At 62.9% G+C, this 44,694-nt stretch carries 42 protein-coding genes, 1 other RNA gene and 1 pseudogene (1 of these 44 cut by a window edge); 22 read left to right on the top strand and 22 right to left on the bottom strand.

Annotated features, from left to right (window positions below):
• The first annotated feature begins 45 nt into the window (after window positions 1-45).
• The 10 genes from NEI07_RS07260 (at window position 46) to NEI07_RS07215 (ending at window position 13,035) form a co-directional block, all read left to right on the top strand.
• Window positions 46-987 carry a D-2-hydroxyacid dehydrogenase gene (locus NEI07_RS07260; RefSeq protein ID WP_256033701.1) on the top strand — a complete coding sequence of 314 codons (942 nt, stop codon included), beginning with the start codon at window positions 46-48 and terminating at the stop codon, window positions 985-987.
• 151 nt (window positions 988-1,138) lie between these two features.
• Window positions 1,139-1,999 carry an NADP-dependent methylenetetrahydromethanopterin/methylenetetrahydrofolate dehydrogenase gene (locus NEI07_RS07255; RefSeq protein ID WP_256033700.1) on the top strand — a complete coding sequence of 287 codons (861 nt, stop codon included), beginning with the start codon at window positions 1,139-1,141 and terminating at the stop codon, window positions 1,997-1,999.
• Between the two features lie 12 nt (window positions 2,000-2,011).
• Window positions 2,012-2,644: a methenyltetrahydrofolate cyclohydrolase gene (gene fchA, locus NEI07_RS07250; RefSeq protein WP_256033698.1), complete on the top strand. Its 633-nt coding sequence runs from the start codon at window positions 2,012-2,014 to the stop codon at window positions 2,642-2,644.
• 34 nt (window positions 2,645-2,678) lie between these two features.
• On the top strand, window positions 2,679-3,851 hold the full coding sequence (locus NEI07_RS07245) for a malate--CoA ligase subunit beta (protein WP_256033697.1): 1,173 nt from the start codon (window positions 2,679-2,681) through the stop codon (window positions 3,849-3,851).
• Between the two features lie 17 nt (window positions 3,852-3,868).
• On the top strand, window positions 3,869-4,756 hold the full coding sequence (gene sucD, locus NEI07_RS07240; protein WP_256033696.1) for a succinate--CoA ligase subunit alpha: 888 nt from the start codon (window positions 3,869-3,871) through the stop codon (window positions 4,754-4,756).
• Between the two features lie 101 nt (window positions 4,757-4,857).
• On the top strand, window positions 4,858-7,611 hold the full coding sequence (locus NEI07_RS07235; RefSeq protein WP_256033695.1) for a phosphoenolpyruvate carboxylase: 2,754 nt from the start codon (window positions 4,858-4,860) through the stop codon (window positions 7,609-7,611).
• A 22-nt stretch (window positions 7,612-7,633) separates the two neighbouring features.
• Window positions 7,634-8,605: an HpcH/HpaI aldolase/citrate lyase family protein gene (locus NEI07_RS07230; RefSeq protein WP_014890655.1), complete on the top strand. Its 972-nt coding sequence runs from the start codon at window positions 7,634-7,636 to the stop codon at window positions 8,603-8,605.
• Between the two features lie 174 nt (window positions 8,606-8,779).
• On the top strand, window positions 8,780-10,909 hold the full coding sequence (locus tag NEI07_RS07225; RefSeq protein ID WP_256033694.1) for a hypothetical protein: 2,130 nt from the start codon (window positions 8,780-8,782) through the stop codon (window positions 10,907-10,909).
• A complete protein-coding gene (locus NEI07_RS07220; RefSeq protein WP_256033693.1) occupies window positions 10,879-11,631 on the top strand; it encodes a DUF3142 domain-containing protein in 753 nt (250 codons plus the stop codon). Before NEI07_RS07225 ends, NEI07_RS07220 begins: the two co-directional genes overlap by 31 nt.
• 129 nt (window positions 11,632-11,760) lie before the next feature.
• Window positions 11,761-13,035, top strand: coding sequence for a glycerate kinase type-2 family protein (locus NEI07_RS07215; protein WP_256033692.1), 1,275 nt, complete (start codon window positions 11,761-11,763; stop codon window positions 13,033-13,035).
• 162 nt (window positions 13,036-13,197) lie between these two features.
• Here the strand turns inward: NEI07_RS07215 and NEI07_RS07210 are convergent, their stop codons facing one another.
• Together NEI07_RS07210 and NEI07_RS07205 are read right to left on the bottom strand one after the other, a co-directional pair.
• Window positions 13,198-13,461 (bottom strand): BrnA antitoxin family protein, encoded by a 264-nt coding sequence (locus NEI07_RS07210; protein ID WP_256033690.1) that lies wholly within the window; start codon window positions 13,459-13,461, stop codon window positions 13,198-13,200.
• On the bottom strand, window positions 13,445-13,762 hold the full coding sequence (locus NEI07_RS07205; RefSeq protein WP_256033687.1) for a BrnT family toxin: 318 nt from the start codon (window positions 13,760-13,762) through the stop codon (window positions 13,445-13,447). Before NEI07_RS07205 ends, NEI07_RS07210 begins: the two co-directional genes overlap by 17 nt.
• Before the next feature lie 90 nt (window positions 13,763-13,852).
• On the opposite strand from NEI07_RS07205, the gene NEI07_RS07200 reads away from it, so the two are divergent.
• The 3 genes from NEI07_RS07200 to NEI07_RS07190 are packed head-to-tail and all read left to right on the top strand — an operon-like array spanning window position 13,853 to window position 16,755.
• On the top strand, window positions 13,853-14,704 hold the full coding sequence (locus tag NEI07_RS07200; RefSeq protein WP_256033685.1) for an NADPH-dependent oxidoreductase: 852 nt from the start codon (window positions 13,853-13,855) through the stop codon (window positions 14,702-14,704).
• Window positions 14,705-14,725: 21 nt separating this feature from the next.
• Window positions 14,726-15,433 (top strand): class I SAM-dependent methyltransferase, encoded by a 708-nt coding sequence (locus NEI07_RS07195; protein ID WP_256033684.1) that lies wholly within the window; start codon window positions 14,726-14,728, stop codon window positions 15,431-15,433.
• A gap of 2 nt (window positions 15,434-15,435) precedes the next feature.
• On the top strand, window positions 15,436-16,755 hold the full coding sequence (locus NEI07_RS07190; protein WP_256033683.1) for an MFS transporter: 1,320 nt from the start codon (window positions 15,436-15,438) through the stop codon (window positions 16,753-16,755).
• 110 nt (window positions 16,756-16,865) lie between these two features.
• Here NEI07_RS07190 and NEI07_RS07185 read toward each other — a convergent pair whose 3' ends face one another.
• Together NEI07_RS07185 and NEI07_RS07180 are read right to left on the bottom strand one after the other, a co-directional pair.
• Window positions 16,866-17,327 carry a pseudoazurin gene (locus NEI07_RS07185; protein WP_256033682.1) on the bottom strand — a complete coding sequence of 154 codons (462 nt, stop codon included), beginning with the start codon at window positions 17,325-17,327 and terminating at the stop codon, window positions 16,866-16,868.
• 171 nt (window positions 17,328-17,498) lie between these two features.
• Window positions 17,499-19,310 carry an ABC-F family ATP-binding cassette domain-containing protein gene (locus NEI07_RS07180; RefSeq protein ID WP_256033681.1) on the bottom strand — a complete coding sequence of 604 codons (1,812 nt, stop codon included), beginning with the start codon at window positions 19,308-19,310 and terminating at the stop codon, window positions 17,499-17,501.
• A gap of 100 nt (window positions 19,311-19,410) precedes the next feature.
• Between NEI07_RS07180 and NEI07_RS07175 the strand changes: the two are divergent.
• A pseudogene (locus NEI07_RS07175) lies at window positions 19,411-20,087 on the top strand (class I SAM-dependent methyltransferase).
• On the opposite strand, the gene NEI07_RS07170 reads toward NEI07_RS07175, so the two are convergent.
• The gene (locus tag NEI07_RS07170) at window positions 20,076-21,719 is read right to left on the bottom strand and encodes a L,D-transpeptidase family protein (RefSeq protein ID WP_256033680.1); all 1,644 of its coding nucleotides are present in this window, start codon (window positions 21,717-21,719) and stop codon (window positions 20,076-20,078) included. The pseudogene NEI07_RS07175 and the gene NEI07_RS07170 overlap by 12 nt on opposite strands.
• 438 nt (window positions 21,720-22,157) lie before the next feature.
• Here NEI07_RS07170 and NEI07_RS07165 point away from each other — a divergent pair, with 438 nt between their 5' ends.
• On the top strand, window positions 22,158-22,454 hold the full coding sequence (locus NEI07_RS07165) for a type II toxin-antitoxin system HicB family antitoxin (RefSeq protein ID WP_256033679.1): 297 nt from the start codon (window positions 22,158-22,160) through the stop codon (window positions 22,452-22,454).
• Between the two features lies 1 nt (window position 22,455).
• On the opposite strand, the gene NEI07_RS07160 is transcribed toward NEI07_RS07165, so the two are convergent.
• The 9 genes from NEI07_RS07160 to NEI07_RS07120 form a co-directional block, all read right to left on the bottom strand.
• The gene (locus tag NEI07_RS07160) at window positions 22,456-22,650 is read right to left on the bottom strand and encodes a type II toxin-antitoxin system HicA family toxin (RefSeq protein WP_256033678.1); all 195 of its coding nucleotides are present in this window, start codon (window positions 22,648-22,650) and stop codon (window positions 22,456-22,458) included.
• Window positions 22,650-23,711 (bottom strand): TIR domain-containing protein, encoded by a 1,062-nt coding sequence (locus NEI07_RS07155; RefSeq protein ID WP_256033677.1) that lies wholly within the window; start codon window positions 23,709-23,711, stop codon window positions 22,650-22,652. Before NEI07_RS07155 ends, NEI07_RS07160 begins: the two co-directional genes overlap by 1 nt.
• Before the next feature lie 105 nt (window positions 23,712-23,816).
• Window positions 23,817-26,168 (bottom strand): ATP-dependent helicase, encoded by a 2,352-nt coding sequence (locus NEI07_RS07150; protein WP_256033675.1) that lies wholly within the window; start codon window positions 26,166-26,168, stop codon window positions 23,817-23,819.
• Between the two features lie 152 nt (window positions 26,169-26,320).
• On the bottom strand, window positions 26,321-26,599 hold the full coding sequence (locus tag NEI07_RS07145) for a ribbon-helix-helix domain-containing protein (protein WP_256033674.1): 279 nt from the start codon (window positions 26,597-26,599) through the stop codon (window positions 26,321-26,323).
• On the bottom strand, window positions 26,596-26,790 hold the full coding sequence (locus NEI07_RS07140; protein ID WP_256033672.1) for a DUF4169 family protein: 195 nt from the start codon (window positions 26,788-26,790) through the stop codon (window positions 26,596-26,598). Before NEI07_RS07140 ends, NEI07_RS07145 begins: the two co-directional genes overlap by 4 nt.
• Window positions 26,790-27,395: an SspB family protein gene (locus NEI07_RS07135; RefSeq protein ID WP_256033669.1), complete on the bottom strand. Its 606-nt coding sequence runs from the start codon at window positions 27,393-27,395 to the stop codon at window positions 26,790-26,792. Before NEI07_RS07135 ends, NEI07_RS07140 begins: the two co-directional genes overlap by 1 nt.
• A gap of 102 nt (window positions 27,396-27,497) precedes the next feature.
• Window positions 27,498-27,855: a transfer-messenger RNA gene (gene ssrA, locus NEI07_RS07130) on the bottom strand.
• Window positions 27,856-27,912: 57 nt separating this feature from the next.
• Window positions 27,913-28,518 (bottom strand): aminoacyl-tRNA hydrolase, encoded by a 606-nt coding sequence (gene pth / locus NEI07_RS07125; protein WP_256033667.1) that lies wholly within the window; start codon window positions 28,516-28,518, stop codon window positions 27,913-27,915.
• Between the two features lie 64 nt (window positions 28,519-28,582).
• Window positions 28,583-29,224, bottom strand: coding sequence for a 50S ribosomal protein L25/general stress protein Ctc (locus tag NEI07_RS07120; RefSeq protein ID WP_256033666.1), 642 nt, complete (start codon window positions 29,222-29,224; stop codon window positions 28,583-28,585).
• A 239-nt stretch (window positions 29,225-29,463) separates the two neighbouring features.
• Between NEI07_RS07120 and NEI07_RS07115 the strand changes: the two genes are divergently transcribed.
• Window positions 29,464-29,781, top strand: coding sequence for a PepSY domain-containing protein (locus NEI07_RS07115; protein ID WP_256033664.1), 318 nt, complete (start codon window positions 29,464-29,466; stop codon window positions 29,779-29,781).
• Between the two features lie 16 nt (window positions 29,782-29,797).
• On the opposite strand, the gene NEI07_RS07110 is transcribed toward NEI07_RS07115, so the two are convergent.
• Complete coding sequence (locus NEI07_RS07110) at window positions 29,798-31,378, bottom strand: CoA transferase (RefSeq protein ID WP_256033663.1); 1,581 nt, start codon at window positions 31,376-31,378, stop codon at window positions 29,798-29,800.
• A 65-nt stretch (window positions 31,379-31,443) separates the two neighbouring features.
• Between NEI07_RS07110 and NEI07_RS07105 the strand changes: the two genes are divergently transcribed.
• On the top strand, window positions 31,444-32,481 hold the full coding sequence (locus tag NEI07_RS07105; RefSeq protein ID WP_256033662.1) for a COG3904 family protein: 1,038 nt from the start codon (window positions 31,444-31,446) through the stop codon (window positions 32,479-32,481).
• Between the two features lie 5 nt (window positions 32,482-32,486).
• On the opposite strand, the gene aspS is transcribed toward NEI07_RS07105, so the two are convergent.
• Together aspS and NEI07_RS07095 are read right to left on the bottom strand one after the other, a co-directional pair.
• Window positions 32,487-34,283, bottom strand: coding sequence for an aspartate--tRNA ligase (gene aspS / locus NEI07_RS07100; RefSeq protein ID WP_256033661.1), 1,797 nt, complete (start codon window positions 34,281-34,283; stop codon window positions 32,487-32,489).
• Between the two features lie 121 nt (window positions 34,284-34,404).
• Window positions 34,405-34,593, bottom strand: coding sequence for a DUF1192 domain-containing protein (locus tag NEI07_RS07095; RefSeq protein WP_256033660.1), 189 nt, complete (start codon window positions 34,591-34,593; stop codon window positions 34,405-34,407).
• Between the two features lie 221 nt (window positions 34,594-34,814).
• Between NEI07_RS07095 and ppdK the strand changes: the two genes are divergently transcribed.
• On the top strand, window positions 34,815-37,493 hold the full coding sequence (gene ppdK, locus NEI07_RS07090) for a pyruvate, phosphate dikinase (RefSeq protein ID WP_256033659.1): 2,679 nt from the start codon (window positions 34,815-34,817) through the stop codon (window positions 37,491-37,493).
• A 59-nt stretch (window positions 37,494-37,552) separates the two neighbouring features.
• On the opposite strand, the gene NEI07_RS07085 is transcribed toward ppdK, so the two are convergent.
• Both NEI07_RS07085 and NEI07_RS07080 read right to left on the bottom strand, forming a co-directional pair.
• The gene (locus tag NEI07_RS07085) at window positions 37,553-37,720 is read right to left on the bottom strand and encodes a hypothetical protein (RefSeq protein ID WP_170162532.1); all 168 of its coding nucleotides are present in this window, start codon (window positions 37,718-37,720) and stop codon (window positions 37,553-37,555) included.
• A gap of 402 nt (window positions 37,721-38,122) precedes the next feature.
• The gene (locus NEI07_RS07080) at window positions 38,123-38,794 is read right to left on the bottom strand and encodes a Crp/Fnr family transcriptional regulator (protein ID WP_256033658.1); all 672 of its coding nucleotides are present in this window, start codon (window positions 38,792-38,794) and stop codon (window positions 38,123-38,125) included.
• Between the two features lie 107 nt (window positions 38,795-38,901).
• On the opposite strand from NEI07_RS07080, the gene NEI07_RS07075 reads away from it, so the two are divergent.
• Window positions 38,902-39,318: a secondary thiamine-phosphate synthase enzyme YjbQ gene (locus tag NEI07_RS07075; RefSeq protein ID WP_014890629.1), complete on the top strand. Its 417-nt coding sequence runs from the start codon at window positions 38,902-38,904 to the stop codon at window positions 39,316-39,318.
• 157 nt (window positions 39,319-39,475) lie between these two features.
• A complete protein-coding gene (locus NEI07_RS07070; RefSeq protein ID WP_256033656.1) occupies window positions 39,476-40,756 on the top strand; it encodes a cell wall hydrolase in 1,281 nt (426 codons plus the stop codon).
• Between the two features lie 48 nt (window positions 40,757-40,804).
• On the opposite strand, the gene NEI07_RS07065 is transcribed toward NEI07_RS07070, so the two are convergent.
• The 3 genes from NEI07_RS07065 to NEI07_RS07055 form a co-directional block, all read right to left on the bottom strand.
• Window positions 40,805-41,557, bottom strand: coding sequence for a hypothetical protein (locus NEI07_RS07065; RefSeq protein WP_256033655.1), 753 nt, complete (start codon window positions 41,555-41,557; stop codon window positions 40,805-40,807).
• Between the two features lie 118 nt (window positions 41,558-41,675).
• Window positions 41,676-42,341: an aminotransferase class IV gene (locus NEI07_RS07060; protein ID WP_256033654.1), complete on the bottom strand. Its 666-nt coding sequence runs from the start codon at window positions 42,339-42,341 to the stop codon at window positions 41,676-41,678.
• The gene (locus NEI07_RS07055; protein ID WP_256033653.1) at window positions 42,290-43,474 is read right to left on the bottom strand and encodes an aminodeoxychorismate synthase component I; all 1,185 of its coding nucleotides are present in this window, start codon (window positions 43,472-43,474) and stop codon (window positions 42,290-42,292) included. The genes NEI07_RS07060 and NEI07_RS07055 overlap by 52 nt, the downstream gene beginning before the upstream one ends.
• Window positions 43,475-43,596: 122 nt before the next feature.
• Here NEI07_RS07055 and NEI07_RS07050 point away from each other — a divergent pair, with 122 nt between their 5' ends.
• Window positions 43,597-44,439 carry a TIGR00282 family metallophosphoesterase gene (locus NEI07_RS07050; RefSeq protein ID WP_123176775.1) on the top strand — a complete coding sequence of 281 codons (843 nt, stop codon included), beginning with the start codon at window positions 43,597-43,599 and terminating at the stop codon, window positions 44,437-44,439.
• Window positions 44,440-44,531: 92 nt separating this feature from the next.
• Window positions 44,532-44,694, top strand: partial view of a KPN_02809 family neutral zinc metallopeptidase gene (ypfJ, locus tag NEI07_RS07045; RefSeq protein WP_256033652.1) — the start only. 731 nt of this gene lie beyond the right edge of the window; 163 of the gene's 894 nt are visible here — the first part of the coding sequence; the start codon lies at window positions 44,532-44,534; the stop codon falls past the right edge of the window.

The raw sequence follows: 44,694 nt of genomic DNA, 5'->3' as shown, positions 1-44,694 counted from the left end.
GAACGAATGCCAAAAAAAGAATTGAGAAAGAGGGGAAACTAGGACATGTCGCACAAAATCGTCTTTCTCGATCGGGAAACGCTCGACGCCAATGTGCGCAAGCCGAATTTTCCTCACGAATACACCGAATACGCCCAGACGGCGCCCGACCAGATCGTTGAACGCCTGAAAGGCGCGACGATCTGCATCACCAATAAGGTGCCCCTGCGCGAAGCGACGTTGAAGCAGCTTCCCGGCCTCAAGCTCATCGCCGTCGCCGCGACCGGCACCGACGTGATCGACAAGGCCTATACGAGCGCCAACGGGATCGTCGTTTCGAACATCCGCAACTACGCCTTCAACACGCTGCCCGAACATGTGTTCGCGCTGCTGTTCGCGCTGCGCCGCAATCTAGTCAATTATTACAACTCGGTGCGGCAGGGGCGCTGGGGCTACGCCAATCAGTTCTGCTACTTCGACTATCCGATCTATGACATCGCCGGCTCCACGCTCGGCATCATCGGCTATGGCGCACTCGGCAGGGAAATCGAGAAGCGCGCCACGGCGCTCGGCATGAAGGTGCTGATCAACGACGTCATGGACGTGCCGAACAAGGTCGACGTCGCGACGATTCTGCGCGAGGCGGACGTCGTCACGCTAAATATTCCGCTGACGCCCGAGACGAAGAATATGATCGGCGCGAAGGAATTCGCGTCGATGAAGAAGTCCGCCTGCATCATCAACACCGCGCGCGGCGGCATCATCGACGAGCAGGCGCTCGCCGATGCGCTCCGCAACGGAGTCATCGCCGGCGCTGGCATGGATGTTTTGACGGTCGAGCCGCCCAAGAACGGCAACATCCTGCTCGATCCGACGATTCCCAATCTCATCATCACGCCGCATGTCGCCTGGGCCTCGAAAGAGGCGATGCAGGTGCTGGCCGACCAGCTTGTCGACAATATCGACGCCTTTGTCGCCGGCAGTCCGCGCAACGTCGTGGCGGGGTGAGAACCAATGTGCCTCGCTCCCCACGCCGTCATGCCCGCGCTTGTCGCGGGCATCCACGCGGCGCCGCTACGGAGCGATTGGAAATGCTTTGCAACGTCTCGGCGTGGATGGCCGGGACAAGCCCGGCCATGACGTGGCCTGAGGACATCCAATGACCAAGAAACTGCTTTTCCTTTTCGACACCGATCCGGTTCCGAGCGTTTTCGACACGGTGGTCGGTTATGACGGCGGCGCCGATCACATCATCGGCTATGGCGGCGTCACGCCCGAGAACGTCGGCGCGCTGGTCGACGGCTGCATTTACACGCGCGGCCCGAAGGAGAAGCAATATACGGCGATCTTCGTCGGCGGCGGCAACATGACGGCCGGCGAAACCGTGTTCAAAGCGGTGAAGAAGCGCTTCTTCTCGAATTTCCGCGTGTCGGCGATGCTCGATTCGAACGGCTCCAATACGACCGCCGCGGCGGGCGTGGCGCTGCTCGCCAAGGCAAGTTCACTCAAGGGCAAGAAGGCCGTCGTGCTCGCCGGCACCGGCCCGGTCGGCATGCGCGCCGCGGCGATGCTCAATATCGAAGGCGCCGAAGTCGCCATCACCTCGCGTCAGAAGGCGCGGGCCGAGGCCGCGGCGAAAGCCATTCAGGAGCGCTTCGGCTTCACGCCCGCGGTGATCGAAGCGCCCGATAACGCAGCGCGCGCCCAGGCCGTCAAAGGCGCTCAGATCGTGTTTGCGGCAGGCGCCATCGGCGTCCCGCTGCTCGACGAGCAGGATTGGCAGAACGATCCGACGATCGAACTCATCGCCGATTGCAACGCGCAGCCGCCGCTCGGCGTCGGCGGCGTCGAGGCGACCGACAAGGCCAAGGAGCGCCACGGCAAGATCGTCATCGGCGCGCTGGGGCTGGGCGGGCTCAAGCTCAAATTGCATCGCGAATGCGTCGGCAAGCTGTTTGACGCCGCCGACCAGGTGTTCGACTGCGAAAACATTTATGCGCAAGCCAAAGAGCTGGCCTGAGCGAGGAAAGATATGAGCGCCAAGAACGATACGATTGGAAAATTCCTCGACGAACTCGCCAGCGACGCGCCCACTCCCGGCGGCGGCGGCGCGGCGGCGCTCTCGGGCGCCATGGGCGCGGCGCTCGTTTCGATGGTGTGCAATCTCACCATCGGCAAAAAGAATTACGAAGCCGTTTCAGCCGATCTGCAGCTCACTCTCGCCAAGGCTGAAAAGCTGCGCGCCGAGCTGACCGCGGGCGTCGATGAAGACGTCGTCGCCTTCAACACGCTGATGGCCGCCTATGGCTTGCCGCGCGGCACGGATGAGGAGAAGGCGAAGCGCTCGGAGACGATTCAGTCGGCGCTGAAAGAAGCGACGCTGGCGCCGCTGAAGACGTGCAAAATCTGCTATGACGTCATCAGCCTGTCGAAAGAGGCCGCCGACAAGGGCAACCTCAACGTCATCAGCGACGCCGGAGTCGCGGTGCTCGCCGCCAACGCCGGCCTGCGCAGCTGCGCGCTCAATGTCTTCATCAACGCCAAGGCGATCAAGGATCGCGACTTCGCCGAGCAGCAGCTTGCCGAAGTCAATGCGCTGCTCGCCAAGGCCGCGGCCGAGACGGAAGCGGTCTATGAGACGGTCAAAGCCAAAATAGGCGGCTGAGGAAGCCGCGCCGCATTGCGAGGAGAGGACTGAAATGGACGTCCACGAGTATCAGGCCAAGGAAATACTGGCGAGCCACGGCGTCGATGTTCCGCCCGGCACGGTTGCTTTCAGTCCGGATCAGGCGGTCTACGCCGCGACTGAGCTCGGCGGCTCGCATTGGGTCGTCAAGGCGCAAATTCACGCCGGCGCGCGCGGCAAGGCGGGCGGCGTCAAGCTCTGCCGCACCTATCATGAAGTGCAGCAGGCGGCGCGCGATCTGCTCGGCAAACGGCTCGTCACGTCGCAGACCGGGCCGGAAGGCAAGCCGGTGCAGCGCGTCTATGTCGAAGTCGCCGATCCTTTCGAGCGCGAGATTTATCTCGGCTATGTTCTCGACCGCAAATTGGAGCGCGTGCGCGTCATCGCTTCGAAGCATGGCGGCATGGATATCGAAGAGATCGCCAAGAACACCCCTGACGAACTGCTCCAGGTCATCGTCGAGCCCGCCGTCGGCCTGCAGCAGTTTCAGGCGCGCGAACTCGCCTTTCAGCTCGGCCTCAATATCAAGCAGGTCTCACGCGCGGTGAAGACGATCATGGGCGCCTATCGCGCCTTCCGCGACAATGACGCGACCATGCTCGAGATCAATCCGCTCGTCGTCACCAAGGACGACAAGGTTCTGGCGCTCGACGCGAAGATGTCCTTCGACGACAATGCGCTGTTCCGCCGTCACAACATCGTCGACATGAACGACCCCTCGCAGAGCGATCCGCGCGAGGCGCAGGCGTCGGAGCACAGCCTGAATTACATCGGCCTCGACGGCGAGATCGGCTGCATCGTCAATGGCGCCGGACTCGCCATGGCGACCATGGACATGATCAAGCACGCGGGCGGCAATCCGGCGAACTTCCTCGACGTCGGCGGCGGCGCTTCGCCGGAGCGCGTCGCGACGGCGTTCCGTCTCGTTCTATCGGATCGACGCGTGAAGGTCGTGCTCGTCAACATCTTCGCCGGCATCAATCGTTGCGACTGGGTCGCGCAGGGCGTCGTTGACGCGGTGCGCGCCGAAAAGATCGAGGGCGTGCCGCTCGTCGTGCGTCTCGCCGGCACCAATGTCGAAGCAGGCAAGAAGATCATCGCCGAAAGCGGCATTCCGATTATCCAGGCCGACACGCTGGCCGAAGCCGCCGAGAAGGCTGTCGCCGCCTATCAGGGCGCCAAGTAAGCGCCGGAGAACGACACATGAGCATTCTCATTGACGAAAAGACGCCGATCCTGGTCCAGGGCATCACCGGCGACAAGGGCAGTTTTCACACCAAGGAGATGATCGACTACGGCAGCAATGTCGTCGCCGGCGTCACGCCCGGAAAGGGCGGCAAGACTCACCACGGCGTGCCGGTGTTCAACACCGTGCGCGAAGCGGTGCGCGAAACCGGCGCGCAGGCGTCGATCACCTTCGTCGCGCCGGCCTTTTGCGCCGACGCGATCATGGAGGCCGCCGACTCGGGCGTCCGCCTGATCTGCTCGATCACCGACGGCATTCCGGCGCAGGACATGATGCGCGTGAAGCGCTACTTCCTGCGCTTTCCCAAGGATCGCCGGCCGATGTTGGTCGGCCCGAACTGCGCCGGAATCATTTCGCCGGGCAAGGCGATGCTCGGCATCATGCCTGGCCACATTTACAAGCAGGGTCCGGTGGGGCTGATCTCGCGCTCCGGCACGCTTGGCTATGAAGCGGCGTCGCAGCTGAAGGCGCTCGGCCTCGGCATATCGACCTCGGTCGGCATCGGCGGCGATCCGATCAACGGCTCGTCGTTCCTCGACCATCTGGTGCTCTTCGACAAGGACCCGGAGACCGAGGCCGTGCTGATCATCGGCGAAATCGGCGGTCCGCAGGAGGCCGAAGCCTCCGCCTGGATCAAGGAGAATTTCTCCAAGCCGGTGATCGGCTTCGTCGCCGGCCTCACGGCGCCCAAGGGCCGCCGCATGGGCCACGCCGGGGCGATCATTTCGGCGTCGGGCGACAGCGCCGCGGAAAAAACCGAGATCATGAAGTCCTACGGGCTGACCGTCGCGCCGAGCCCGGCGGAATTCGGATCGACCGTCGCCAAGGTATTGCAGAGCGCCTGAGGAATGCAGCATTGGCGTCGGCGCCGTCGCGCGCCGCCGTCCGGCCGTATTTTGCGAAGCCGTTCATCCTGCGCGGCGTCGTGAGCGCCTAAGGAGTTTTGATGACCGCCGAGACCCAGACATTAAAAAGCCAGTCTTCGACCGGCTTGCCGTCTGCTTACGCGACTCGTTCGGTCACCGAGGCTTCCAACTTCCTGCGCGAGCAATTGCTTACCGTGATTCGCCGTCACACGCCGGAGATCGAGGCCGTCGTGCGCGACTCAAAGGCGGGTGCAGGTCTGGAGCCGCGCCAGATGGCGCGCGCGCTTCAGGCGCAGGGCATCCTATTTCAGCTCGTCTCCATCGCGGAGCAGGCGTACGCCATGCGCCGGCGCCGCCGGATCGAGCGCGAAAAGGGCCACGACAAGCTGCTCGGCACGTTTGATTACGTCTTGTCGAGCGCCGCGGCCTCAGGCGTCGCGCCAGACGAAATACGCGCGCAACTGCACACGCTGCGCATCCGGCCCGTCATCACCGCCCATCCGACGGAGGCGAAGCGCGTCTCGATCCTCGAAAAATATCGCCGCATCTATCTGCTGATGCGCGAACTCGAATCGACCCGCTGGACGGACCGCGAGCGCGAGGCGCTGGTGAAGTCGATCTATGACCAGATCGAACTTCTTTGGCTCACTGGCGAATTGCATCTCGAAAAGCCCACGGTCGATCAGGAAGTCGCCTGGGGCCAGCACTTCTTTCACGAGAGCATTTTCGATCTCGCGCCGGAGCTTCTGTCATCCTGCGAGCGCGCGCTGCGACGCCACTATCCCAACGAGACATTCGAGGTTGCGCCCTTCTTCCAGTTCGGGTCCTGGATTGGCGGCGATCGCGACGGCAATCCGTTCGTGACGAATGACGTCACTCGCCGCACGATGCGCGAAAACGCCGCGGCGAGCTTGAATTATTATCGAACGCGCTTCGTCGATCTCGCGCGGATGCTGTCGATCAGCCAGCGCGCGGCCGATATTCCTCAATCGTTCCGCGAGGAGTTGGCGGAACGCCTCGCCGCGCTGCCGGATGGCGCAGCGATCGAAGCGCGCAATCAAAATGAGCCTTACCGGCAGTTCGTTGTGACGATTCTGCGCAAGCTCGACCAGACGCTGCGCGCCGTGAACGCCGAGCCGACGACTGGTCCGCGCTATGCGAGCGCCGACGAACTCATCGCCGACCTGCTGGCGCTCGAAAAGGCGCTCAATGAAGCCAAGAGCGACGCGATCGCGACGGATCTCGTGCGCCCGCTGCGCCGCGCGGTGGAAACCTTCCGCTTCAGCACGGTGCGCCTCGACATCCGCCAGAACACGACCCGCACGACGCAGGCGCTCGAAGAGCTGTGGCGCCTGAAGACCGGCGGCGAGACGCCGCCTGAGCTTGATGCTCCCGAATGGCGCCAATGGCTGCTCGCCGAGCTTGCAAAGCCGCGTCAGGCGCCTCTCCCGCGCGACACGCTTTCCGCCGATACGCGCGACGTCATCGAAATGTTCGAGGTTGTCGCCGAGATGCGCGTACAGCTCGACCGCGAAGCCTTTGGCGGATTCATTTTGTCGATGACCCGCTCGGCGGTCGACGTGCTCGGCGTGTATCTGCTCGCCAAGGAGGCGGGGCTGTTTCTCGACGAACCCGGCGTCGAGATCCTCACGCTGCCGATCGTACCGCTTTTCGAGACGATCGGCGATCTGCGCGCCGCGCCGGCGATCATGCGCGACCTTCTGCAGGTTCCGGTCGTGCGCCGCTCGACGCGCTGGCAGGGCAATCTGCAAGAGGTGATGATCGGCTATTCCGATTCCAACAAGGATGGCGGCTTTCTGTCGTCGAATTGGGAGCTGTTCAAGGCGCAGGCGCGCCTTACTCAGGTCGGACGCGAGCAGGGCGTCGCCATCGCCTTCTTCCATGGGCGCGGCGGCTCAGTGTCGCGCGGCGGCGCGCCGACCGGCCACGCCATCGCGGCGCAGCCGGCGGGCTCTATCCGCGGCCGTTTTCGCGTCACCGAACAGGGTGAGGTCGTCTCGTTCAAATACGCCAATCGCGGAACCGCGGCGTATCAGATGGAGCTCTTGGCCTCCTCCGTGTTCCAGCATGCGCTGAAGTCCGAACGCGAGGAAGCTCTGGCGCCACACGCGGAGTTCGACGAGGCGCTCGAGGAGATTTCCGGCGCCTCCTTCGCGGCCTATGCGAAATTTATCGGCGATCCCGACCTTGTTACTTATTTCCAGGCCGCAAGCCCGCTTGAAGAGATTTCGCTGCTCAACATCGGGTCTCGTCCGGCGCGGCGCTTCGGCGCCAAAAGCCTGGCGGATTTGCGCGCGATCCCCTGGGTCTTCGCCTGGGCGCAGAACCGCCATTCGATCACCGGCTGGTACGGCGTCGGATCCGGTCTGAAGAATTTCGTTGACGTGCGCGGCGACCGCGGTTTCGAACTCTTGCGCCGGATGTTCGAAGATTCGCGCATGTTCCGGCTCATTATCGACGAGGTCGAGAAGACGCTCGCGCTCGTCGATCTCTCAATCGCCAAGCAGTATGCGGGGCTTGTCGCTGACGAAGCCGTGCGAAATAAAATCTTCATGGCCATCGAAGAGGAATTTGCATTGACGCGCGAGATGGCGTTGCGCGTCACCGGCGGCGTCGAACTGGCGGAGCGTTTCAAGGAGTATCAGGCGAGGCTTTCGCATCGCCTGCAGACCATCAACGAGGTCAATCGCGAGCAGGTGGCGCTGCTTCGCCGGTTTCGCGAGGCAAAGGACGAAGCGGAGAAAGAGGCCGTCAAAGTGCCTCTGCTGCTGTCGATCAGCTGCGTCGCGGCCGGGCTCGGGGCCACAGGCTAATTCAACAGGAAGGGGTAAAAATATGAGCTTCACGTTAATCGAGCAGGCCACACCGCGTCTGCATCGCTCGGAACTCGCTGTGCCGGGCTCCGCGCCTGGCATGTTCGAGAAGGCCGCGCAGTCCAAGGCCGATCAGATCTTCCTTGATCTCGAAGACGCCGTCGCGCCCGACGACAAGGAACAGGCGCGCAAGAACATCATCCAGGGCCTCAACGATATCGACTGGGGCAAGAAGGTGATGACTCTGCGTATCAACGGTCTCGATACGCAGTATTGCTATCGCGACGTCGTCGACGTTCTCGAGAACTGCCCGCGTCTCGACATCGTGCTGATCCCGAAGGTCGGCGTTCCGGCCGACGTCTATGCGATCGACATGATGATCACGCAGATCGAGCAGTACAAGAAGCGCACCAAGAGGATCGGCATCGAAATCTTGATCGAGACCGCGCTTGGCATGGCCAATGTCGAGGCGATCGCGCAGTCGTCCAAGCGCCTTGAGGCCATGTCCTTCGGCGTCGCCGACTATGCGGCGTCGACCCGCGCCCGCACGACCGTCATCGGCGGCGTCAATCCGGATTACGGCGTGCTGACCGACAAGGACGCGAGCGGCAATCGCGAATATTACTGGGCCGATCAGTGGCATGCGGCGCAGACGCGCATGATGGTCGCCTGCCGCGCTTACGGCCTGCGTCCGATCGACGGCCCCTTCGGCGACTTTGGCGATCCGGACGGCTATATCGCCGCCGCCAAGCGCGCTGCGGTGCTCGGCTATGAGGGCAAGTGGGCGATCCATCCTTCGCAGATCGAACTCGCCAATCAGGTCTTCACGCCGTCCGACGCCGAGGTCACGAAGGCGCGCCGCATTCTCGATGCGATGAGCCAGGCCGCCAAGGAAGGCAAGGGCGCCGTCTCTCTCGACGGCCGCCTGATCGACATCGCCTCGATCCGCATGGCCGAAGCGTTGATCGAAAAGGCCAACGCCATGGCGGCGTAAGCCGCAGCGCTCCCAAAGAGCGGGGCCTATAAAGGGCGAGGGACGGCATAGCGCCCCCCTCGCCCTATTTTTGAAGCGTCTAAGTTCTGCTTGATTATATTCAACAGACGCGCGCCCGCCGATCCGGTAGGAAGCAGTCTGACGCAGCTTGCCGGCCACGTTCAGGGAACCGCCATGCGCCAGCTTTTTTCGAGTCTCGCATCTCTCATACTGCTGTGTTCCGCGAGCCAGGCGTTCGCCTGCGCCGGCGACGGTCTCGGCCGCGCCGGATGGAAGCTGGATCACAAGGACTTTTCCAGTCGCGACAATTTGCCGTTCTTCAGTCCGGGCAATGACAGCCGCGTCAACGCGCAGTTCCTGATGATTGACGCGCGGCCTTGGCCCGTCGAGGCGCGAAAAGACGAGGTGAAGCTCGACATCTATCCCGACTATTTCGTGCTTTTCGCGCGTGACGCATTTAACGACACGTTCGCGCGGAACTCTTGCGATTATGCGGGCCGGCCCGTCAAAGACGTGACGACGACGCCGAGCGATTTCTTTGACGAAGGCACGCGATGCGTCTCTGCTCAAAGCGGCGAGGACGCCTTTATTCAGGCTGCACAAGCCGAAAAGGCGCTTCGCGAAGCTGAGCGCGCTGCGCTCATCGGTTCACGCAAGGAACTAACGACGGCCTGCCAGGGAAAGGATGCGGCCCACGGCGCCTCGAAGGCTTATGTCGCGGGCGCCGACGCATCGGCGGCCGCGCGCGAATTCGCCACTTATCTTGCCGGCGCAGAATCTTTTTATCACGGCGAATTCGACGCTGCGCTCAACGCTTTTCGCAGCCTCGCGAAAGCGCAGAATGTGTGGCTGCGCGAGAGCGCACGCTACATGATTGCCCGCACGCTGCTGAACAAGGCGTCGGTCGGCGCGTTCGCCGAACTGGACGGCGCGCCCGAGCCAAAAGTGTCGGATCGCCAATCGCTGAAAGCGGCGGAATCCGAATTCAAATCCTATCTCGTCGACTATCCGCACGGCCGCTACGCGGCGTCGGCGCGCGGCCTGTTGCGTCGCGTCTATTGGCTCGCTGGCGACCGATCGCAGGCCGCGACTGAGTATGCGTGGCAGCTGACGCATGCGCGCGATCCAGGCGCCAATCTCCGCAGTTCAGATCTCGCCGCTGAAATCGACTCGAAACTCGGTCTAGACTCAAAAGACGTCCATGACGCAAATCTTCTCGCGATCGACGATTTGACGATGATGCGGCCCGCTGATGCGTCGCAGAAGAAGTTCTCGGCGGCCGATCTCGACGCGCAGGCGCGAGACTTCGCGGGCCATGACGCGCTGTTCGCCTTTCTGAAGGCGGCGCGCGCCTACTATGTCGACGGCGACCATGCGACGGCATTGAAGCTGTTGGGGGATCCGACGCCGGGGCCGTTGTCGCCGCCCTATCTCGGCTTCAGCCGCGAAGTTCTTCGCGGTCAGGCGCTGATGGCGTCGGGGCAGTATGCGGCGGCGATCGACCACTGGAGGCGGCTGCTGCCGCTCGCCACGCAGCCTTGGCAGAAAGAGGCGGTCGAACTCGGCCTCGCGCTAAGCTGGGAACGCTCCGGAGAGGTCAACAAAGTCTTCTTGAAGGACACGCAACTGTCGTCGCCGCGGATTCGTGCGATGCTGCTGCGATATATTGCAGGTCCGATCCTGCTGCGGATGGCCGTCGCGGACCCGGCCTCGGCTGAGGAGCGCAAGCTTGCGCGCTTCGTGCTTCTCCTCAAAGAGGCGACGCACGGCCAATATGCGGGGTTCCTTCGGGATTATTCTGCGGAGGGACTGGCGAAGGACGACGCCGACACCGCGCGGCCCGGGCAATATCCCAATTACCAGTCCAGCGTCCTGCTGTGGAGCGGCGGCGCCGACAAAGGCTACGCTTGTCCAGACCTCAAGTCGATTGTCGGCGAACTCGCCGCCAATCCTCAGGACCCGCACGCCATGTTGTGCTTTGGCGACTTCATCCGCGTGAACAGTCTCGACGGCTTTGAGGCGTCCCGGCCGGCGCCCGATGAACTTGGCGGCGGCAAATCCATTTTTCCCGGCGAACCCTATGCGCGTGGCGAGGTCTATAAGAAGCTCATCGGCTCGCCGGCGACGCCTGCGCGCGACCGGGCCTATGCGCTCTACCGCGCGGTCAATTGCTACGCGCCGGCGAACAACAACACGTGCGGCGGCAAGGACGTCGAGAAGGCGCAGCGCAAAGCCTGGTATGACCAGCTCAAGACGCAATATGGCGCGACAACATGGGCGAAAAGCCTGAGATTTTACTGGTGACGAGTTCGCGGCTTGTCGCCGCCGCGTGTCTTCTCGCTGTTGGCCTAGTTTGGACAGCGGCGGCCGACACGATTGTGCGCGCGGCGGATTACGACGCCTATTGGCTATGGGCGGGCGTGCGCGCGCGTCCCGAACTGGCTTCCGCCAAGACCATCTATCTGCTCCAGGCTGAAATCGGACCCGACGATTCAGGTGAGATTCGTCTAAAGGCGCAGGGCGCCACCGAGCCGAGCCCTCATCCGCAAGCGTTATGGCTTGTCTATCGCGTGCGCAGCATCGACTGGACGCCCGCGATTTTTGCGGCGGTCAAGCGCCGTCTTGCCGAGTGGCGCGCCAAGACCGACAAGGTCACCGGCGTTCAGATCGACTTTGACGCCGCAACGCGTGGCCTGACCACATACGCGGCCTTCCTTGCAGAGTTACGTCAGATATTGCCGGCGGATTGCGCGCTTGGCGTTAGCGGGCTTATGGATTGGGCCTCTCAGGCCGCGCCGGAAGACATTGACAGACTGGGTCGGAGCGTCGACGAGGTCGTGTTTCAGACCTATCGCGGCCGCGCCACGGTTGACCATATCGACGATTACCTGGCGCGCGTCGGACGTGTCCATACGCCTTTCCGGCTCGGCCTCGCCGAGGGCGCCGTCTGGTCGCCGCCGGAAACGCTGTCGCGTCATCCCTATTTTCGCGGCTATGTCGTGTTTTTGCGTAATCCACCGCGATGAGCGAGCCGCGGCGCGCGACTCCGCGCCCGGTTGACGGGCGCTTGAGATGCTGAAAAGACAGCGCCGACGGTTGTCGCAATTCCACGGCGCTAACCGACGGATTGCCAAAAGAACAAGGTAAAATGCGCGATGTCCGACGATTTCCGCACCCTCCTTCGCGCCATGTTTGACGCCGCCGTCGCCGCTGCGTCGCCAACGGTCTGCCTGCCGCCCTATCTCGCGAAGATCGCGCCGCCGAAGGGCCGCACCATCGTCGTCGGCGCCGGTAAGGCGGCCGCCTCCATGGCGGCCGCGGTGGAGGCGCATTGGCAAGGCCCGCTCGAAGGACTCGTCGTCACGCGTTACGAGCATGGCGCGCCGACAAAACACATCGAAGTGATCGAAGCCTCGCATCCGGTGCCTGACGCAGCGGGGCGTGAAGCGGCGAAGCGCATTTTGCAGAAAGTGCAGGGGCTTTCGCAAGACGATCTCGTTCTCGCGCTGATTTCGGGCGGCGGCTCGGCGCTGATGGCGCTGCCGGCCGAGGGCGTCACGCTTGAGGAAAAACAGGCGGTGAACAAGGCGCTGTTGAAAAGCGGCGCGAACATCTCCGAGATGAATTGCGTGCGCAAGCATCTCTCCGCCATCAAGGGCGGGCGTCTCGCCCGCGCCGCGGCGCCGGCGCGCGTCGTCGCGTTGATGATTTCCGATGTGCCGAATGACGATCTTTCGGTGATCGCCTCCGGCCCCACGGTTCCAGATCCGACAACGCGCGAAGACGCTCTGGCCGTAATCGCAAAATATAAGATCGACGCGCCGGCCGCGGTGCTGACGCATCTGCAAAAGAGCGAATGCGAAACGCCCAAGCCCGGCGACGCCATCTTCGAAAAAGTGCAGAACATTCTCATCGCCACGCCGCAAGGCTCGCTGGACGCGGCTGCGGCTGTAGCGAAGTCGGCGGGGTTCACGCCCTGCATCCTGGGCGACCTGGAGGGCGAGTCGCGCGATGTGGCGCTCGTGCATGCCGGCATCGCAAAGCAGATCGCCCTCCACGGTCAACCTTTCGAGCCGCCCGTCGCCATCATCTCGGGCGGCGAGACGACCGTCACCGTGCGCGGCAAGGGACGCGGCGGACGTGACGCCGAGTTCTTGCTCGGACTGACGCTCGCGCTCGAAGGCTTTGGCGGTATATCGGCGATCGCGTGCGACACCGACGGCATCGACGGCAGCGAAGACAACGCTGGCGCGATCATGACGGCGGATTCGTTCGAGCGCGCGAAAAAGGCCGGCGTCGATCTGAAGGCGCATTTCGCCAACAATGACGCCTACACGGCGTTCGAAAAGCTCGGCGATCTCATCGTGACCAAGCCGACGCGCACCAACGTCAACGACTTCCGCGCGATCCTGGTGCCGAAGCGCGCGTAACGACACATCTGGCCGAATGTCATTCCCGACGCGCGCGGCGCGCGCGATCGGGAATCCAGAAAAAGCCAATCTTTCGCGACGTTGCTCTGGATTCCCGGTCAGGCCTTCGGCCTGCCGGGAATGACACCGTCCAAGCGAACGGATAACCGCATTTCCTATGACTCAGCGGACTTTTTCGGCGAGCCAGATTTTTATGAGCGACTGATAGGGCACGTCGCGCTTATTGGCCGCGATCTTGATCTGCTCGAGCAGACTGACCGGAAGCCGCAGCGAGATCGAGGTTGTTGACGGTTTGAGATTCGGCATTCGAACGCGCTTCGCCTGGCTCCAGTCGACATGTTCCGCGGAGTCGTGACTTTCCCAATAGGCACGTTCGTCTGCTTCGGTTGCGAAAGTCGGCGGCGGAGTCTTAGTCGTCTTGCTCATAGCGTTGTCGTTCCTTGCGACTCATGTCGCGAGCGGAGATAACTCGAATGCGCGTCCCGTTTGAGCGCAGCGTGAATGTGACATGCAGCAATCGAGATGCGTCCGTTCGACCGAGGGCGTGATAGCGTGGCTCGCTCTCGTTGTGAGCCAGGTCGTCGTGAGCCAAGTCGTCCGTTACGATCAGCGGATCATTGGCGAAAATCTGCTCAGCCTCCGCTTGGCTCACGTCGTGCTTTTCGACGCTTTTGCGCGCGTTGCCGTGATCCCACTCGAAACCGACGACATGCTCGAAATTGACCATTTATGTATATTTCCATAATATACAACAGAGTCAATAAAGCGAAAGGGCGGAATGTTGCGCCAGCAGAGCAACCCGCCTAAAGGAAGCGCCATGAACAAGCCTTTAAGCCCGCAACCAATCGATCCGCGCGGCGCGGCGGCGATGTTTGAACGCTATCGCCGTGACGACTCGCCAAAGCCCAAGCAGTGGAACGACACGCTCGATCTCATTCTGGCGCATCGTTCGCATCGCAATTTCCTGCCCGAGCCGCTGCCGGAAGGCGCGCTGGAGATCATTGTGGCGGCCGCGCAGTCGGCGTCGACATCGTCAAATCTGCAAGTCTGGAGCGTCGTCGCGGTGCAGGACGAGGCGCGCAAGGCCCGTCTCGCCGATCTTGCTGGCGGCCAGAAGCACGTCCATCACGCCCCGCTGTTTCTCGTCTGGCTCTGCGATCTCGCGCGGCTCGAAAATCTCGGGCGCGAGAGGGGCCGCGATGCGGCCGGACTCGCGTATTTCGAATTGTTCCTGACAGGCGTGGTCGACGCCGCGCTCGCCGCGCAGAACGCGGTCAGCGCGCTTGAATCGATCGGTCTGGGCTGCTGCTATATCGGGGCGATGCGCAATAAGCCGGAAGAGGTCGCCAAGGAATTGAATTTGCCGCCGAACGTCTTCGCCGTCTTCGGCATGGTTGTCGGCGTTCCCGATCCGGCCGCCAACGCCGCCGTCAAGCCTCGCCTCGGTCAAGGGGCCGTGCTTCATCACGAGCAGTATGAATGGGGCGACGCGCAGCGCGAGGCGATCGAAACGCTCGATGAAAAGTTCAAGGAATTCCAGAAGGAGCAGGGCTTGCCGGATCAGGGGTGGATTCGTCAGGCGCTGTCGCGCGTGCGCGGTCCGGAGGCGTTGAGCGGTCGCGACCGCATTCGCGAAGCCCTCAACGCACTTGGCTTCGCTCTTAAGTGAATCGACAAAAAAGGCTGGCTCATGGACGCCGATGTAAAGAGCGCATACTCAGGCGAGATTTTCGATCTCTGGGACACCTATGAGAAAGTCGTCGTCAAAGATTTAATGTTTCACGCGGCGCTCGGCGAAGAGGTCGAGCGCGCCTTGCGCGAGCGCTTTGAAGGGCGAGCCTTCTCTCTGCTCGATCTCGGTTGTGGCGATGCGCATGTCTTTGCGCCGATACTGCGCCGGATTTCGCCGTCGAGTTACAAGGGGATCGATCTTTCGGACACCGCGCTCGCGCGCGCAGCCGAAAATCTAAAATCTCTGCCATGCCCCGTGCAACTCGCGCATAGCGACATGCTGTCGGCTCTTTCCGACGGCGTCTCCTATGATGTCCTCCACAGCAGTTTCGTTCTGCATCACCTGTCGACCGAGGACAAAGCGGAATTCTTCCGCCGCGCGTCGCGGGCGCTCGCGCCCGGCGGCCTGCTGTTGCTGGTCGACACGATGCGTGAGGAAGACGAAACGCGCGATGACTATCTGAGGCATTATTTCGCCTGGATCGAGAAGGATTGGACCGGCCTTTCGCGAGCTGAGAAGGACGCGATTTTCGATCATGTCTCGACCAGCGACTATCCGGAACCATTATCGCTTCTAGAGCGACAGGCGCGCGCTGCGGGTCTGACGCGCTTGCCGGGCGGCGTTCCGCATCGCTGGCACCATCTCATGCGCTTTGAGCGAGCTTAGCCATGTCGGAAGCGGCGCTCGCAGCCGCGCGAAAGCCGCAAGCGGCGCGCGAGACTCTCGACGCCGACCGCGTCGTCGCGAAAGTGGCGCGGCGACTGGTCCCTTTTCTCGTCACGGCCTTTATCGTCGCCTATCTCGACCGGGTGAATATCGGCTTCGCGGCGCTGACGATGAATGGCGAACTCGGCTTCACGCCGGAATTCTTCGGCTGGGGCGCCGGCATTTTTTTTGTCGGCTATTGCCTGTTCGAAGCGCCGAGCAATTACATCATGCATCGCGTCGGCGCGCGCATCTGGATCGCGCGCATCATGGTCAGCTGGGGCCTTGTTTCGGCGCTCACCGCCTTCATCTGGAACGAGGCGAGCTTCGTTGTTCTGCGTCTGCTGCTCGGCGTGATGGAAGCCGGTTTCGCGCCGGGCGTCATTCTCTATCTCACCTATTGGATCCCCGCCGCCCAGCGCGCGCGCGTTCTCGCCAGCTTTCTGATTGCGGTTCCTCTCGCCAGTGCGATCGGATCGCCGATCTCGGGATTCATCCTTGCCTCGCTGAACGGCGTCGGCGGGATCAGCGGCTGGCGATGGCTATTCCTGATGGAGGCGCTGCCTTCGATCATTCTCGGGGTTGTCTGTTTTTTCTATCTGCCTGACGGACCTCAGTCGGCGAAATGGCTCACGTCCGGCGAAAAGGCGTCGTTGCGCGCCGTGCTCGAGCGCGAGGCCGGGCAAGATCATGGCGACGATTGGCGCGCGCTCAAGGATGTGCGCATTCTCATTCTCGGCGTCGCCTATTTCGGGATCGTCATTGCGCTCTATGGTTTGAGCTTCTGGCTCCCGCAAATCATCAAAGCTTTCGGATTCGGCGTCGGCGTCACGAGTTTGCTGGCGTCAATTCCCTATATGTGCGCCGCGCTCGCGATGTGGGCCTGGAGCCGCAGCTCCGACCGGCGGCGTGAGACCGTCGGCCACACGGCGCTCGCCGGCGTCGTCGGCGCAATGGGATTGGCCTGCGCCGCCTATGCGCCGACGCCGTTGCTGTCGATGATCGCGCTGTCCGTCGCCGCTGTCGGCGCGATTGCGGCGCTGCCGACGTTCTGGAGCTTCACGACGCTGGCGCTCGGAACGGGCGACGCCGTCGTCGGCGTCGCGGTGATCAACTCGATCGGCAATATTTCGGGTTTTGCCGGTCCCTATCTCGTCGGTCTCGTCAAAGGCGCGACGGGCGAATTTTCTGACGCGCTGCTCGCGCTCGCCCTGGGACCGTTGATCACGGCTTTGCTGATTCTCCGCATCGGCAGGGTCGGCTTTCGATTTCTTCGCGCCTGACGTCTCGTTGCGGCCATTTCTCGGCTCTTGAGAGAGGCTTTCGCCGCGGCGAACGCCTCTCTCTTTGCGGCTGATTGGACGTTCGCCAACGCCGCATTAGGCGCGAAGACTCAGAGGCTCCCCAGAAGTTTCGTCATGATCTCGCCCGCCTTGCCGGGCAGCTTCGCCTGCTTGGCGGCTTCGAGATTGGTCGGCTCTCCGACGATGACGACGCCGACCATTCCCAGCGTGTAGTGCGGATCGCAACGGAAGCCATAGACGCCGGGCGTGGACAGCGTGATCGCCAATTCCTCATTGATCTTGCCGCGGAATGGCTCCGCGCCCGAAGGGAGCAACTCCTTTATGGTGACGGCGTTATGCCCCTTATCGGCCGCGACGAATTTAATCGTGTCGCCCGGTTTGATCCGAACGACCTCCGGCTCGAACACCATGTAACGGTCCGCGCCCTTGTTGAGCATTTTGATCTCGACGGTTTCACCCGCCATCGAAGGGCGCGACCATCCGATGAAGATTGCAAGAGCCAAAGCGGTCGCGCCGAAAGGGCGGCCAAGAGTGTGATATGCGCGTGTCACGAAGCTTTCTCCCTGGAACTATTATTAGTTGACGCGCCGATGCAAGTTTCCCTGCGGCGCTTCTCTTGGAAGAGAGCCCGACATCTAGCTATGCTAATTTCGATCATCAATAACGAGCGGCAAAACTTTGCATGGAAGACTTCCATTGTGCCGCTGTAGAGTGGAAGTCTTCTAGTTTGACCGTTCTTCCTCGCGCTTGATTTCGAGCGCAAGCCACTCATTTTCGGCCTGAGCGATGTCAGCTTGAAGCGCGGCGAATGCTTCGCTCGCCTTGGCGAATTTGGCCGGATCGCGCGCATAAAGCTCCGGGTCATCGAGTAGACTCTGCAATTTCGCGCATTTTTCCCGCCACGCGTCGATCTTGCCGGGCAGGGTCGCGAGCGCATGCTGCTCCTTGAAGGAGAGCTTTTGCCGTATCGCCGCCTTCTCGCGCGGCGCGGGCTTTTCTTTCGTCTCCCGCGCTGAGGCGATCGCGCCTCGCGTCTCCACGCCCTTGCCGCGTTGCGCGACCATGTCGCTATAGCCGCCGGCGTATTCAATCCAGCGGCCGTCGGCATCGCTCATCAAAACGCTGGTCGCGACGCGATCGAGAAAATCGCGATCATGGCTGACGACGATGAGCGTGCCGGGATAATCCGCGAGCATTTCCTCTAAGAGATCGAGCGTTTCGAGATCGAGATCGTTGGTTGGTTCGTCGAGCGCGAGGAGATTCGACGGCTTCGCCAGCGCCCGCGCAAGCAGCAAGCGTCCGCGCTCGCCGCCCGAAAGCCTGCCGATGGGCGTGCGCGCCTGTTCCGGCTTGAACAGGAAATCCTTCATGTAGCCGATGACGTGACGCCGTTCGCCATTGATTTCGATCGTGTCGGAGCCGCCGCCGGTCAGCGCGTCCTGCAGGGTGGTTCCCGGATCGAGACTCGCGCGGCTTTGCTCGAGAGTCGCCATTTCAAGATTGGCGCCTAATCGCACCTTGCCGCTGTCGGGCGCGAGCGCGCCGGTCAGCATATTGACGAGCGTCGTCTTGCCGGCGCCGTTCGCGCCGATGATTCCAATGCGGTCGCCCCGCAATATGCGCGTCGTGAAATTCTCGACGATGACGCGTTCGCCGTAGGACTTGCCGATCTTGATCGCCTCGATGACCAGCTTGCCGGACAGCTGCGCTTCGCTGGCTTCAAGTTTCACGTCGCCGGTCGGCATGACGCGATCGCGGCGCTCCGCGCGCAGATGATGCAGGCCCCCGAGTCGCTTCATGTTGCGCTTGCGCCGCCCCGAAACGCCGTGGCGCAGCCAATGTTCTTCGGCGACGATCTTGCGCTCCAACTTGTGCTGCTGCTTTTCCTCTTCCTCCAATTCGCGATCGCGCCAGGCCTCGAACTCCTTGAAGCCGCGCGCCAGATGGCGCGTGCGGCCGCGGTCGATCCAAAGCGTTTCCCGGGTCAGATCCTGAAGAAAGCGGCGGTCATGGCTGATGAGCACGAGCGCCGACCGCAACGCCGCGAGCCTTTCTTCGAGCCACAGGATCGTCGGCAGATCGAGGTGGTTCGTCGGCTCGTCGAGGAGCAAAATGTCGGGCTCGGGCGCGAGAACGCGGGCGAGCGCCGCCCTTCGCGCTTCGCCGCCCGAGAGGCGCGCGGGGTTTTCGTCCCCCTCGAGCCCCAGATCGTTGAGCAGCGTCCTGGCGATGTGGGGATCATCGAGGGGACCGAGGCCAGCTTCGACATAGGCAAGCGCCGTGGCGAAGCCGGAGAAATCCGGCTCCTGCGGCAGATAGCGCAGCGACGCGCCGGGCTGCAGGAAGCGCACGCCGCCGTCAGGCTCGATTTCGCCGGCCGCGATCTTGAGCAGCGTCGATTTGCCCGAGCCGTTGCGGCCGACGACGCAGAGCCGCGCGCCTGTCGCGACGGCGAAATCGGCGCCCTCCAGCAGCGGCTTCCCGCCGAGCGTGAGCATAACGCCCTGGAGGGCGAGGAGGGGCGGAGGGGCCATTGGAAGCTTAGCAGCGTCTTATGAACATGAGATAAGCTTCTTCCACGCAGGCGGGTCGGTTGTCACCCCCGAAGCCGTCGATAGTTCCGGAGCGAGAGCGATGCCGCCGATCACCACCGAGCAAATTCACGCCGGACAGGCGGTCTACACGCCGAACATGCTCGCGATCTACGATGTGCTGGTGCTCGGCCTGTCCAATCGCTGGATCTGGAAATGTCCGACTCCGCGGCTGCTCGCCCATTACGATCGACACATCAGCGGCAATCATCTCGATGTCGGCGTCGGCACTGGCTATTTTCTCGATCGCTGCCGTTTTCCAACTGCGACGCCGCGCCTCGCGCTGATGGATATGAATCGCGACGCGCTGCAATTCTCGGCGCGACGCATCGCCCGCTACCGGCCGAGACCTATGTGCGCAATGTCCTAGAGACAATCGACTTCAACGGCGCCAAATTCGACTCGCTCGGCGTCAATTATCTCCTGCATTGCCTGCCGGGCGACATGGCGACGAAGGCGCGCGCTTTCGATCTTCTGTCGCCCTTGATGTCGCCAGGCGCCGTCGTCTTCGGCTCGACGCTGCTGCAGGGCGGGGTCGCGCGCAGCTTCGCCGCGCAGCGGCTGATGGCGTTCTATAATTCGAAGGGCATATTCTCGAATACGCAGGACGATCTGGAGACGCTGACGCGCGAACTCGAAAAGCGCTTCAGCGCGGTCAGCGTCGAAACGGTCGGCTGCGCCGCGCTGTTTTCGGCGACGGTGAAAGGTTCAGGCGCCTAGCCCCAAAGCCTTCCGCACGCGGGCGGAATAGCCGTAAAGATCGGGGCGCAGCACGATTCGCCCGCCTTCATCGACATAGGCGGTGAAATATTCAATGTGGATCGGCAGCGGCTTGGCGAGATTGATGTAGCGCTCCGAGCCGCCGACCAGCCGGCGCACGCGACTCTCCGACCAGCCGCTGCCGGGGCCGAGCACGGCTTCGGCGAACGCGAAAGGCGCGTCGACGCGCATGCAGCCATGGCTGAAGGCGCGATGCGACGCAGCGAAAAGGTTGCGCGACGGCGTATCGTGCAAATAGACCGAGAAATCGTTCGGGAACATGAATTTGATGCGACCAAGCGCGTTGCGTTCGCCAGGCGGCTGACGCACCACGAGCTTGCCGCCGCGATAGGACACGTTGAAGCCGCTCGCCGCGATGGCGGCGACGTCGCCGTTCGCCTTCGGCAGCATCTCCTTGTTCAGGATCGACGGCGGCACGTTCCAATAGGGATTGACGATGAGGTACTGCAGCGCGTTGGAGAAGATCGGCGTCGGGGTCGCCTCTTTGCCGACGATGATTCGCGTGCGATGCGTCACCTCGCCGTTCCGCACGACGGCGAGTTCAAAGTCGGGAATATTCACCTCGACCCGTTCTTCGCCGAGGTCGCGCGGCAGCCAGCGCCACCGCTCCATATTGGCGATGATTTCCGCTTCGACCCGCGAGGTCGAAGCTTTGGCGAGTCCAGCGGCGCGGCGCCGCTTGGACTTGCTTGCGGGCGGCAGGACGTCGCTCTGGGTGACGTTCCCAGTGGCTGCGGCGTAAAGTCCGTCAGAGGCCGGCGCGCTGGCGCGCTGCGTTCTCAGCTCGATGAGTTTTTCGCGCAGCTGCTGATAGCCATAATGCGTGGGATTATAGGCCTGCAGCGCATCGCCGGCGGTTGCGCCCGCGCCGGCGACTTCGGCCACGGCCAGCGCCGGATCGGGGAGGGTCGTTATCGCCCCGACGAGTCGCGAAATGCGCTCAGGGTCGATCCGGGCGCCGCGCGCCTGCAGCGCATAGGCGGCGATTGCCTCCGACAGAGCGAGTTCGTCCGCCGCCGTGGGCGCCGCCTTTTCGGCGTCGGGCGCTGCATAGGCGCGAAGATCGAGCCCGTCGTCGGCGGCGAGCGCGAGGCGCGCGAGCGCGCCCCGAGCCGAGGCGCGCCATTCTCCATTCTCGATCCAAAAAGGCGCGAGATCTCGAGCGGCGTAGGCGGCCGCCAGCGCCGCGCGCAGACGATGGCGCTCCGGCCCGAGAGCCGCGTCGCCAGCCGCCGCCCAGGCGTCGAGCGCCAAGGCGAGATCGCGCTTCTCCTCGGGCTGAAGGCTCCAGGCGAGGTCGAGCGGGTCCGGCTTGATAGGCTTGGCGCGCAGCTCGACGTCGAGCAAAAGCGCGGCGGGCGCGGCGTCCGCGACGGCGAAAGCGGAATTTTCCAACGGCGCGCGCGTCGGGACGCGCTCCACGTCAAAAAGCGCGACGAGCGGCGGCAGGTTGAAAAGTTCAGCGCGGCGCGGCGGATACTGCGCCGCGACCGCAGGAGCGGCGAACGCCGACACGGTCGCGGCCGCAAGCGCGGCGCGGAGAAGTCGCTTGGCCGTTTCGCCAGCGGTCATGGCTGTCCCTCGCGCAAGACCCCGTCGCGGCGAGATCTGCGGCGCCTTTCCAGTCAAGATATGGGCGGAGCGCCGCCGCGCGGCAATCCTCCATTGCTTCGCCGGAACAGTAACGCGCGGCGTCAGGCTTGGGAATCGGCGCGAGGCGGCGCGCCCCGCTCAGCCCCCGAAAAAGCCGGACTGTGGCGGCGACGCCACAACGGCGCCGGGCTCGAATCCAGGTTAGCGAGGCGTCATCGCGCCGCGTCATGGCCCCGCTTGTCGCGGCCATCCACGCGACGACACGATGTAATTGTGAGAACATGAGCCGAATGCCGTCTCCGCGATGCGTTTCGCGATGTCCCGGCGTGGATGCCTGGCGCAAGGCCGGTCATGATGGGCAATGGCGGGCAGGACTCGAACGCGCTATGATTTGTCGTGGATCCCAGAGGCCGCTTGATGAAGCCCTACATCGTCATCGTCCATAAGGACGAACACAGCGCCTACGGCATGAGCTTTCCCGACGCGCCGGGATGTTTTTCGGCCGCGGATGACATCGACGACCTCTTCGCCATGGCCAGCGAGGCGCTGGAGCTTTGGGCGGAAGGCATGCGCGAGGACGGGCTGCCAATTCCGGAGCCGCGCGATTTTGAGGTCTTGCGAACCGACCCGAAATGGGCTGATCGTTTTGCCGATGCGGAAATCGTGATTGCCGTCGAAGCGCCCTGGGCGCAAAGGCGGCAAGCGGCTGAGTGAATCAGTCCTTCGGCCAGCCTGCGCTTTCATAAATGCTGAGCACAGTCTTTGGCGGCATGTCTTTCTTGGGGTGCGCCACAGTCACACGCCCGGATTTTGTCGGATGCTTGAACTGGCGATGCGAGCCTTTCGACCGCACGAGCCGCCATCCTTCCCTTTCCAGGCGGCGAATGATGTCGCGGCTGTTGGTGAGCACTAGGCGAACTCGTTGAATGCCTTCAACAGTTTCATTGTTGCAGCACCACTGAGCTCGTCCCCTGAATAGCGGCACTCATACAAGCCCTGTAGGTTCGAGGGTAACGTAGCGCCATCCTCGACGAGCAGGATGAATTTCTTGCCGTAGAGCGCCATGGCTGCTCCGATCTCAATAAGCACATTGCCATTCAATTGAGGGTATTCGTTACCTTCGTTGTCATAGAGGACCTTTTCAACGCTAACGTGAATTACAGCAGCGCTACATTCGCGCATCTCATCCATGACTTTATCGGGGACAGGCTTGGCTGCGGTTTCTCGATCTTGTGCAACAACTGGTTCAAACTTTCCGTAAGCAACGATGTCTTTCAGTTGCTCCAGTATCTTATGATTTTTGCCGTGCGTTATAAAGACACGGTTGTTGCTAGGTTTGCAGTAATGAGCCTGGTTCGCGTTCAGGTCTGGCTCGCCCGGATTGGCCACTTCCGCGATGTCTTTGTTTTCTAGCGGCGGATCGCTGGGCGGTTCCTCCAAGGAGTCTTCGATTTCTAAGAACGCATCGATGTTTCCGGCGTCGAACTCGAATCGAGTTGGCTGTCCTCTTCGTCCTACAATTAACTGTCCAAGATCGGCTCCTTCTGCCAACTGGAAAAAACACACAGCTTGATCATTAAGAATTTTGTCGCTGTCGGACGCTTCATCACCGTAATGGTCGTACCAATACGCACCCAAGTCGCTGGCCGTCACTGAGTGCTCTTGGCGGTGTTTCGCTCTTTCAATCGCTCCTTGATAGGGAGGGCAATCCTTGATTGCGGCTCGTAGCGCGTCGACCTTCTTGGTGCCGTTAGACCGGGCGATCAGCCTTCCGCGCTCAGTTATACGAATCTTGTTGGCGGACTCTTCCACAAATTTCCAAGTCTTATACGCACTTAATTTTCTGCCATCTAAAACTGCGGTGTCTAAGACGGCCTTCGCCTCTGCTAAAGTTGCGCCAGTTGGCTTTGTAACAAGATAGCCGCAGATCGCCTCGATATCAGCGACGGTAGTGCGAATGGGAAGGGTCATCGAGCCAGCCAGAATCAGATTTGTTCACCTTCGACAAATAAGAGCGGCTCTTAATAAAAATGTCAAGTTAAGAGGCTTATATAACAGCGTCTCAGTCCAAAGCCTTCACCCCGCCTGCACAAAACTCTCCAGCACCATCTTCCTGCCGGCCTTGTCGAAATCGACCGTGAGCTTGTTGCCGTCGACCGCCGCCACCGAGCCGGGACCGAACTTCAGGTGAAACACCCGCGCGCCGACTGAAAAGCGCGAACCGCCGGACGAGCGCGCGATCACTTCGCCCTCGATCGTCACGGGCTGCTTGCCGCGCGCGCCGCGCATCGGCTCGCCGCGCCCGGCGTCGCCCCGCGCGGCCTGCGCGCGTTTCCATCCCGGCGTCGAATAGTCGGAGCCGTAGACGTCGAGATTGGCGAAGCGCGAGACGCCATAGGAGCCATATTGCGAGCCGCTCGGCGCCTCGACCACCTCGACATTGTCCGTCGGCAGATTGTCGATGAAGCGCGACGGCACGGTCGCCTGCCACAGGCCGTGAATGCGCCGGTTGCTGGCGAAATAGATTTTCGCGCGGCGTTTGGCGCGCGTCAGCCCGACATAGGCGAGGCGGCGCTCTTCCTCGAGTCCGGCGCGTCCCTGTTCATCGAGCGTGCGCTGGCTCGGAAACAGCCCTTCCTCCCAGCCGGGGAGATAGACCGTCTCGAACTCGAGGCCCTTGGCGCCATGCAGCGTCATGATCGACACGCGCTCTTGATCGACTGCGCTATCGGCCTCCATGACGAGCGATACATGTTCGAGGAAGGACTCAAGGTCGGGAAAGGCCTCCATCGCCCGGACAAGCTCTTTCAAATTGTCGAGCCGCCCGGTGGCCTCGGGCGTCTTGTCCGAACGCCACATCTCGGTGTAGCCGGATTCATCGAGCACCTGCTCGGCAAGCTCATGCTGCGGCTTTGAATCGATCAGCGTGCGCCAGCGGTCGAAATCGCCAATGAGGCCGCGCAGCGCGCCGCGGGGCTTTGGCTTTAATTCCTCGCTTTCGACAAGAACGCGCGCCGCCTGCATCAGCGGAATGGCTTCGCGCCGCGCATATTCATGCAGCATTTGCAGCGTCGCGTCGCCGAGGCCGCGTTTGGGCGTATTGATGATGCGCTCGAAGGCGAGATCGTCGGCCGGCTGGGCGACGCAGCGCAGATAGGCGAGCGCGTCGCGAATTTCGAGTCGCTCATAGAAACGCGGGCCGCCGATGACGCGATAGGGCAGGCCGATCTCGACGAAGCGCTCTTCGAATTCGCGCATCTGAAACGACGCGCGCACGAGAATGGCGATCTCTTCGAGCGAATGGTCCTTACGGCTGAGCTGCTCGATATCCTCGCCGATGCTGCGCGCTTCTTCCTGGCTGTCCCAGACGCCGGTGAGCGTCGGCTTTTCGCCCTCGCCGCCATCGGTGAACAGCGTTTTGCCGAGCCGGCCTTCATTATGCGAGATGAGATGCGAGGCGGCGGCGAGAATATGTCCGGTCGAGCGGTAGTTGCGCTCCAGGCGGATGACCTTGGCGCCGGGAAAATCCTGCTCGAAACGCAGGATGTTCTCGACCTCGGCGCCGCGCCAGCCATAGACGCTCTGATCGTCGTCGCCGACGCAGCAGAGATTTTGTTTCCCCGGCGCCCGCTGCGAGATCAGCCGCAGCCACAGATATTGCGCGATATTGGTGTCCTGATATTCGTCGACCAGAATATATTTGAAGCGGCGCTGATAGTCGGCGAGCACATCCGGATTGTCGCGAAAGAGCCGCAGGCTCTCCATCAAGAGATCGCCGAAGTCGACGGCGTTCAAGACCTTGAGCCGCTCCTGATAGAGTGCGTAGAGCGCCGCGCCTTTGCCATTGGCGAAGCTCTCAGCCTCGCCGGCGGGAACCTGCGCCGGCGTCAATCCGCGGTTCTTCCAGCCGTCGATCCGCATGGCGAGCGCGCGCGCCGGCCAGCGCTTGTCGTCGATATTCTCCGCGCGCAGCACCTGCTTCAAGAGGCGGATCTGATCATCGACATCGAGAATGGTGAAGTTCGGCTTCAGCCCGACGAGTTCAGCGTGACGGCGCAGGATCTTGGCGCTGATCGCGTGAAAGGTGCCGAGCCATTGCATGGCCTGCGCGCCCTCGCCGACCAGCGCCTCGACGCGTTGGCGCATCTCGCGCGCCGCCTTGTTGGTGAAGGTGACGGCGAGGATTTCATAGGCGCGCGCCTTGCCGAGCGCCAGGATGTGGCCGATGCGCGTCGTCAGCGCCCGCGTCTTGCCGGTGCCGGCGCCGGCAAGCACGAGCACCGGACCGTCGAGCGTTTCGACGGCGGCGCGCTGCTCGGGGTTGAGCGCATCGAGATAGCGCGGCCGCCCCGCGCTCGCCGCCGCGCGCGCGGCAAGCCCGCCCATTTGCGGCGCGTAATGGTCGATCTCGGGCGGAGGGCTCTTCATGATTCTTCAATCATATAGGAGAACGGAACGCGAATCACTGTTTCGGCCGTTTATTGGGCGCCAATCCCCCGGCCCCTCATCTCACTTCTCCCCGCATGCGGGGAGAAGAGGCGGCCGACGTCGCGCAAACATTTGCACAAGGAGCGCAGTCTCTATGACCCCAGGGTTGAGGGGCTTGGGGACGTTTCACGCGCTTCTAACGCCCGCTCCAGCACGAATACCCGCAGCGCCGAGGATAGATTGGCTTCACCCCGTCCGGCGTCGACCCCGGCGATGAGCGCCGCGAGCGAGACGCCGTCCTGCGCGGCGATGTCTTTCAGCGCCCGCCAGAAGGCGTCCTCCAGCGACACGCTGGTGCGATGGCCGGCGATGACGACGGAATGCTTGACGATTCGGCGCGAACTGGCGTCTTGCGCCTGCGCCTCACTCACGCCTGATCGTCCGCTTCCCGCTCGCGCCGATGCGCCTCGAGCCTGGCGCTCTCCAGCTGCGCCTGCGCGGCGGTCAACTCCCGCTCGGATTTGCTGCGCCCGAAGGCTGTGCGCTTCGCTTGCGTGGCGTCGTCCTTGACGCGGCGGTCGCGTTGTTTGCGCGCGCGCCGCAGATTGACGACGTCGCCCATCAAGGCTTTTTGCGGAAGGCGTCGATCGAGACGATCTTGTCGTCGCCTTCTTCCTTTGCTTCGACCGGCTTGAGTTTTTTTTGCCTGTCGGCGCCCGGCGTCTTGTTCGGCTCTACTTTGGCCGGCTCTGATTTTACCGGCTCGACCTTGGCCGGCTTGAACGGCTTTGCCGGCTCTGGCGTTTTCGCGACAAGGCTTGGTCCTGGAAAAGGCGCGTCCTCGTCGTCGCTATCCTCAAGCGCGTCTTCGGCGCTCTCAAAGCGCAGGCCGAATTCGACGGCAGGATCGAAAAAGCCGGTGACGGCCGCGTAGGGCACGTAGAGATGCTCGGGGACCGAGCGGAACGATAGGGTGACGCCGAAACCTTCTTCGTCGACTTCCAGATTCGACCATTGATGCTGCAGGATGATCGTCAGCTCGCTCGGCCATTGTTCGGCGAGGCGGCGCGAAATCGTGACGCCCGGCGCATCGGTGCGGAAGCTGATGGTGAAGTGATGGTCGCCGGGCAGATAGCCGCTCTCGGCGACGTCGCCCAGCACTTTGCGCATGACGCCGCGCATGGCGTCCTGAACGAGAAGATCGTAGCGAATAATGTCTTTAGCCATTGCGTCGCGCCAGACTGCCATCCGTATGGTCGACCGGCTACCCGCTTCCGACCGCCATGCTTGCCGCGCTAGCATCACGGCGGCGCGGCGCGAGAAAATTGAAGTGGAGGCTTCTGTTGCCAGGCGCCTCCTGACCCCGCCTAGAAGTGCTAACCCCTAGGGCTTAATTCCCAGTTTGGGCGCCGCATTACGCGGCGACGGCCACCGGAGCATAGTTGTCGTTGGCAACTATAAGTTTGACCCGATAACGGCGGTATCATGCCGAGCAAAAAAGCACCCTTTACACCCTCGTCAATCCTATTTCGCCCCCGCCAAAAACCGCCGCGCGGACGGGCTTTGGTGGAGGCGCCGGGTACCGCCCCCGGGTCCGAATGGTTTATTACGGTGTTCGTTTATCGCCATAGCCGACGCAAGCGCCGGCGAATTGAATATAGGCGCTTGGGGGATTTTGTGAAAGTCCCCACCGTCTGCGTCTTCAGCGCTTTTGCCGAGGGGGCGTGGCGCGAACGAGCCTGGCCTATTGCGCGCCGACGCGCTTCACCGCGCCAAAGCCCTTCGCATCCATGGCGAGGTGCAGCCGGTTCTGCAGCCCAGCGTCGTCGCCCTTGACGAGCAGTCCGGCGTTTTCGGCGATCGCCTCGCAGAGGGCAGCCACCCAGGGCTCCTCGCTTTTGGCGAAATCGCTGAGCACATAAGCATGGACCAGCGCCTTATCGCCGGGGTGGCCGATGCCGAGCCGCAGCCGCTTATAGTCGTTGCCGATATGCGCGGTGATTGAGCGCAGCCCGTTGTGGCCCGCGACGCCGCCGCCTGTCTTGATCCGGCATTTGGCCGGCGCGAGATCGAGTTCGTCGTGAAGGACGACGATGTCATCGACGCCGATCTTGTGAAAACGCGCGGCTTCGCCGACAGAACGGCCGCTCTCGTTCATATAGGTCTGCGGCTGCAGCAGCATGACCTTTACGCCGCCGATCGCCCCTTCGCTGACGAGGCCTTGGAAGCGCGCCCGCGCTTGTGGAAAGCCGTGTCGCTTGGCGATCGCTTCGAGCGCCATAAAGCCGATATTGTGCCGGTTCTTGGCGTAGGCGCGTCCGGGATTGCCCAGTCCGACAAGGAGCAGCATGTGAGCCTCTGACATAAAAATGGCCGGGCGAACCCGGCCATTATCACGGTAAGCTTCGCCGCGCTTACTTCTTCTTTTCTTCCTTGGCGGGAGCGGCCGCAGGCGCAGCCGCCGCGGCTGGAGCCTCCTCGGCGCCGCCGCCACCCGGCGGCGTCAGGCTCGCGACAGTGAAATTCTTGTCGGGATTCGTGGGCTTGCAGCCCTCCGGCAGCGGAATCGCCGAAATATGCAGCGAATCATTGAAGTCCATGCCCGTCAGGTCGGCGGTGATGGCCTCCGGAATATTGTCGGCCGGCACCCACATCTCCACCGTGTGATAGACGATGTTGAGCGCGCCGCCGCGCTTGATGCCAGGCGCAGCTTCCTGGTTGGTGAAATGCACCGGCACTTGCACGCGCAGCCGCGAACCCGGCTTCAGGCGCAGGAAATCCACGTGCATCGGCGTGTCTTTGATGACGTCAAGCTGATAGTCGCGCGGGATGGCGCGCTCTTTCTTGCCGTCGATGTCGAGCTCGAAGATCGTCGTGAGGAAGTGCCCGGCGAAGATCAGTTGAGTAAGGCTCTTCTTCTCGAGCGAGAGCGGCTGCGGCGCTTCGCCGCCGCCATACAGCACTGCTGGTATACGGCCCTCACGGCGAACGCTGCGGGCGGCCCCCTTGCCTGTCCCGCTGCGCACCGTGGCCGCGAGCTTCTTGGTCTCGGCCATGTCGGTGTCCTTTAAATCAAAAGAAAAGGCGCTGCTTCGCCTCCAGGGGTGTCGGAAACGCAGGCGCCGCGGCGCTTATAGGGGACCGCGCCACGGGAGGCAAGGCGGAGGGCCGGAAACATTCAATTTGACCCCTTTCCGATAGCGGCCGGCGCCTCATATGGCCGCAGATCGCTGGCCTTTTGGGCGGCATGGCGCAGCCGCGGCTTCGTTCCGGCTGCAAGAGAAAGGGTTCCAACATGCGTACTTTGATGACGTGCATCGCGCTTCTCGGACTCGTCGGCTTGGCGGCGACGCCGGCTCAGGCCGACCGTCAGCTCACCCGCGAAGAGAAATCCAGCATCCGTTCAGCGATGAAGGACGCGCAGTGCTCCGGCGGCAAGATGGAATTCGACGACGGGAAATTCGAAGTCGACAACGCGAAATGTCAGGACGGGAAGCGCTACGATCTCACCTTCGATCGCAATTTCAAGATGACCGGCAAGGAGCTCGAAGACAACAAATATTATGGCAGTGGACGCTACAACAAGCGCGATAACCGGCGCGACACCTATTAACGCGCCTCTCGGGCGGTCATAGGATTTGCCGTCCGCGCATATGCGCGACGCCGCGCCGGAAGATCGACGTTGGCCGGTGCCGCGGCGCGTGTGGCGCGATAGCATCAGGCCCCCACCCGATGTCGAGCGTTGAGGAGCCTGGAAAGCTTCCGGCGCGATCCACATAGGGTGGGGTTTTGTCCAGCTGAATCGCCGGCGCAACCCGCGTCAACAGACCGAGCGGGGAGTCCTGATCGACCAGATAATGATTGAGATCGTCCTGGCTGATGGGAACGGCCGCTTCCGCGTTGGCGGCGAAACGCATGCCGAGCATGGCCGTCCCGGCGAGCGACACACGGACGATCCAGCGGCCGCCTTCCTCTGCGCGGCGCAGCGCCGCGGCGAGCACGCCGAGCGCGCCGAGGCAGCCTGAACCGTAATCATTGAAATAGGCGGGAATGAGCGCCGGCTCGCCAAGTGCATCGCTGTGCATGGCGGCGAGGCCGGTCGCGGCCTGAGCGAGCTGCTCCCAGCCACGCCGCTCGGCCCAGGGGCCCTGAAAGCCGTAGGCGTTGACCTCGACGTAGATCAAGCGCGGGTTGATCCGCCACAGAGCCTGCGGCGCAAATCCTCGCTTCGCCAGCGATCCCCAACGGAATCCCTGCACGAAAACGTCGCAGTCGCGAACGAGATCGAGCGCGCGGGCGCGATCGGCGTCGGCGCGCAAGTCGATATAGGCGGTCTTCTTGCCGAATGACGTGTCGATGTCGAAGCCGAGAATATGGTCGAGATAGGGGTTGCGACAGTGAATGACGTCGGCGCCATGCTCCGACAGCAGTTTGCCGATCGTCGGTCCGGCGACGACATGCGTGAAATCGAGAACACGGAGCCGCTCGAGCGGCCGCGCGGCGGCAGGCGTGAAAGGAACGGGCGCCGCGTCGCCCTGCCGCACAAGCTCGATCGGCGGCGTATCGCCGATCGCGCGGCCCTGCGGATGCGCGCGCCACTCTTCGGGGCTTCGCAAGATCGCCGCGCAGAGGCCGAGCGCGGAAAGTTCGTCCTCGAGCGTCTGCGCCTCAAAGCGCGTAACGCTTTTGGCGATGGCTTCGCGCTCATTTGGACAGTCGAGATAGCGCAATATGCCGTCGCGCAGATGCTGATAGGCGCCGTTGAAAAAGATGCGCCGTCCATCACGGGTGCGATAGAAATTATTCACCGCTGTATGGACGGCGCTGATGTCGAATTGCCAGCCGCTCTGAAAGAAATAGGCGATCTCATTGAACAGCAGGCCGGCGTGCCGCCGGTCGATTCGCACCTGCTGCGCGCCCAGGCCGCGACTTTCGCCGATAGAGGCGATTGTTGCGCCGATCGCGCCCATCAGCGCGACGGCGAAGTCATGAACCTCGATGGGCGAGTCGACGTAGCCAGGCGTCTGATCGACATGAATCTGCGACGAATGTTGAGGTAGGTTCAGTCGCTGCGTGATCGCCGCGAGAATTTCTTTTTGCCGCTGGCTGTACAAATCGACAACTCCGCCAAGCGCGCCGGGTGGATATCGAAGCCGCATGCGAATTCTAGCGGCCTTGGCGCGCGCCGCCGGCTTGGCCAAGTAGAGCACGGCGTATCTAGCGCGACGGCAAACTTTATTGTTGTATCTGATGATTGCGAGTCGCGAGACGTCGAATGTTTAAGTGGAATATATTTATTCTGGCGCTCGGGCTGGCGCTGAACGTTTCTAACGCCGAGGCGCGACCGAAAGCGCCCGATTTTGGCCCGCCCATGCGCATCCTGATCGTGCGCGGGGAGGGACCGGATTGTCCTTCGAACTGCCCCGAATGGATTTCTTTGGAAGGGGCAATCGTGAAGGAAACGCCCGCTCTGTTTCGCAAGGCGCTGGAACAGATCGGCGCTCGAAAGCCGCAAGTGCTCATTAGCTCCGGCGGCGGCGTGGTCGTCGCCGCAATGGAAATGGGGCGTTTGCTGCGCGCCAAAGGGCTCGACGTCAGCGTCGCGCGCACGCTCGTCGAGCCGCCGGCAGAGAACACGGCGCCCAAGAAAACATCGCAGTCTGCGGTGGCGGTCGTAGAGGGCGGCAGACCCTCCATCAGCGGCGCCTATTGCGCCTCGGCTTGCCCCTTGCTGCTTGCGGCGGGCAAGGCGCGCCACGTCGCGCTTTACGCGCGCGTCGGTCTGCACAAGATGGTCATTCCGGAGCACGACGAGACGCAACATGTGCGTTATCTCCAAACGCGCACGTTGACGCTAGGCGACCAAGTGATCTCGAAGCAGACCCGCGTCGTCGGCGAGCAAGACGTGGTCACACACATCGGGCGCCATTCGACCTCGGAGAAGGACTATCGCAAGGTCGCGGCCTATCTCGATGAGATGGGACTACCGTCGGCGAAGGTCGTGGAGTTCATGCACAAGGCTTCGCCGGACGGCATGGTCTGGATGTCGCGACAGGGTCTCGCCGACACATTGCTCGCGACCGATGCGCAGCCGCCCGAGGCGGCGCTCGGTCTTGCGCCTAAGGTCGTCGCGCCGGCGCCGGCCAGAGAGGCGTCGACCGCGAGCGATTCCCGTTTTCCGCTTACCATCGGGCAACTCGGCGCGCTCGGCGTGATCGCGCTCGCCATGTTTGCGGCGATGCTGATCTCGTTCCGGCGCGGCGGATGGCCGGGCGGCGCGGACCAACGCCGCGATCCGCCTCCGCTGTCATAACGCGTCTACGCCTTGTTTTCCGGCAAGTTCAGCCTGATGTGCAGTTCGCGCAGATGCCTTATCGTCGCTTCCGACGGCGCGCCCATCAGTAGATCCTCGGCGCGCTGATTCATCGGGAACAGCGTCACTTCGCGCAGGTTTTCCTCTTCCGCGAGCAGCATGACGATGCGGTCGACCCCTGGCGCGATGCCGCCATGCGGCGGCGCGCCATATTGAAAGGCGCGATACATGCCGCCGAATTTCTCGATCAGCACATCTTCGCCATAGCCGGCGATCTCGAAGGCTTTTTTCATGACGTCGGGACGATGGTTCCGGATCGCGCCGGACGATAACTCCACGCCGTTGCAGACGATGTCATATTGGTAGGCGAGGATGGTGAGCGGGTCCTGACTTTCCAGCGCCTCCATGCCCCCTTGCGGCATCGAGAAGGGATTGTGCGAGAAGTCGACCTTCTTCTCGTCCTCGTTCCACTCATACATCGGGAAGTCGACGATCCAGCAAAATTCGAAGACGTCTTTCTTCGATACGCCGAGTTCGTCGCCGATGCGGATGCGCGCCATGCCGGCGAGACGTGCGGCGGCGGTCTCTTCTCCCGCGGAGAAGAACACAGCGTCGCCGGCCGTCGCGCCACATTTTTCAAAGATGCGATCAATGACATGCGGCGTCATGAACTTTGCGATCGGACCCGTATAACCCCTCATAGAATCCGGTTCCTCGCCCGGAATATCCCTCATAACAATGTAGCCCAGCCCCGGCGCGCCCTCGCTGCGCGCCCAGTCGTTCAATTTGTCGAAGAAGCTTCTCGGCTGGGCGGCGGCGCCCGGCGCGGGTATGGCGCGCACGGTCTTGCCTTTGAACGCCTTGAAGCTCACGTCTTCGCGGGCGAATTCCTCCGACACGTCGGCGATGAGCAGGGGGTTGCGCAAATCCGGCTTGTCGGTGCCATATTTGAGCATCGACTCGCGGAAGGAAATGCGCGGAAATTTCTGCGTGACCGCCTTGCCGTTGGCGAACTCCTCGAACAAGCCGCGCAGCACCGGCTCGATCGCGCCGAACACGTCTTCCTGCGTGACGAAGCTCATTTCGACGTCGAGCTGGTAGAATTCTCCCGGCGAGCGGTCGGCGCGCGCGTCCTCGTCGCGAAAGCAGGGCGCGATCTGGAAATAGCGATCGAAGCCGGCGACCATGATGAGCTGTTTGAACTGCTGGGGCGCCTGCGGCAGCGCGTAGAATTTCCCCGGATGCAGGCGCGAAGGCACGAGAAAGTCGCGCGCGCCCTCGGGCGAGGAAGCGGTCAGAATCGGCGTCTGGAACTCGAAGAAGCCCGCCTGCTTCATGCGCATGCGGATCGAGTCGATGATCCGGCCGCGCAGCATGATGTTCTGGTGCAGCTTTTCGCGCCGCAGGTCGATGAAGCGATATTTGAGGCGCGTGTCCTCCGGATAGGGCTGGTCGCCGAAGACCGGCACCGGCAATTCGGCGGCGGCGCCCAACACCTCGATTTCGTTGACGTAAACCTCGACCTGTCCTGTCGGCATGTCGGGATTTTCGGTGCCGGCGGGGCGCTTGCGCACCTCGCCGTCGAGCCGCACCACCCATTCGGAGCGCAGTTTCTCCGCCTGCGCAAAAGCGGGCGAATCGGGATCGACGACGCATTGCGTCAGCCCGTAGTGATCGCGCAGGTCGATGAACAGCACGCCGCCGTGATCGCGGATGCGATGGCACCAGCCCGAGAGTCGGATTTTCTGGCCGACGAGCGCCTCATTGGGCGCGCCACAATTATGCGAACGGTAGCGATGCAAGGGTCGGCTCATGGGGTGGAGGTGTAAAAGAACGGGATCCCGGAACGATCGGGCGTTTTCGCGCGCAGAAAGGGCATGGGCCATCGTCGGCTGTCAAGCCGAGCCCCGCCGGGCGGCAGCGCTATTTCCTGAAGAACGCTTCCGCCGCCGCGCTCGCCGCCTGTTTCTCCGCGCGCTTGGCCTCGAGCCGGGCGATCTCTAGCCGCAGTCGCTCGATGCGTTCGTCGAGTTCGGCGACGGACAGAAGATCGAGCGGCTGGCCGATCTCGAAAGCCGCCGGACGCGGCGCGTCATCCTGTTCGCTTTTCATCACCGCGCGACCTCGGCTGGATTTCTTCGATCACTGGCCAAAATAGCGCCCGAGGACTCAAGCGCCAACTTGTGGACGCGCGTCATTTGAGCGTAACTTCCGGCGCGCTTGATGAACCGCGCAGGCGGGGCGTCGGCGGCCGCTAGGCGCGGCCGGAAGCGTCCAAGACCGCCAAGGCGCGGCGCGTCCCGCGCCCGCCTCTCTTTCCGGACGAAATAGGTATGACCAAGTGGGTGTATAGTTTCAGCGCCGGTCGGTCCGAGGGATCGGCGTCGATGAAAGAGCTTTTGGGCGGCAAAGGGGCCAATCTGGCTGAAATGGCGGCGCTCGGACTGCCAGTGCCGCCCGGCTTCACCATCACCACCGAGGTCTGCGCCTATTTTTACGCCAACGGCAAGACCTTTCCCGCCGATCTCGCCGGGCAGGTCGACGCAGCGCTTGCCGATATCGGCCGCGTCGCCGGGCACGCCTTCGAAGATCCGCAGCAGCCGCTGCTCGTCTCCGTGCGTTCGGGCGCCCGCGCCTCAATGCCCGGGATGATGGACACGGTGCTCAATCTCGGTCTCAACGACGAGACCGTGGAAGCGATCGCGCGCAACGCCGGCGACGAACGCTTCGCCTGGGACTGCTACCGACGCTTCATCGAAATGTATTCTAGCGTCGTGCTCGGCGTCGAGCATCACGAGTTCGAGGAAGCGCTGGAGAGAATCAAAGAGAGTAAGGGCTTCGCGCTCGATACGCAGCTGACCGCCGACGATTGGCGCAAGGTCGCCGCGCAATACAAGGCGATCGTCCAACAGGCGGCCGGCAAGAGCTTCCCGCAGGATCCGCGCGAGCAATTGTGGGGCGCGATCAAGGCGGTGTTTTCATCCTGGATGAATAATCGCGCCATCGTCTATCGCGGCCTGCATAACATTCCCGAAAGCTGGGGCACCGCGGTCAATATTCAGGCGATGGTGTTTGGCAATATGGGGGCGCAATCGGCGACCGGCGTCGCCTTCACGCGTAACCCTTCGACCGGCGTGCGCGAGCTCTACGGCGAATATCTGATCAATGCGCAGGGCGAAGACGTCGTCGCCGGCATTCGCACGCCGCAACCGATCGCCCAGTCGGCGAGCCACGCCTCTGGCTTCGAGAAGATTTCACTCGAAGCGGCGATGCCGGCGATCTTCGCCGAATTCAAGGGATACGCCGACAAGCTCGAACGCCACTTCCGCGACATGCAGGACATGGAGTTCACGGTCGAGCGCGGCAAATTATGGATGCTGCAGACGCGCGCCGGCAAGCGCACAGCGCGCGCGGCGCTGAAACTCGCCGTCGACATGGCCCGCGAAGGCCTCATCGGCAAGGATGAGGCGATCACGCGCGTCGAGCCGCAGTCGCTCGAACAATTGCTGCATCCGACGATCGATCCCGCGGCGAAGCGCAATATTCTCGCCACGGGTCTGCCCGCCTCGCCGGGCGCGGCTGTGGGCGAAATTGTCTTCGATCCGGAAGAAGCCGCAAAGCTCGCCTCGAACGGCCGCAAAATCATCCTCGTGCGCATCGAGACGAGTCCCGAAGACATCGGCGGCATGCATGGGGCGGAAGGCATTCTTACCGCGCGCGGCGGCATGACCTCGCACGCCGCCGTCGTGGCGCGCGGCATGGGCAAGCCCTGCGTCACCGGCGCCGGCGCGCTGCGCATCGACTACGAGGACCAGAGCTTTACCGTCGCCGGCAAGCGCTTCGGCAAGGGCGATCGCATCACCATTGACGGCTCCGCCGGGCAGGTCATCGCCGGCGAGGTGAAGATGCAGCGGCCGGAGCTCACCGGCGAATTCGCCGTGCTGATGTCCTGGGCGGACCAGAAGCGGCGTTTGAAGATTCGCGCCAACGCCGAAACGCCGTCAGACGCGCGCGCCGCGCGCCGTTTCGGCGCCGAAGGCATTGGCCTCGCGCGCACTGAGCACATGTTTTTCGAAGGCGAGCGCATTGTCGCGGTGCGCGAGATGATTCTCGCCGATGACGCCGAAGGGCGCCGCCTCGCGCTGGCGAAACTGCTTCCCATGCAGCGCGAGGACTTCAAGCAGCTTTTCGAGATCATGTCGGGCCTGCCGGTCACGATCCGTCTGCTCGATCCGCCGCTGCATGAATTCCTGCCGCATTCGGATGCCGAGATCGCCGCCGTGGCGAAGGCGATGGGCGCCGATCCGGTGAAGCTGCGCCGTCGCGCCGCGCAGCTTTCCGAATTCAATCCGATGCTCGGCTTTCGCGGCGTGCGGCTCGCCGTCATCTTCCCAGAGATCGTCGACATGCAGGCGCGTGCGATTTTCGAGGCGGCGATCGAAGCCAGTCTTTCGACGGGCGAACCGGTCGACATCGAGATCATGGCGCCGCTCGTTTTCACGCGCGCGGAACTCGATCTCGTCAAGGCGCGCGTCGCCGAAATGGCGAAGCTCGTCGAGGGCGAGACCGGGATCAGGCCGAACTATCACGTCGGCACCATGATCGAACTGCCGCGCGCGGCGCTGCGCGCCGGCGACATCGCGCCATCGGCGGATTTCTTCTCCTTTGGCACCAACGACCTGACGCAAACGACGCTCGGCATTTCGCGCGACGATTCGGGCTCCTTCCTCAACGCCTATCTTGAAAAGGGGCTGCTGCCGGCCGACCCGTTCGTGACGATCGATCAGGAAGGCGTCGGCGAGCTTGTGCGGCTTGGCTGCGACCGCGCCCGTGCGGCGAATCCGACGATTACGCTCGGGGTTTGCGGCGAGCATGGCGGCGATCCGGCGTCGGTCGCCTTCTTCGACAAGATCGGCTTCGACTATGTGTCCTGTTCGCCGTTCCGCGTGCCGATCGCGCGGCTCGCCGCGGCGCAGGCGGCGCTCGGCGAAAAGGCGTCGAGCACGGCCTAAGGACGTTCCATACAAAAGGCGCCGCAGATGAGCGGCGCCTTTCGTTTCCATCGACTTTCTTACTTGATCATTTTCACGGTGCGGCCGACTTCGGGCGCGCCCTGTTCGCCTTGCGGCGCGATCCAATCTGGAACCCAGGTCAGCGCAACCACCACGAAGAACGCAAAGGCCGCGACCCACATAATGATCTTGCCGAGTTCCGCACCACTGTGCACTGCGAGCGCCATATCAGACCCTCCTCGATGCTGAAAAGCCACGCCGCGATGGGGCGTTAACGCCGTCTTTCGCGTGCGGCTTTGCTATGCCCCGGATGTGGCGTCGCCCGGCCTCAAATCAAGCGGTCAAGTTCAAAGAATGTCAGCTAAACCATTGCTTTATACGCTGCGCTGCAGATTCAGCGCCAGCAGTTTGGCGAGAGATGCTTGGCTACTCTTGGGGTCACGATGTAACGCGTCGACTTTCCGCCGTCATGGCCGGGCTTGTCCCGGCCATCCACGCCGCCACCACGCGCAGCGGCCTCGCGTGGATACCCGCGACAAGCGCGGGCATGACGCGCTGAGAGAGCCTTGATCGCCTGCCGTTGGCTGGGTCGTCGAAGTTCGAAACGCTGGCTGCTTCTTCACCCCGCCTTACGCGCTCTCCAGCTCCTGGTCGCGGTGGTTCATCTCGAAGCGGCGCACGATCAGCCGCACGAGATACAGGCCGAACTCGGGGTTTTGAAAATAAAGCTGTTCGAACTGCTCATAGGTGATGACGAGCAGACTGACGTCGCCGATGCAGCGCGCCGTCGCGGTGCGTTTGCCGTGGGTCGTAAAGAGCGCCATCTCGCCGAAAATCGCGCCGGGCGAGAGAATCGCGCCGCGTTCGACGATTTCAACGCGTCCTTCGACGACGACGAAGGCCTCGTCGGCGTCGTCGCCCTTCAGGAAGACCGCTTCGCCGGCTCGCAGCGTGCGCGGATGCATGAAGGGCTTCAGCCATTCGATGTTCAAGTCGGTGCCGTTGGCTTCCCGCACGCTGGCGATGAGCTTGCGCATTTCGCGCATGCGGGTGAAGTTGAGCGGCAGGTTGATCGCATGTTTGGCGATCGTCGGCGGGCTGGCGATGATGAGCCCCAAGGTCACGCCCAGCACATTGCCGAGCATCGCCGTGATGCGCAGCGGGATCATCCGCTTCATGTAAGCGGCGCCGACGACCGTCGACGCTTCCGCCCAGGCGAGCGCCGTCAGCGCCGCCGCGCCGACCGTCTTTCCCGTATCCGACGCAGCCCAGCTCATTAGCGTATCGATCAGTTCCGACATTTCAGCTTCCATCCTTACGCCGCGCTTAACCTTTGCGCGTATTCAAGACAAGCGTTCAAAAAGCGTGCGGGACTGGACTTTCCCATGCGCTTTCGCACATTCGCTCCATGCGACAAACGAGCCGAATCCTGCGGATCGACACATCCGGGCGCGGATTTTACGAATTCACCGAGGCCGTCCGCGACTTTGCCCGCGGCGCCCGCATGACGCAGGGGCTGGCGACGGCGTTCTGTCGCCATACGTCCGCGTCGCTGCTCATTCAGGAAAACGCCGATCCCACCGTGCTGCGCGATCTCGAAGCCGTCTTCGCAAGGCTCGCGCCGGAAGGCGCGGATTACGCCCATGATACGGAAGGCGCCGACGACATGCCGGCGCATATTCGCGCCGCGCTCACGCAGACGCAGCTCTCGATCCCCCTCATTGGCGGCGCGCTGGCGCTTGGAACTTGGCAGGGCGTCTTTCTTTTCGAGCACCGCCGGCGGCCGCACCGGCGCGAGGTCGCGCTGCATCTGATCGGCGAATGATCGCGCCGCTGCGTCATTCTGGCACGATCGCGTCGCCGCGCCGGCAACGGTTCCGCAAGGCTAATGAACGATAAGATTTTGCGAAGGATCGCATCCGGGGCGGAGCGGCGCAAATCGCGGCGCCTTGCCAGACGCGCCGTCGCACATGGATCAGTCTATGCGTCGTCAGTCGAGAACGCGTTTCGTGCGCAGAGGGGTTGCGCCCTGGGTCTTTAGCGTAACGGCGCCATGGGCGCTCGGCGTCGGCGTGCTGGTCTCCTTCACCGCGGTCGCCGGGCAGGACCCCGTCGCCGATTGGCGCGTTTCTCCGCTCGCGGCGCGCGCGCCAGGGGCGCTGACGCTCGGCTTCAGCGAGGCGGCAAGCGGCGATTACGGGTTCTATGGCCAAACGCGCGCCCAAATCCAGCAGGCGCGCCTTATCGTCGGCGGCCCGGAGGAGGGCGTAGTCCTCGACGAGCGCGAGCCGCACGTCGATCTTAAGCCCGATGTGAAGCATTTTCCCCAGGTCGATCGGCGCCATAAGGGCGATCCGGTGGTCGCCATGCGGCCTGGGTTCGAGACCCGCCGGCCGCAGCCGGCGAATTTGGGGCTGAGCGAATCGCCGCCGCTCTCCTTCGGCCTTGAGGGCAAGTCGACGCGGCCGACGGCGACGCCGCTTGCGCCGCGCGGCAAAACCCCGGGCGACGAAGCGCTCGAAGAGGCGGACGCGGGCTCCGCCGCGCCAGAGCCGGCGACGACGCAAAAGTCGATGGCGGCCGCCTCGCCGGCGCAGAGTTCGTCGATCTCGACGCCGACCGGCGCCGACGCGCCTCGCGACATTGGGCGGGAGGCGCTCACCGAACGCGCCCTTCATGGCGCATCCCCGCAGACGCCGCGCGCCGCCGCGCTGGGGTCGTCGACGCCGGCGCAGCCGGACGCCGTGCCCATCGAAGTGTCGTCTTTCCCCGGCGCGACGCTGGCGCTGTCGACGCCAGGGAAGGATTTGGGCGCGTCACGTCCTGATTATGCCGCTTCGATCGATCCGGAAAAGCTTGGCCGCGAGGCTCGCTGCCTGGCGGAAGCGGTCTATTTCGAGGCCCGCAGCGAGCCCGAGGCCGGGCAGGCCGCCGTCGCCCAGGTCGTGCTCAACCGTGTCCAGAGCGGCCTCTACCCGTCGAGCGTTTGCGGCGTCGTCTATCAGAACCGGCGCCACTATCGCGGCTGCCAGTTCTCCTTCGCCTGCGAAGGCAAGTCGCTCCGCATCACCGAAGGCGACGCCTGGGAACAGGCGGTGCGCGTCGCCAAGGAGGTCATGGTCGGTCGAACCTACATCTCCGACGTCGGCCGTTCGACGCATTATCATGCCAATTACGCCCATCCGCGCTGGGCGCGCGCGCTCAGAAAGATGGACGTCATCGGCAGGCATATTTTCTACCGGCTGAAGCCGGGACAGACGTAGGAGCTGTAGGGAACAATTCAGATCGAATTTGAGGAGACCAAGTTCGACTTAATTCCCTCCTACCACTTTCTTCGTCACATGGGGTCCAACCATCCCCGGAAAGAATGCTTGTATGCTGGCCTCGTTAAAGGGCAGCCGATATTCTTTGGTGTCGTCTCTTATGACAAGATTGAACCTAGCCCATGTGGAAAGGAAATCTTGTTCCGTGAGCCCCTCGGGCGGGTTAAATTTTGCAATTAGTTCAATGGGTGCGCCGGGAGGTATCAAATTTATTGCACCGATTTCAAGAATTTCACGTTCTGCGATGATTTCCAAAGATATTTCGGTACCCTTTAACGCCGATCGGATAGCTGCCGAAACCAGTCGGACTTCTCGTTGAGATGCGTTCGTTCCATGAAATCTCATCGAGTAAACATTTCTACCCGATAACGGGCCGCCTTCGAGCGTTGTATTATAGAAAAACTGTAGAGGTCCCTCGTCTTGCGTCGCCTTTTTTGAGTTGTCTACAGCACCGCCTATGCCCTGTCCGTTCCAAATTATGAGTCCGGCAGCTCCCATGGTGATAAGGAGCATGAGGGCAGTGCCGAAACTTCCAACGACGAAAAAATGCCAAGCGTGCAAACCGAACTTTCCTTCGGAAAGGCGGCGGCTATTAAACCGACGCGCATAACCCGCTGCTGAGACTATCAACATGATCGTTCCCAGCACAGCTAGAAAAACAGCAATCCCTTGATCTATATAGCCGCTCATTTGAGCAGCCAACGCAAGAAGATAAGATGCCCCAGAGGCTAGTAATTTCATCATTCGTCTCTATCACGACTCCGTTCGCGTCGCTTGCCGACCACCGGTTGACGATTGCGCTGTAAAATTTTCCTCTTTGCCACGTCTGAGAATAAGTCCGGCGAATATGCCTCGGCAGTCACTCGATAAGCCGCGCGCGAACGAGCCCGCGCACCGAATTGCCGAGAAAAAACTCGGACCCCGAAATATCTTCGAGCCGCAGGATCGACTCGCGGGCGCGTCCTTGCGCGATTAGCGCGGCGCGCAGCGTTCCGGGCAGCAGGCCGCTGGAGAGCGGCGGGGTCAGCAAAATCTCGCCCTGAGACGCGAAGAGGTTGCAGCGCGCCGCTTCGCAAAGTTCGTCGCGCTCATTTTGAAAGAGAACTTCATCGGCCCCGCAGCGCTGCGCCGCATCAGTGAGCGCGTCTTCATAGAGCGCGCGCCGCGTCGTCTTGTGCCGCAACAGCGGATCGGCGGAGGAAAAGCGCCGCTTTGCGACGGCGACGCGCCAGACGGCATCGGGCGGAATCGGCTCGATCGGCGTGACGCTGGTTTCGATCGTTCCCTCGCGCGCAAGGACCAGCCGCACGCGAAGGCGCCCGCTCGACGCCCCCACGACAGCGGCGTTCAGCGCGTTCCGGACTCGCGCCTCGTCATGGGCGAAGCCGAGCGCGGCGCTCGACGCCGCAAGCCGCGCGAGATGTTCGGGCAGGAGTCGAAAGCCTTCGTCGCGCGTCCACAGCAGCGTTTCGATCAGGCCGAAGTCGTTCTCGCGCCCGTCAGAAAGCGCGCCTTGATCAGACATTCCTCATACTCTTCGCGCGCGCGGGAGTCGGCGACGACGGCGGAGCCGACATTGCAAACGAGGTCGCCTTCCGGAAAAATGGTGAGCGTGCGGATCGCGACGTTGAAACGAATGTCGCCATCAGGCGCGATGACGCCGAGCGCCCCGCAATAGACGCCGCGCGCGGCGCATTCGAGATCGCGGATGATCTCCATCGCGCGGATCTTCGGCGCGCCGGTCACCGAGCCGCACGGGAAAAGCCCGGTGAACAGATCCTTCAGCGTCACGTCGTCGCGCAGCCGCGCCTCGATGCCCGACGTCATCTGATGCAGCGTCGGATAGGTCTGGATGGTGAAAAGATCCGTCACTTTCACCGTGCCGACGAGGGCCAGGCGCGATAGATCGTTTCGAAGAAGGTCGACGATCATCAGATTTTCGGCGCGGGATTTTTCGTCTTCGACGAGATATTGCGCGCGCGCCATGTCTTCGGTCGGCATCACGCCGCGCTGTGCGGTGCCTTTCATCGGGCGGGCGCGAATGTCGCGATCCTGCGCCTCGAAGAATACTTCCGGCGAGAGCGAGACGACGGTTTCGGCTTCCAGCGCGACGACGCCGCCATAAGCGACCGGCTGGCGCTTGCGCAGACCGCGATAAAGCGAAAGCGCATCGCCGTCATAGCGTCCGTACATCGGGAAGGTGAGATTGATCTGATAAACGTCGCCGGCGAAAATATAGTCTCGGCACTTGTTGAATCGTTGGGTGTACTCCTCCTGAGTCCAGGCAGGGGAAAGCGGAATGTTCGGCGCCGCGCTCTCGGCAGGCGGCAGCGACCAGGGTCGCGGCGCTCGAAACGCGCCAAAGAGGAGCAGCGGCGTGCGCGCGTTGGGCGTCGCTTGAGCGGCGAATTTGGGCTCCAGCGCATAGCCGAGCTCGTAGCCGGCATAGCCGGCGAGGTAGAGGCCGCGCCTTGTCGCCGCCTCCATGCGTTCGAACGCCGCCGCGACGTCTTTCGCCGCGCGCGCGACGATGATCTCCTCCGGCTCCTCGAACAGCAGCGCCTGTCCGTCGCTGCGGCCGTCCTCGAAAACGACGTAAGGCCGCGCCGGCGCGTCTTTTTGCGTCAGGACGGCGGGGCGTTCGGCGGCGTCTTGCATTTTTGGCGGGGCTCGCAATGGAATGTGATGTTACATCAGCCGTCTCCAGTTATGAAACGCCGCATCGTCGCGCAACCTCCCATCCGCTTTGCTCTCGCTGCCCGCGCGGGCTATGACGGCCTATGTCGACATCCGCGCCGCTCCGCTTCCTCTTCATCGGCGACGTTCTGGGCCGTTCGGGCCGCGCGGCTTTGTCGCGCTTTGTCCCCCGGCTGCGCGAAAAATGGGCGCTCGACTTCGTCGTCGCCAATGGCGAGAACGCCGCTGGAGGCTTTGGCATCACCGAAGCCATCTGTGAGGAAATGCTCGGCCTTGGGGTCGATTGCGTCACGCTCGGCAATCACGCCTTCGATCAGCGCGAGGCGCTGGTCTTCATCGAACGCCAGCCGCGGCTGCTGCGCCCGGTCAATTATCCGCCGGGAACGCCGGGACGCGGCGCCGGCCTCTATACGGCGGCGCGCGGGCAGCAGGTGCTCGTCGTCAATCCGATCGGCCGCGTCTTCATGGACGCGCTCGATGATCCTTTTGCCGCCATCGAGCGCGAGCTGGGCGCCTGCCCGCTTGGCGTGGGATGCGACGCCATTTTTATCGACATGCACGCCGAGGCGTCGAGCGAGAAAATGGCGATGGCGCATTTCGTCGACGGCCGCGCGTCCGTGGTGGTCGGCTCGCACACGCATACGCCGACCGCCGACGCGCAGATTCTGCCTGGAGGCACCGGCTATCAGACGGACGCGGGCATGACGGGCGATTACGACTCCGTCGTCGGCATGGACAAGGAGGAGCCGCTTCGCCGGTTCCTGCGCAAGACGCCCGGCGCGCGCTATGAGCCGGCGAATGGCGAGGCGACCTTCTGCGGCGTGGCGGCCGAAATCGGCGCCGACGGACTGGCGACCATGATCTCGCCGGTGCGGCTCGGCGGCCGGCTGCGGGAAGAGTGGCCGAAAGAATGGGACGCGTCGTGAGCCGCCGAGGGCCGCTCTACCCAGAGGCAGTAAGCTCAATTAAATAGCCCATCGAGCAGCGCCCCCGGGCGCGGGCCCCGGAGCGCGCGAATATGAAATGGGAAGATCTCCAGTCGTCGGACAATATCGAGGATCGTCGCGGCCCCGGACCGATGATGGGGGGCGGGCCTCGCATGGGCGGAGGCGGCATCGGCCTTGGCACGATGGTGATCCTTGGACTGATCGGCTGGGCGCTCGGCGTCAACCCTGCGATTC

Source organism: Methylocystis suflitae (assembly GCF_024448135.1).
Lineage (GTDB): Bacteria > Pseudomonadota > Alphaproteobacteria > Rhizobiales > Beijerinckiaceae > Methylocystis > Methylocystis suflitae.
This window is presented reverse-complemented; position numbering and strand designations above follow the sequence as displayed.

Coding starts and splice junctions, on each gene's coding strand:
- NEI07_RS07200 (WP_256033685.1), top strand. CDS start 13,853: ATGAACAAGCCTTTAAGCCCGCAACCAATCGATCCGCGCGGCGCGGCG.
- NEI07_RS07220 (WP_256033693.1), top strand. CDS start 10,879: ATGGGCGAAAAGCCTGAGATTTTACTGGTGACGAGTTCGCGGCTTGTC.
- NEI07_RS07260 (WP_256033701.1), top strand. CDS start 46: ATGTCGCACAAAATCGTCTTTCTCGATCGGGAAACGCTCGACGCCAAT.
- pth (WP_256033667.1), bottom strand. CDS start 28,518: ATGCTGCTCCTTGTCGGACTGGGCAATCCCGGACGCGCCTACGCCAAG.
- NEI07_RS07180 (WP_256033681.1), bottom strand. CDS start 19,310: ATGGCCCCTCCGCCCCTCCTCGCCCTCCAGGGCGTTATGCTCACGCTC.
- NEI07_RS07055 (WP_256033653.1), bottom strand. CDS start 43,474: ATGCAAGACGCCGCCGAACGCCCCGCCGTCCTGACGCAAAAAGACGCG.
- NEI07_RS07195 (WP_256033684.1), top strand. CDS start 14,726: ATGGACGCCGATGTAAAGAGCGCATACTCAGGCGAGATTTTCGATCTC.
- NEI07_RS07075 (WP_014890629.1), top strand. CDS start 38,902: ATGCGACAAACGAGCCGAATCCTGCGGATCGACACATCCGGGCGCGGA.
- NEI07_RS07225 (WP_256033694.1), top strand. CDS start 8,780: ATGCGCCAGCTTTTTTCGAGTCTCGCATCTCTCATACTGCTGTGTTCC.
- NEI07_RS07165 (WP_256033679.1), top strand. CDS start 22,158: ATGAAGCCCTACATCGTCATCGTCCATAAGGACGAACACAGCGCCTAC.
- NEI07_RS07255 (WP_256033700.1), top strand. CDS start 1,139: ATGACCAAGAAACTGCTTTTCCTTTTCGACACCGATCCGGTTCCGAGC.
- NEI07_RS07235 (WP_256033695.1), top strand. CDS start 4,858: ATGACCGCCGAGACCCAGACATTAAAAAGCCAGTCTTCGACCGGCTTG.
- fchA (WP_256033698.1), top strand. CDS start 2,012: ATGAGCGCCAAGAACGATACGATTGGAAAATTCCTCGACGAACTCGCC.
- NEI07_RS07155 (WP_256033677.1), bottom strand. CDS start 23,711: ATGACCCTTCCCATTCGCACTACCGTCGCTGATATCGAGGCGATCTGC.
- NEI07_RS07170 (WP_256033680.1), bottom strand. CDS start 21,719: ATGACCGCTGGCGAAACGGCCAAGCGACTTCTCCGCGCCGCGCTTGCG.
- NEI07_RS07245 (WP_256033697.1), top strand. CDS start 2,679: ATGGACGTCCACGAGTATCAGGCCAAGGAAATACTGGCGAGCCACGGC.
- NEI07_RS07230 (WP_014890655.1), top strand. CDS start 7,634: ATGAGCTTCACGTTAATCGAGCAGGCCACACCGCGTCTGCATCGCTCG.
- NEI07_RS07120 (WP_256033666.1), bottom strand. CDS start 29,224: ATGGCCGAGACCAAGAAGCTCGCGGCCACGGTGCGCAGCGGGACAGGC.
- NEI07_RS07085 (WP_170162532.1), bottom strand. CDS start 37,720: ATGGCGCTCGCAGTGCACAGTGGTGCGGAACTCGGCAAGATCATTATG.
- NEI07_RS07115 (WP_256033664.1), top strand. CDS start 29,464: ATGCGTACTTTGATGACGTGCATCGCGCTTCTCGGACTCGTCGGCTTG.
- NEI07_RS07105 (WP_256033662.1), top strand. CDS start 31,444: ATGTTTAAGTGGAATATATTTATTCTGGCGCTCGGGCTGGCGCTGAAC.
- NEI07_RS07060 (WP_256033654.1), bottom strand. CDS start 42,341: ATGTCTGATCAAGGCGCGCTTTCTGACGGGCGCGAGAACGACTTCGGC.
- sucD (WP_256033696.1), top strand. CDS start 3,869: ATGAGCATTCTCATTGACGAAAAGACGCCGATCCTGGTCCAGGGCATC.
- ppdK (WP_256033659.1), top strand. CDS start 34,815: ATGACCAAGTGGGTGTATAGTTTCAGCGCCGGTCGGTCCGAGGGATCG.
- NEI07_RS07140 (WP_256033672.1), bottom strand. CDS start 26,790: ATGGGCGACGTCGTCAATCTGCGGCGCGCGCGCAAACAACGCGACCGC.
- NEI07_RS07135 (WP_256033669.1), bottom strand. CDS start 27,395: ATGGCTAAAGACATTATTCGCTACGATCTTCTCGTTCAGGACGCCATG.
- NEI07_RS07070 (WP_256033656.1), top strand. CDS start 39,476: ATGCGTCGTCAGTCGAGAACGCGTTTCGTGCGCAGAGGGGTTGCGCCC.
- NEI07_RS07065 (WP_256033655.1), bottom strand. CDS start 41,557: ATGAAATTACTAGCCTCTGGGGCATCTTATCTTCTTGCGTTGGCTGCT.
- NEI07_RS07215 (WP_256033692.1), top strand. CDS start 11,761: ATGTCCGACGATTTCCGCACCCTCCTTCGCGCCATGTTTGACGCCGCC.
- NEI07_RS07080 (WP_256033658.1), bottom strand. CDS start 38,794: ATGTCGGAACTGATCGATACGCTAATGAGCTGGGCTGCGTCGGATACG.
- NEI07_RS07190 (WP_256033683.1), top strand. CDS start 15,436: ATGTCGGAAGCGGCGCTCGCAGCCGCGCGAAAGCCGCAAGCGGCGCGC.
- NEI07_RS07050 (WP_123176775.1), top strand. CDS start 43,597: ATGTCGACATCCGCGCCGCTCCGCTTCCTCTTCATCGGCGACGTTCTG.
- NEI07_RS07095 (WP_256033660.1), bottom strand. CDS start 34,593: ATGAAAAGCGAACAGGATGACGCGCCGCGTCCGGCGGCTTTCGAGATC.
- NEI07_RS07210 (WP_256033690.1), bottom strand. CDS start 13,461: ATGAGCAAGACGACTAAGACTCCGCCGCCGACTTTCGCAACCGAAGCA.
- NEI07_RS07205 (WP_256033687.1), bottom strand. CDS start 13,762: ATGGTCAATTTCGAGCATGTCGTCGGTTTCGAGTGGGATCACGGCAAC.
- NEI07_RS07150 (WP_256033675.1), bottom strand. CDS start 26,168: ATGAAGAGCCCTCCGCCCGAGATCGACCATTACGCGCCGCAAATGGGC.